This is a genomic window from Rhizobium sp. LjRoot98 (assembly GCF_964252935.1).
Classification (GTDB): Bacteria; Pseudomonadota; Alphaproteobacteria; order Rhizobiales; family Rhizobiaceae; genus Pararhizobium.
In genome coordinates this window covers 55,130-106,394 of record NZ_CAXUPW020000013.1, presented here as the reverse complement: position 1 = coordinate 106,394, position 51,265 = coordinate 55,130, and the positions used below count along the sequence as shown (strand labels likewise).

At 57.4% G+C, this 51,265-nt stretch carries 58 protein-coding genes, 1 tRNA gene and 3 pseudogenes (1 of these 62 only partly in view); 29 read left to right on the top strand and 33 right to left on the bottom strand.

From position 1 onward, the window contains the following. The first annotated feature begins 133 nt into the window (after window positions 1-133). The 4 genes and pseudogenes from ACSQ3J_RS27475 (at window position 134) to ACSQ3J_RS27460 (ending at window position 3,313) form a co-directional block, all read left to right on the top strand. Entirely contained in the window at window positions 134-286 is a 153-nt protein-coding gene (locus tag ACSQ3J_RS27475; protein ID WP_156397678.1) for a hypothetical protein, read from the top strand. Between the two features lie 163 nt (window positions 287-449). Continuing rightward, window positions 450-853, top strand: a pseudogene (locus ACSQ3J_RS27470) (IS110 family transposase); the annotation flags it as partial. Window positions 854-1,500: 647 nt separating this feature from the next. Then, window positions 1,501-2,460, top strand: coding sequence for a DUF808 domain-containing protein (locus ACSQ3J_RS27465; protein ID WP_060504926.1), 960 nt, complete (start codon window positions 1,501-1,503; stop codon window positions 2,458-2,460). 364 nt (window positions 2,461-2,824) lie between these two features. Then, window positions 2,825-3,313, top strand: coding sequence for a YciE/YciF ferroxidase family protein (locus ACSQ3J_RS27460; RefSeq protein WP_060504925.1), 489 nt, complete (start codon window positions 2,825-2,827; stop codon window positions 3,311-3,313). A 445-nt stretch (window positions 3,314-3,758) separates the two neighbouring features. On the opposite strand, the gene ACSQ3J_RS27455 is transcribed toward ACSQ3J_RS27460, so the two are convergent. The 13 genes from ACSQ3J_RS27455 to ACSQ3J_RS27395 form a co-directional block, all read right to left on the bottom strand. Further along, window positions 3,759-3,947: a hypothetical protein gene (locus tag ACSQ3J_RS27455; protein ID WP_244482207.1), complete on the bottom strand. Its 189-nt coding sequence runs from the start codon at window positions 3,945-3,947 to the stop codon at window positions 3,759-3,761. 244 nt (window positions 3,948-4,191) lie between these two features. After that, on the bottom strand, window positions 4,192-4,632 hold the full coding sequence (locus ACSQ3J_RS27450; protein WP_436040744.1) for an HD domain-containing protein: 441 nt from the start codon (window positions 4,630-4,632) through the stop codon (window positions 4,192-4,194). Further along, window positions 4,607-4,957: a DUF982 domain-containing protein gene (locus tag ACSQ3J_RS27445; RefSeq protein ID WP_436040743.1), complete on the bottom strand. Its 351-nt coding sequence runs from the start codon at window positions 4,955-4,957 to the stop codon at window positions 4,607-4,609. The genes ACSQ3J_RS27450 and ACSQ3J_RS27445 overlap by 26 nt, the downstream gene beginning before the upstream one ends. Before the next feature lie 389 nt (window positions 4,958-5,346). After that, a complete protein-coding gene (gene doeB / locus ACSQ3J_RS27440; RefSeq protein WP_436040742.1) occupies window positions 5,347-6,351 on the bottom strand; it encodes a N(2)-acetyl-L-2,4-diaminobutanoate deacetylase DoeB in 1,005 nt (334 codons plus the stop codon). 7 nt (window positions 6,352-6,358) lie between these two features. Further along, window positions 6,359-7,540, bottom strand: a complete 1,182-nt coding sequence (gene doeA / locus ACSQ3J_RS27435; RefSeq protein WP_436040741.1) for an ectoine hydrolase DoeA — start codon at window positions 7,538-7,540, stop codon at window positions 6,359-6,361. Window positions 7,541-7,571: 31 nt separating this feature from the next. Then, window positions 7,572-8,564 (bottom strand): ectoine utilization protein EutC, encoded by a 993-nt coding sequence (eutC, locus tag ACSQ3J_RS27430; RefSeq protein ID WP_436040740.1) that lies wholly within the window; start codon window positions 8,562-8,564, stop codon window positions 7,572-7,574. Further along, on the bottom strand, window positions 8,561-9,565 hold the full coding sequence (gene eutB, locus ACSQ3J_RS27425; protein WP_436040739.1) for a hydroxyectoine utilization dehydratase EutB: 1,005 nt from the start codon (window positions 9,563-9,565) through the stop codon (window positions 8,561-8,563). Before eutB ends, eutC begins: the two co-directional genes overlap by 4 nt. Window positions 9,566-9,568: 3 nt before the next feature. Beyond that, window positions 9,569-10,348, bottom strand: coding sequence for an ectoine utilization protein EutA (gene eutA / locus ACSQ3J_RS27420; RefSeq protein ID WP_060504936.1), 780 nt, complete (start codon window positions 10,346-10,348; stop codon window positions 9,569-9,571). Further along, on the bottom strand, window positions 10,348-11,010 hold the full coding sequence (ehuD, locus tag ACSQ3J_RS27415; protein ID WP_436040738.1) for an ectoine/hydroxyectoine ABC transporter permease subunit EhuD: 663 nt from the start codon (window positions 11,008-11,010) through the stop codon (window positions 10,348-10,350). Before ehuD ends, eutA begins: the two co-directional genes overlap by 1 nt. Window positions 11,011-11,012: 2 nt before the next feature. Next, complete coding sequence (ehuC, locus tag ACSQ3J_RS27410) at window positions 11,013-11,672, bottom strand: ectoine/hydroxyectoine ABC transporter permease subunit EhuC (protein ID WP_060504918.1); 660 nt, start codon at window positions 11,670-11,672, stop codon at window positions 11,013-11,015. A gap of 91 nt (window positions 11,673-11,763) precedes the next feature. Further along, complete coding sequence (ehuB, locus tag ACSQ3J_RS27405; RefSeq protein WP_060504917.1) at window positions 11,764-12,618, bottom strand: ectoine/hydroxyectoine ABC transporter substrate-binding protein EhuB; 855 nt, start codon at window positions 12,616-12,618, stop codon at window positions 11,764-11,766. Window positions 12,619-12,680: 62 nt separating this feature from the next. Further along, window positions 12,681-13,466, bottom strand: a complete 786-nt coding sequence (ehuA, locus tag ACSQ3J_RS27400) for an ectoine/hydroxyectoine ABC transporter ATP-binding protein EhuA (protein WP_060504916.1) — start codon at window positions 13,464-13,466, stop codon at window positions 12,681-12,683. A 121-nt stretch (window positions 13,467-13,587) separates the two neighbouring features. Then, window positions 13,588-14,973, bottom strand: a complete 1,386-nt coding sequence (locus ACSQ3J_RS27395) for a PLP-dependent aminotransferase family protein (RefSeq protein WP_060504915.1) — start codon at window positions 14,971-14,973, stop codon at window positions 13,588-13,590. A 106-nt stretch (window positions 14,974-15,079) separates the two neighbouring features. Between ACSQ3J_RS27395 and ACSQ3J_RS27390 the strand changes: the two genes are divergently transcribed. The 3 genes from ACSQ3J_RS27390 (at window position 15,080) to ACSQ3J_RS27380 (ending at window position 18,612) form a co-directional block, all read left to right on the top strand. After that, a complete protein-coding gene (locus tag ACSQ3J_RS27390) occupies window positions 15,080-15,574 on the top strand; it encodes an Lrp/AsnC family transcriptional regulator (RefSeq protein ID WP_060504914.1) in 495 nt (164 codons plus the stop codon). A gap of 121 nt (window positions 15,575-15,695) precedes the next feature. Further along, a complete protein-coding gene (locus tag ACSQ3J_RS27385; protein WP_436040737.1) occupies window positions 15,696-17,192 on the top strand; it encodes an NAD-dependent succinate-semialdehyde dehydrogenase in 1,497 nt (498 codons plus the stop codon). A gap of 43 nt (window positions 17,193-17,235) precedes the next feature. After that, window positions 17,236-18,612, top strand: a complete 1,377-nt coding sequence (locus ACSQ3J_RS27380) for an aspartate aminotransferase family protein (protein WP_436040736.1) — start codon at window positions 17,236-17,238, stop codon at window positions 18,610-18,612. 686 nt (window positions 18,613-19,298) lie between these two features. Here ACSQ3J_RS27380 and ACSQ3J_RS27375 read toward each other — a convergent pair. Continuing rightward, window positions 19,299-20,021, bottom strand: a complete 723-nt coding sequence (locus ACSQ3J_RS27375) for an invasion associated locus B family protein (RefSeq protein WP_436040735.1) — start codon at window positions 20,019-20,021, stop codon at window positions 19,299-19,301. Window positions 20,022-20,844: 823 nt separating this feature from the next. Here ACSQ3J_RS27375 and ACSQ3J_RS27370 point away from each other — a divergent pair. The 5 genes from ACSQ3J_RS27370 (at window position 20,845) to ACSQ3J_RS27350 (ending at window position 26,895) form a co-directional block, all read left to right on the top strand. After that, window positions 20,845-21,693, top strand: a complete 849-nt coding sequence (locus ACSQ3J_RS27370; protein WP_060504908.1) for a CsgG/HfaB family protein — start codon at window positions 20,845-20,847, stop codon at window positions 21,691-21,693. A 320-nt stretch (window positions 21,694-22,013) separates the two neighbouring features. Next, window positions 22,014-25,379 (top strand): beta strand repeat-containing protein, encoded by a 3,366-nt coding sequence (locus ACSQ3J_RS27365; RefSeq protein WP_436040734.1) that lies wholly within the window; start codon window positions 22,014-22,016, stop codon window positions 25,377-25,379. Window positions 25,380-25,443: 64 nt separating this feature from the next. Further along, a complete protein-coding gene (locus ACSQ3J_RS27360) occupies window positions 25,444-25,863 on the top strand; it encodes a hypothetical protein (protein ID WP_060504906.1) in 420 nt (139 codons plus the stop codon). 35 nt (window positions 25,864-25,898) lie between these two features. Then, on the top strand, window positions 25,899-26,507 hold the full coding sequence (locus tag ACSQ3J_RS27355; protein ID WP_436040733.1) for a hypothetical protein: 609 nt from the start codon (window positions 25,899-25,901) through the stop codon (window positions 26,505-26,507). Window positions 26,508-26,622: 115 nt separating this feature from the next. Continuing rightward, on the top strand, window positions 26,623-26,895 hold the full coding sequence (locus ACSQ3J_RS27350; RefSeq protein WP_060504904.1) for a curli assembly protein CsgF: 273 nt from the start codon (window positions 26,623-26,625) through the stop codon (window positions 26,893-26,895). 75 nt (window positions 26,896-26,970) lie between these two features. Here the strand turns inward: ACSQ3J_RS27350 and ACSQ3J_RS27345 are convergent, their stop codons facing one another. Beyond that, the gene (locus ACSQ3J_RS27345) at window positions 26,971-27,372 is read right to left on the bottom strand and encodes a hypothetical protein (protein WP_082512184.1); all 402 of its coding nucleotides are present in this window, start codon (window positions 27,370-27,372) and stop codon (window positions 26,971-26,973) included. Between the two features lie 344 nt (window positions 27,373-27,716). Here ACSQ3J_RS27345 and ACSQ3J_RS27340 point away from each other — a divergent pair, with 344 nt between their 5' ends. The 3 genes and pseudogenes from ACSQ3J_RS27340 to ACSQ3J_RS27330 all read left to right on the top strand — a co-directional run bounded on the left by ACSQ3J_RS27340 (window position 27,717) and on the right by ACSQ3J_RS27330 (window position 29,854). After that, a complete protein-coding gene (locus tag ACSQ3J_RS27340; RefSeq protein ID WP_436040732.1) occupies window positions 27,717-28,328 on the top strand; it encodes an SH3 domain-containing protein in 612 nt (203 codons plus the stop codon). Window positions 28,329-28,747: 419 nt separating this feature from the next. Continuing rightward, window positions 28,748-28,840: pseudogene (locus tag ACSQ3J_RS27335) on the top strand (4-hydroxyproline epimerase); the annotation flags it as partial. Between the two features lie 24 nt (window positions 28,841-28,864). Further along, window positions 28,865-29,854, top strand: coding sequence for a GlxA family transcriptional regulator (locus ACSQ3J_RS27330; RefSeq protein WP_060504902.1), 990 nt, complete (start codon window positions 28,865-28,867; stop codon window positions 29,852-29,854). A 140-nt stretch (window positions 29,855-29,994) separates the two neighbouring features. Here ACSQ3J_RS27330 and ACSQ3J_RS27325 read toward each other — a convergent pair. The 7 genes and pseudogenes from ACSQ3J_RS27325 to ACSQ3J_RS27295 all read right to left on the bottom strand — a co-directional run. Next, window positions 29,995-30,132 (bottom strand): annotated as a pseudogene (locus ACSQ3J_RS27325) (S-(hydroxymethyl)glutathione dehydrogenase); the annotation flags it as partial. 27 nt (window positions 30,133-30,159) lie between these two features. After that, window positions 30,160-31,089, bottom strand: coding sequence for an electron transfer flavoprotein subunit alpha/FixB family protein (locus ACSQ3J_RS27320; RefSeq protein ID WP_436040731.1), 930 nt, complete (start codon window positions 31,087-31,089; stop codon window positions 30,160-30,162). Window positions 31,090-31,116: 27 nt separating this feature from the next. After that, window positions 31,117-31,866 (bottom strand): electron transfer flavoprotein subunit beta/FixA family protein, encoded by a 750-nt coding sequence (locus ACSQ3J_RS27315; protein ID WP_436040730.1) that lies wholly within the window; start codon window positions 31,864-31,866, stop codon window positions 31,117-31,119. Window positions 31,867-32,153: 287 nt separating this feature from the next. Further along, a complete protein-coding gene (locus ACSQ3J_RS27310; protein WP_436040729.1) occupies window positions 32,154-32,948 on the bottom strand; it encodes a rhomboid family intramembrane serine protease in 795 nt (264 codons plus the stop codon). Window positions 32,949-32,987: 39 nt separating this feature from the next. Further along, a complete protein-coding gene (locus ACSQ3J_RS27305; protein WP_436040728.1) occupies window positions 32,988-33,566 on the bottom strand; it encodes a cob(I)yrinic acid a,c-diamide adenosyltransferase in 579 nt (192 codons plus the stop codon). Window positions 33,567-33,568: 2 nt separating this feature from the next. Next, complete coding sequence (locus ACSQ3J_RS27300) at window positions 33,569-33,766, bottom strand: twin transmembrane helix small protein (protein WP_037099680.1); 198 nt, start codon at window positions 33,764-33,766, stop codon at window positions 33,569-33,571. 23 nt (window positions 33,767-33,789) lie between these two features. After that, complete coding sequence (locus tag ACSQ3J_RS27295) at window positions 33,790-34,623, bottom strand: SDR family oxidoreductase (RefSeq protein ID WP_436040727.1); 834 nt, start codon at window positions 34,621-34,623, stop codon at window positions 33,790-33,792. A 93-nt stretch (window positions 34,624-34,716) separates the two neighbouring features. Between ACSQ3J_RS27295 and ACSQ3J_RS27290 the strand changes: the two genes are divergently transcribed. Next, a complete protein-coding gene (locus ACSQ3J_RS27290; RefSeq protein ID WP_060506390.1) occupies window positions 34,717-35,649 on the top strand; it encodes a YihY/virulence factor BrkB family protein in 933 nt (310 codons plus the stop codon). Here ACSQ3J_RS27290 and gluQRS read toward each other — a convergent pair. Then, window positions 35,644-36,531 carry a tRNA glutamyl-Q(34) synthetase GluQRS gene (gene gluQRS, locus ACSQ3J_RS27285; protein WP_060506389.1) on the bottom strand — a complete coding sequence of 296 codons (888 nt, stop codon included), beginning with the start codon at window positions 36,529-36,531 and terminating at the stop codon, window positions 35,644-35,646. The genes ACSQ3J_RS27290 and gluQRS overlap by 6 nt on opposite strands. Before the next feature lie 88 nt (window positions 36,532-36,619). On the opposite strand from gluQRS, the gene ACSQ3J_RS27280 reads away from it, so the two are divergent. Together ACSQ3J_RS27280 and ACSQ3J_RS27275 are read left to right on the top strand one after the other, a co-directional pair. After that, entirely contained in the window at window positions 36,620-37,267 is a 648-nt protein-coding gene (locus ACSQ3J_RS27280; protein WP_060506388.1) for a DNA-3-methyladenine glycosylase family protein, read from the top strand. 108 nt (window positions 37,268-37,375) lie between these two features. Beyond that, window positions 37,376-37,933: an HNH endonuclease gene (locus tag ACSQ3J_RS27275; RefSeq protein ID WP_037125657.1), complete on the top strand. Its 558-nt coding sequence runs from the start codon at window positions 37,376-37,378 to the stop codon at window positions 37,931-37,933. Between the two features lie 172 nt (window positions 37,934-38,105). On the opposite strand, the gene ACSQ3J_RS27270 is transcribed toward ACSQ3J_RS27275, so the two are convergent. Both ACSQ3J_RS27270 and ACSQ3J_RS27265 read right to left on the bottom strand, forming a co-directional pair. After that, window positions 38,106-38,627 (bottom strand): disulfide bond formation protein B, encoded by a 522-nt coding sequence (locus ACSQ3J_RS27270; RefSeq protein ID WP_060506387.1) that lies wholly within the window; start codon window positions 38,625-38,627, stop codon window positions 38,106-38,108. A gap of 7 nt (window positions 38,628-38,634) precedes the next feature. Then, entirely contained in the window at window positions 38,635-39,222 is a 588-nt protein-coding gene (locus ACSQ3J_RS27265) for a YqaA family protein (protein ID WP_060506386.1), read from the bottom strand. A 177-nt stretch (window positions 39,223-39,399) separates the two neighbouring features. Here ACSQ3J_RS27265 and ACSQ3J_RS27260 point away from each other — a divergent pair. The 4 genes from ACSQ3J_RS27260 (at window position 39,400) to ACSQ3J_RS27245 (ending at window position 41,079) form a co-directional block, all read left to right on the top strand. Next, window positions 39,400-39,484 (top strand) — tRNA-Leu (locus ACSQ3J_RS27260). Window positions 39,485-39,843: 359 nt separating this feature from the next. Beyond that, a complete protein-coding gene (locus tag ACSQ3J_RS27255) occupies window positions 39,844-40,095 on the top strand; it encodes a type II toxin-antitoxin system HicA family toxin (protein WP_436040726.1) in 252 nt (83 codons plus the stop codon). Further along, entirely contained in the window at window positions 40,092-40,634 is a 543-nt protein-coding gene (locus tag ACSQ3J_RS27250; protein ID WP_436040725.1) for a type II toxin-antitoxin system HicB family antitoxin, read from the top strand. Before ACSQ3J_RS27255 ends, ACSQ3J_RS27250 begins: the two co-directional genes overlap by 4 nt. Further along, window positions 40,627-41,079 carry a hypothetical protein gene (locus ACSQ3J_RS27245; RefSeq protein ID WP_436040724.1) on the top strand — a complete coding sequence of 151 codons (453 nt, stop codon included), beginning with the start codon at window positions 40,627-40,629 and terminating at the stop codon, window positions 41,077-41,079. Before ACSQ3J_RS27250 ends, ACSQ3J_RS27245 begins: the two co-directional genes overlap by 8 nt. Before the next feature lie 16 nt (window positions 41,080-41,095). On the opposite strand, the gene ACSQ3J_RS27240 is transcribed toward ACSQ3J_RS27245, so the two are convergent. From ACSQ3J_RS27240 to ACSQ3J_RS27215, 6 genes are all read right to left on the bottom strand, one after another. Continuing rightward, window positions 41,096-42,181 (bottom strand): tyrosine-type recombinase/integrase, encoded by a 1,086-nt coding sequence (locus tag ACSQ3J_RS27240; protein WP_436040723.1) that lies wholly within the window; start codon window positions 42,179-42,181, stop codon window positions 41,096-41,098. Next, window positions 42,181-42,438, bottom strand: coding sequence for a hypothetical protein (locus tag ACSQ3J_RS27235; protein ID WP_436040722.1), 258 nt, complete (start codon window positions 42,436-42,438; stop codon window positions 42,181-42,183). The genes ACSQ3J_RS27240 and ACSQ3J_RS27235 overlap by 1 nt, the downstream gene beginning before the upstream one ends. Then, entirely contained in the window at window positions 42,438-42,809 is a 372-nt protein-coding gene (locus ACSQ3J_RS27230) for an HNH endonuclease signature motif containing protein (protein WP_436040721.1), read from the bottom strand. Before ACSQ3J_RS27230 ends, ACSQ3J_RS27235 begins: the two co-directional genes overlap by 1 nt. Window positions 42,810-43,123: 314 nt before the next feature. Then, window positions 43,124-43,900 (bottom strand): hypothetical protein, encoded by a 777-nt coding sequence (locus ACSQ3J_RS27225; protein WP_436040720.1) that lies wholly within the window; start codon window positions 43,898-43,900, stop codon window positions 43,124-43,126. Further along, window positions 43,900-44,403, bottom strand: a complete 504-nt coding sequence (locus ACSQ3J_RS27220; RefSeq protein WP_436040719.1) for a hypothetical protein — start codon at window positions 44,401-44,403, stop codon at window positions 43,900-43,902. Before ACSQ3J_RS27220 ends, ACSQ3J_RS27225 begins: the two co-directional genes overlap by 1 nt. Next, window positions 44,400-44,897: a hypothetical protein gene (locus ACSQ3J_RS27215; RefSeq protein WP_436040718.1), complete on the bottom strand. Its 498-nt coding sequence runs from the start codon at window positions 44,895-44,897 to the stop codon at window positions 44,400-44,402. The genes ACSQ3J_RS27220 and ACSQ3J_RS27215 overlap by 4 nt, the downstream gene beginning before the upstream one ends. 2 nt (window positions 44,898-44,899) lie before the next feature. Here ACSQ3J_RS27215 and ACSQ3J_RS27210 point away from each other — a divergent pair, with 2 nt between their 5' ends. The 7 genes from ACSQ3J_RS27210 to ACSQ3J_RS27180 all read left to right on the top strand — a co-directional run bounded on the left by ACSQ3J_RS27210 (window position 44,900) and on the right by ACSQ3J_RS27180 (window position 49,817). Beyond that, on the top strand, window positions 44,900-45,481 hold the full coding sequence (locus ACSQ3J_RS27210; RefSeq protein WP_436040717.1) for a hypothetical protein: 582 nt from the start codon (window positions 44,900-44,902) through the stop codon (window positions 45,479-45,481). A gap of 202 nt (window positions 45,482-45,683) precedes the next feature. Next, window positions 45,684-46,121 (top strand): hypothetical protein, encoded by a 438-nt coding sequence (locus ACSQ3J_RS27205; protein ID WP_436040716.1) that lies wholly within the window; start codon window positions 45,684-45,686, stop codon window positions 46,119-46,121. After that, the gene (locus ACSQ3J_RS27200; RefSeq protein ID WP_436040715.1) at window positions 46,091-46,867 is read left to right on the top strand and encodes a pyocin knob domain-containing protein; all 777 of its coding nucleotides are present in this window, start codon (window positions 46,091-46,093) and stop codon (window positions 46,865-46,867) included. Before ACSQ3J_RS27205 ends, ACSQ3J_RS27200 begins: the two co-directional genes overlap by 31 nt. A gap of 2 nt (window positions 46,868-46,869) precedes the next feature. Beyond that, a complete protein-coding gene (locus tag ACSQ3J_RS27195) occupies window positions 46,870-47,544 on the top strand; it encodes a DUF4376 domain-containing protein (protein ID WP_436040714.1) in 675 nt (224 codons plus the stop codon). 597 nt (window positions 47,545-48,141) lie between these two features. Beyond that, entirely contained in the window at window positions 48,142-49,011 is an 870-nt protein-coding gene (locus ACSQ3J_RS27190; RefSeq protein ID WP_436040713.1) for a chitinase, read from the top strand. Beyond that, entirely contained in the window at window positions 49,008-49,274 is a 267-nt protein-coding gene (locus tag ACSQ3J_RS27185) for a hypothetical protein (protein WP_436040712.1), read from the top strand. Before ACSQ3J_RS27190 ends, ACSQ3J_RS27185 begins: the two co-directional genes overlap by 4 nt. A gap of 135 nt (window positions 49,275-49,409) precedes the next feature. Next, window positions 49,410-49,817, top strand: a complete 408-nt coding sequence (locus ACSQ3J_RS27180) for a hypothetical protein (protein WP_060505340.1) — start codon at window positions 49,410-49,412, stop codon at window positions 49,815-49,817. Window positions 49,818-49,834: 17 nt separating this feature from the next. On the opposite strand, the gene ACSQ3J_RS27175 is transcribed toward ACSQ3J_RS27180, so the two are convergent. Together ACSQ3J_RS27175 and ACSQ3J_RS27170 are read right to left on the bottom strand one after the other, a co-directional pair. Further along, complete coding sequence (locus ACSQ3J_RS27175) at window positions 49,835-50,221, bottom strand: hypothetical protein (protein WP_060505341.1); 387 nt, start codon at window positions 50,219-50,221, stop codon at window positions 49,835-49,837. 634 nt (window positions 50,222-50,855) lie between these two features. Further along, window positions 50,856-51,265, bottom strand: partial view of a calcium-binding protein gene (locus ACSQ3J_RS27170; protein ID WP_060508708.1) — the 3' portion only. The gene runs 394 nt beyond the window's last position; the window shows 410 of its 804 coding nt (coding positions 395-804); the start codon falls outside the window, past its right edge; its stop codon occupies window positions 50,856-50,858.

Below are 51,265 nucleotides of genomic sequence, written 5' to 3'. Positions count from 1 at the left end.
GCCAATCAACTCGAGGCTCGAAACAAAAAAAATGCGCGGTTAAGGGCGTTTCTTCTTGAAATCAATGACTTGCATGGTAGGGGCGACCCACCGAAGGGTACGTCTGCGCGGCGACTATCCATCGGAAATACTCATGCGCGAGAAAGAACTTCGTGAGATCGAAGGGATCGCGGCCACGATCAGACGACTCGTAACGCCGGGGGTGAAACCCAAAGCGCTGATTGCCGCGGTGAAAGAACGGCATCCGAAAACCGCGACGAAGGAGATTGCTCGCACGACGTTTTGAGCGTCATCCTGTCCGCGGAATTAGTTCCCGAAGACACGCAGGCACTCCATGACCTGGCAATGGATAAACGTGACAGCACTGATGGGTTGGATGTCCCTCCCACCGGCATCGCAGTGTGCCAAGATGGTGATGCGTTAAGTCACCAACAGAGGAGGAGGCATCCATGGAGGAAGTTAGCATTGTAGGCGTCGATCTTGCAAAGCAGGTTTTCCAGGTTCACGGCGCAGCAGCGGATGGCCGGGTTTTGTTTCGTAAGAAGCTCTCGCGGCTTCAGTTTCCAAAATTCATGGCGGCACTGCCCCCTTGTGTAGTCGCGATGGAGGCTTGCGGGACAGCTCATTACTGGGGGCGCGAGTTGGCAGGGTTCGGCCATGACATTCGGCTGATCCCACCGGTCTATGTAAAGGCTTTCGTTAAGCGCCAGAAGAACGATGCTGCCGATGCCGAGGCTATTGCAGAAGCTGCGATGCGGCCGACCATGCGGACGTCGCTGTGAAGACGTCCAACCAGCAAGCTCGCGCAATGGTATTGCGAACTCGCGATCTTCTTGTCGGCCAGCGATCGCGATGGCAAACAAGATGGCACGGGTGATTTGGGCCAAGCTAGCACGCAATGAAGACTACAGAGATCCGACTGGAGCGGTCTGCTGACGGCGACTGCTTCATTTGGAGCGCCGGCGATGTGAGGAGGACATGATCCGTATGGGCAAATGATCGAGCAGATCGAGGTTGGATAAACCAGTAGCTCTCAGGGAGCCCTCAGCTCGTTGCACTGATATGGAATCTGATCCGGGTATCACCATACCGGCCCGCGGCATGTCATGGCCGCAATATGAGGTCTGAAACATGTACGCACCCGATCACTCGCTCAGCGGTAAAAAAGTCCTTGCATCGAAATGGGCATCCAAACATGAGAGCTAGCACGGGCAACTCGCGCGCATTCATCATCCAGCAGGGACGAATGCGATCGTTGCCGGGACCGCTGCGTTGCACCATATAGTCTGAACGCAATTCAGAGCGCCAAGCGGCGCGGGAGCATCCATGACAGCAACCATCGACGCCGGGCCTGACCAGAAAGCAGCTTTTCGTGCTACTTCTCGGTTCGATCGGGGTGGTTTACGGCGATATCGTCACAAGTCCGCTCTATGACTTTCGGGACTCCATACGCCCATTTTCCCGTGACGGGATAATTCTCAGAACCAATCGGAAAGACACATGGCCACAGGACTGATTGCACTCCTTGACGACATCGCTGCCATCGCCAAGCTGGCCGCGGCGTCCCTGGACGACATTGCCGCGCAGACCGCAAAGGCGGGGGCGAAAGCGGCAGGGGTCGTAATCGACGACGCGGCTGTGACGCCGAGATATGTCGTCGGCCTGTCCCCGGCGCGCGAACTGCCGATCATCGCCAAGATTGCTCTCGGGTCGCTGAAGAACAAACTTCTCTACCTCCTGCCAGTCGGGCTTTTGCTCGGCTATTTCGCGCCATGGGCTATCACTCCGCTTTTGATGATCGGCGGCGTCTACTTGTGCTATGAGGGCACCGAAAAGCTCTACGAAGCCTTCTTCCCTCATGACGCCCACGATCACGAGGCCGCGGTATCGGGAACATCCGATCCGGCCGCACTGGAGAATCAGAAGGTCTCAGGCGCGATAAGGACGGATTTCATTCTGTCCGCCGAAATCATGGCATTGACGTTGGCCAATGTTGCGGCGTCCAACATTTACACGCAAGCAGCGGTGCTAGCTTGCGTGGGAATCCTGATCACGTTGGCCGTCTACGGCGTCGTCGCGCTCATTGTGAAGGCCGACGACGTCGGTCTGACCCTCGCTGGTTCATCCCACGGCCTGCTGCGAACGTTCGGGCGCGGGCTTGTGGTAGGCGTCCCTGTCTTTCTTAACGTTCTCGCCATGGTTGGCACGGCTGCGATGCTCTGGGTCGGCGGAAGCATTCTGGTGCACGGGATGGCCGAACTCGGCCATCACGGGCCCGAGCATTTCATTGAAGGCATAGCGGCAGGAATTGGAACCGTGTCCGCCTACTTCGCCGAAATCCTGCATTGGGCGACGACATCGACGATCCAGGCCGCTCTGGCCATAGTGATCGGCGGCCTGACCATCGTCCTTGTTCATGCTTCGGCTCCACTGATCAAGCGGCTGAGACCGCAGAGCTAATTGATGCAAAAGCGAACCTCCGCGAGCAAGAGATGCTCGCCGGGGGAGCTACGGCGTGGCGAGAACTGGTAAGACCTTCAACCGCCAAAGCATCTGGATTTCCATGACAGTCGTTGCCTCAATACAATCCTGCCGCAACAGCACTGTCCACATGAACAGCGCTTTTGGCAACCATCGAGACTAAACATTATTGTTGAGGTACGTAACCGATTTCCAATGGTAGGGACGCCAGGTCTACATGGCCCGCCAAGGCGTGAAGTTGGCGATGTACGAATGGCTTGGCGAGACGGAACATTAGTTCCGCCAATAAGTTGTTGGCACACAATTGCCGGCTGCCCGTGCAATGTCCCAAGGAGGCAATCCCATGGCCAAATTACTCGAAGACCTTTTCCTCGACACGCTCAAAGATGTCTATTTCGCCGAACAGAAGATCGTAGACACTTTGCCGGAGATGGAAGCAGCGGCGACGAATATTCAGCTAAAGTCCGCTTTTCGAAAGCATCTGGACGAGACCAAAATACACGTGACCCGCCTGGAAGCCATCTTCAATGTGATCGGCGAGGAACCCGAGGCGAAGACGTGCGACGCCATCCTGGGCATCACCGATGAGGGTGCCGAAATCATGGAAGAATACGAAGACTCCCCTGCCCTTGATGCTGGCCTCCTTGCTGCCGCTCAGGCCGTCGAACATTACGAAATGTCACGCTACGGCACGCTGCGCACTTGGGCGCTCGAACTTGGCTACGAGGAAGCAGCCGAAATTCTCCAATCTACGCTGGATGAGGAACAGGCCACCGATTTGGCGCTCACCGCGATTGCCACTTCCGTGGTCAATCAAAAAGCTGAAGGCTGACGAGCTGGCGGCGGCTGTTCACACGGTCGCCGCCCCTTGTCAGGATGATGATGACCAATCGCTTTACCTATCTGCTCACGACGATACGCGGCAACGCACTGTTGATCGGTTCAGAGAAGCAAACAATCAACGACATCTAATCCTTGCTTGTTGAAAATGGCTTGCCTATTGAATCCGGCCCTGCCGAGTTGCACCAAGTGGGGAAGTTGAAGATCGCCGAGCAAACCGCTGAAGGACTGATTAGACCATTTTGTTGGCGAAACCGAATGCGGGGTGGAAAAACATGTCGCCCGGACGATGGATAATGCCCGGTTGAGAATGCGGGGGCTCCACCACGCGGGCAATATTCGATAACACCTGTCCAATGACATACTCATCGACCGCACCGTGTTCTGGAAACCCGGCTTTTTGTGCCGGGTTCCCACTGTCAGCGACGTGGCTACCGCTAATGTTCCGTGTTGTTCATCAACGCGTCGATGAGCATGATCTGCGAGCGGTTTCCGCGCTTGTATTCGTTGATTAGGATTTTTACCTCAGCAGTCGCCTTCTTGCGGGAGATGCGATGCTGAGCATACCAAACATCGAGAACATGAAGCATGTTCAGGTCTTTAGGTGGTATCCCGACATCGGACATATGCATCATCTTCCTCCAAAGGATACATCATCTCTTGTTTGAAAAAAAAGCGCCTCCCCGCGGCCTCTCTAGGAAATAATCCTAGTCTTAAATCGAGGAGGCTGAAGACGAAAAAATGGCACCAGTTTGAGGTGCGTTTCCCATTTTTGATCCCGTTCAGCGTACACGGTAGTGGTCAGATTGAACGAGACCATGCGTTGAAATTCGGTCTTTGGCTGAAGGATTAGGCCTTTCCGATGGTGCCTCATTCCCCACGAGTGCCGCTCCCCCTGTCCTCGTTGACCTCTTCCAATATCTTCAGCCCATCGCTGTATTTAGCCGTATCGAGTTCATTCGCCAGCGCCTGCTGAAGGTTGTCCTTCAAATCCGCCTGCTTTACCGCTCTTGCGAGATCATTCGACGCTGCACGGCGGACAAACAACGCTTCGTTTTCATCATCACGCTTGGTTAGGGCATCAACAGCTGAGACGATGGCATTGGAGAAGCCTTCCGCTTTCAATCGCTCAAGCGTCCATCTTTCCCGCTTTTCGACGACGTCATGGAGATAAGCCACGATTTTCTCGTCAATCCCGCGGACCAAAGCCGCAACCCGATTGCAATGCAGAAAGTATGGTTCACCTGCCTTGTCGGTCTGTCCCGCGTGCGCGTCCAAAGCTATTTCAATTGCCCGGTCCAGTTCGTGCATTACAAGCACCTCCGCGTATGCCATCGGAAACATACTGCAAAATGCGGATTGTCAGTGATGAGTTCCACGGGTAGCGATCCCATGGCTGGGGCCTCCTCAGGCAATTGGAAGAGCAGCGTCGAGGAAAGCGCCGACGAAAGCTTGGCGGGTCTACCGCCTTCTGAAGGGCGCGGCGGCAATTGCGCTTGGCCTCATGGTAGAACTCGCCTTCCGCTCCGTCCCAGTCATGATCGAGAAAATCCAAAGCCTGGTCGGGCCCAGTGATCACACGCGCGCCGCCGTCGCGACGCTTCAGCTTTACTGGCTGCCAAGTGATGGTTTCCATACTGTCTCTCCGTTGAACGTCTAGAAACACACACAGAACCTCAGTTGTTCCGAGGCAAGATTCGTAATCGTTATTATAAGGAACGGAATTGCAATAATCCGGGGGTCCGCCTGATCAACTCTAGGATGGCTCGAGCCTTCATCCGCCGACAATGAACGCGATACGTCGATGCTCTCCTTGAACTTGCCGTCCGCATCGCAGCGGATGTAACGCTTATCGGTCCCGGTATCGATCATCTCGACCAAGTGCCATATCAGGCTATAATCGACAGTGTTGCGACGACCGGTTGGATCTGCCCGCCGGTCATTCAACGGTCAATAACAACGGCCTCCATCGCGCTTACATGGCCGATGTACGGCGCCATACCCATTGCGGCACCCCAGCCGCCATCAGACGGTTATTGCAAGGACCGCGACGCAATCCCCTGCCTTGACAAGACCGGGAAAGTGCCGTGCGCAGAGAACACCATCCATCTTTGCAGAGATTTCGATCGGCGCCTGGCCGGTGCGCCCGACAGGATGGATGAGGGCTACAGCCTGGCCTCTGCTGACAGTATCGCCTAAATCCGCAAGCGGTTCGATGAGCCCGGCGTCTTCTGCAAAACAGAAACAATCGCCATCCGGCATGTCGAGCCACTGTGTCTGCGCTACGTCAAGGGCGCCTTTGACGATCCCGGCCTTGGATAGAATGTTCCTGACGCCGCGCTTGGCAATGCCAGCACTTTTCGCCGTTGCCGTACCTCCGCCGCCGAGTTCGGTGGTGATGAAGATCTTGCCCATCGCTTCTGCCGCGGTATCGTACATTCCGACGGCGTCGATCTCCAGCATCTTCATGGAGTAAGGTGCCGAGAATGCCTCGACGAGTTCGAAGGAGCGCGCCTCCTGCGCCTTGTCGGACAGGATGTGGGCGGCACAGAAGGGCAGGAAGTCAAGTGTCTTGCCTCCGGAATGGAAGTCGAGAACGATGTCGGCAAGGGGCAAGAGTTCACGTTGGAAATAATCGGCGATTTTCTGGGTCACGTTGCCATCGGGCCTGCCCGGAAAGCTGCGATTGAGATTGCCCCTGTCGATCGGCGACGTTCGCGTGCCTGCCAGGAACGCGGGATAATTCATGGCCGGAACGATGATGACACGCCCGGATACGTCGTCCGCCTGCAATGTGCGTGCGAGATCGAACAGGGCAATCGGCCCTTCATATTCGTCGCCATGATTGCCGCCGGTGAGAAGGGCCGTTGGGCCCTCCCCGTTCTTGATGACCGTGATCGGGATCATCACGGAACCCCAGGCCGAATCGTCACGGCTATAGGGCTGCCGCAGGAAGCCATGCTGGATACCCTCGGCCGAAAAATCGACCGTTGGCGTGATCGGGGACGGTCGAAGTCCTGTGTCGTTCATGGCAGGCTCAATCCTTGACGAACAGTTTGCGCGGTACATTCGCAAGGCATTCGACGCCAGTATCGGTAATCAAGATGCTTTCGGTAATTTCCAGCCCCATCGTTTCCAGCCAGAGCCCGGTCATGAAATGGAAGGTCATGCCGGGCTTTAGCTCCGTCCGATCGCCGGGGCGCAGGCTCATGGTGCGCTCGCCCCAATCCGGCGGATAAGAGATACCGATGCCGTATCCGGTTCGGTTATCCTTGACGATGCCGTATTTCTTCAGCACCGCGAAGAAGCCGTTGGCGATATCCTCACAGGTATTTCCGGGTTTGGCCGCAGCCAGTCCCGCATCCATGCCTTCGAGCGTTGCCTTCTCCGCGTCGAGGAATTCCTGTGTCGGCTTGCCGAGGAAGACGGTGCGCGACAACGGCACATGGTAGCGATTGTAGCAACCGGCAATCTCGAAAAACGTTCCCTCGCCCCGCTTCATCGGCCTGTCATCCCAGGTCAGGTGCGGTGCAGAAGCATCGACGCCTGACGGAAGCAGCGGCACGATGGCTGGGTAATCACCACCGATGCCATCGACGCCGCGGGTACCGGCATCGTAGATTTCGGCAACCAGATCGCATTTGCGCATTCCGACTTCGATTTTATCGAAGATGCGCTGGTGCATGCCTTCCACGATACGGGCAGCGTTGCGCATGTACTTGATCTCGGTCTCGCTTTTTTCTGCCCGCTGCCAGTTGACCAGTGCCGTTGCATCAACGAAACGCGCATTCGGCAGATGCTTGACCAGGGCTGCGAAGGCGGCCGCCGAAAACCAGTAATTGTCCATTTCAACGCCGATCGTTAACCTGTCGTAGCCGCGCTCGACGAGCTTGGCAGACAGATAATCCATCGGATGACGCTCGGTCGATTGCACATAGTGATCGGGGTAACCGATAATGTTCTCGGGTTTCAAATAGGCTGTCAGCTTGGCGCCGTTGGCGTCCTGCCCACGGCCGAACCAGATCGGTTCGCCGCTCGGCGGCACGATGACGGCCTGATGCACATAGAACGACCAGCCGTCATAGCCGGTGAGCCACGCCATATTGGAAGGATCGCTACAGATCAGCAGATCGATGCCTTTTGCTTCCATGGCCTTGCGCGTCTTGGCGAGACGCCTCTCGTATTCCCCAAGGGAAAATTTGAGGTTCGGTTGGGTCATCTTTCTCCCTCATTCTCCGGCTTTGCCGGTCTCAGCTTTCAAATGGCGTGCCCGCGCCGGCAAGGCCGGCACGCGCAAGGGCGAGTGTTGCAATGGCCGTGTCCTGGATACCGGTCCCGGTGAGGTCGGCGATGGTGATTTGGTTGGGGGCGGTGCGCCCCAGCTTCTCACCGGCGACGATCTGACCGAGTTCGGGAAAATCCGCATTCGGAGCGACCGCGCCAGTTCTGATTGCGTGATGCAACTCGCCAAGCCGCCGGGTCTGTGCCAGACGATCGGCCACGTAGAGACTGGCCTTGGCAATCGCCGCCGGTTCGATCTCGTTCTTATGCTCGGCATCGGATCCCATTGCAGTAACGTGCTGCCCCGGCTCCAGCCATTCCGCCTTGAGGATCGGCGTTTCCGAGGGTGTCGTCGTAACGACGATATCCGCGCCAGCAATGGCACGCTGCGAATCAACCGCGGCGACAACACTGATGCCGAGCGACCGCGTCAGATCGATGGCCGTCATTTCCGCCTTTGCCACGTCCCGCGCCCAAATCCGTGCCTCGTGGATCGGCCGCACCATGGTTAGCGCCTGCAGTTGCAGCCGTGCCTGCATTCCCGCACCGAAGATCGTGGCAATACGCGCATCCGGCCTCGACAGGTGTTTTGCGGCGACAGCGCCGGCAGCGGCGGTGCGCACATCCGTCAGGTAACCGTTATCGAGCAACAGCGCCTGCACGAGGCCGGTTGTTGCCGACAGAAGAACCATCATGCCATTGGTGCTCGGCAGACCGATCGCCGGATTGTTGAAGAAACCTGGGCTGATTTTGATGGCGAAACCATCAAGGCCGGGCACATAGGCGGTCTTCACATCGACCTCGCCGCGATGTTCGGGAATGTCGAGCCTGAGGATTGGCGGCATGACAACCTCTTTGGTCGCAAGCGCCCGGAAGGCGTCTTCCACGCAAGCAATTGCGTCCATATCCAGTTTCACCACGGCTCGCAGATCTGCCTCTGTCAAAATGATCATCCGGCTCATGCCGCCACCTCTACGGGCAAGGCGGACGCGCCGTTGATGACCCGCCGATGCAGATCCATGTCGATGTTGCGTCCGGACAGGATGGCGACGATGGGGCCGGTCGATGTCACCCGTCCGGACAGAAGGGCGGCGACACCGACGGCACCGGCGCCTTCAACGATCTCGCGCTCGGCCGCGTAGGCATGACGCAGACCGGCGGCAATCTCTTCTTCGGATAGAAGGATCACGTCGTCCAGCAAATCCCGGCACATGGCAAAGGTCAGCGCATTGCCGAGCCCGATACCGCCGCCAAGCGAATCCGCAAGGCTCGGCAGTTCCTCGATTTGAACCGGGTGCCCCGCATCAAGGCTCGCTTTCATCGCGGCCCCGCGCTCCATGGTCAGTCCGATGATTCTTGTGTTTGGTCTCAAAGCCTTGATGGCACAGGCAACGCCTGCCGCCAGCCCACCACCGGATAGCGGCACAAGCACTGTTTCCACCTCGGGCACTTGATCCACGATTTCGAGCCCAAGCGTTCCCTGCCCCGCGATGACGGCCGCGTCATCGAACGGTGGCACACTGACCATGCCCTTATCGGCAACAAGCCGGTCGACCTCTTCCTGCGCTTCGTCCTGCGAATTTCCGGCAATGCGGACCTCGGCGCCGAGCTTGTGGATTTCTGAAACCTTGTTGCCAGGCACCAGGCGCGACATGCAGATCGTCGCGACCGCGCCCTGCGCCCTTGCTGCATGTGCAAGCGCCCGGCCATGATTGCCGGTGGATGCCGCCACAACACCACGAGCGCGCTCGGCAGATGTCAGCGACAAGATTGCATTGGTTGCACCGCGCAATTTGAAACTGCCGGTGATCTGGTGTTGTTCAAGCTTGAGATGGACCGGAACACCCGCCAGCTCTCCAAGTGCCGCAGACTGCATCGTCGGCGTGTTGAGAACATGCCCGGCAATGCGAGCGGCCGCAGGCCTGATATCATCGAGTGAAACCAATTGCCGGTGCTGGCTCATCTGTCACCGCTCCGGATAGGGCTTGGTCATGAGAATGCCGAGATCCGGTCGCGAAACAGCATCACCGCAGATCCTGATGCACGCCCAGGCGGTCGCGAGATTGCTGCTCACCACCGGTTTTCCAAGCACCCTTTCGATACGGGGAACGACCTCTGCGGCGCGAACGGCGGTGCAGGAAATGAACAATGCATCGGATTCCGGCGCCATGGCTTCTTCGGCGAAGGCGGCGATCTCGACATGTGAAATGCGCGCCATTTCCCGATCATCAGTCAGGCCAAGACACGTGAAGCGGTCGATCTCGAAACCGAGATTGGCGAAATAAGCGGCCATCGGGCGGCTGGTTTCGACGGTATAGGGCGTCAGTATCGAAATTCGCTTGGCACCCACAGCCTTCAGGGCACGGACAGCCGCATCCGTGGGTGTGACAACCGGAACGCCGGGTTTTGCTGCCTGAACCGCAGCCTCGATCTGCGCATCCCCGATGACGACGGACGCCGAGGTGCAGGAATACATGACCACGTCGAGCGGCTCGTCCGGCAGGATCAACGCGGCACCTGCGGTTAGTGACGGCTGCATCTTCAGCAGGTTTTCCGGCGTCACCGGATTGGCATAGGGGATGCGGGTGACGTAGACGCCGATGCGCTCACTGGCCACAATGCGCTGGAAGTCGACCTCGGTCGTGTGGTCCGTCGCCAAAATGATCAGGCCGATGCGCTTTGCCAGCGGGCGATCTTCGAGGCGGGGCGTACGGCTTGCCATTTCAAACCGGATATTGTCTGTCATCATCGTTCATCCACCCGGGCATAACGTTCTTCCAGGAAACGCAGCGCAACCACCGAGATCAGGCTGATGACCAGGAAGAACACGCCGACCATGGTGATCGGCTCGATATAACGATAGCTGCTATTGGCGACGCTCTTTGCCTGGTTCATCAGTTCCAGCACGGTGATCGCTGAGAGCAGCGGCGTCTCCTTGAACATGGCAATGAAATAGTTGGCGAGCGCCGGGATCATCGGTGGAATTGCCTGCGGCAGCACGACATGCATCCAGGTCTGCCGGATGCTGAGATTGGTGGCACGCGCTGCCTCCCACTGGCCGCGCGGCACATTGTCTATGCCGGCCCGATAAACCTCGGCGGCATAGGTCCCGTAATGGATTCCAAGGCCGATGACACCGGCGACCAGCGGCGCCAAGCGAATGCCGATATCCGGCAGCACGTAGAAAATGAAATAGAGCTGCACCAGAAGCGGCGTACCGCGAATGAAATCGGCCAGAAGTCCGACCGGACGGGCAATTGCCGGGCTCGGCGAGCGTCTTGCGATTGCCAGGACCAGACCCACGACCGCGGCAACGATCGCCCCAAGCACAGTCGCAAGGACGGTGATCTTCAACCCTTCGAGAAGGGTCGGCATGATCTGCCAGACGAATGCCCAATCCCATTCCATGATCAGACCCTCATTCCATCAAGACCGCGCGAAGCGCGGCGCTCCAGCCACCGCACACCGGCAGAAACAGCCATGGCCATGGCGAAATAGAGAACGAGAATTGTCGCAAACGGGATCAGCGTGCTGCCTGTCTGCGCGCGCACCACTTGCGCCTGGAAGGTCATGTCGGTCAGCGAGATCAGCGAGACCACGGCCGTGCCTTTCAACAATTCGATGGCATTGTTGCCAAAGGTCGGCAGCATCAGCGGCAATGCCTGCGGCAAGATCACGTGCCGCATCCGGTGATAGCGGCCGAGATTGAGGGCGACGCACGCCTCGAGCTGCTCCCGGCCGATAGCCCGGACGGCCCCCCGCACCACCTCTGCTCCATAAGCGCCGACATTCAGGCCCAACGCCAGAACGCCCGCCTGCATCGGCGTCAGTGTGATCCCGGCAAACGGCAGGACGAAATAGGCCCAGAACAACTGGACGAAGATCGAGGTGCCACGAAAGAACTCGATGTAGACCGTGGCAAGTGCGCGCACGGCGGCAAAGCGCGACATGCGGCCAAGGCCGGCAGTAAACGCCATGACCAGCGCCAATGCTGACCCCATGACCGTCAGCTCGACGGTCACCAGCGCACCTTGCAGTATCAGCCCTATATAGCCGGACCAATCTATCATCTTGCTTTCTCTGTCCCTGCCGTTTCAAAGCCAGGTCCTGCCGGGCCCGGGTGGAAAAGGAGAGGCAGCGCACCCCCTCTCCGGTTGGCCGTCAGTTGGCAGCAGCACAAAGCTTTTCACGCGTCGTCGACATCGCCGCTGCGGCCGAGAAACCATAAGGCTCGATAATCTTGGCGAACTCGCCGGATTCCTTGAGTTTTGCCAATTCGACGTCAAAGGCATCGCGCAGAGCCTCGTCGCCCTTCTTGAAAGCTGCGCCATCACAATAAACCGGCGCACCTTGAACCGGAGCGATAACCTCCAGGTTGGGGTCATTGGCCTTCTTGACGAGATCGTTGATTGACAGCACCGGTAGCGAGTAGGCGTCTATGCGGCCATCCTGCAGCATCTTCAGACCGCTCTGACCATCCGGCACGACGATAACGCGGTCGCGCGGCACACCGGCTTCCAGCGCCAGCTTTTCTTCCGTGCCGCCGCCCGGCGCGCCGATGGTGGCGGACTGATCGTTGGCTACATCGGCATAACTCTTGAAGCCCTTCGGGTTGCCTTTCTTGACGAGCATTGCTTCTGCATCACACAGAACCGGCTCGGAATACGCGACGGCTGCACAACGCTCCGGCTTCATGAACAGACCGGCGGTGACGGCATCGTGCCGGCCGGCCTGCAGGCCCGGGATCATCGCGCCATATTCCGAGATCGACGCTACCACATCCGGCACGCCAAGCCGCTTGAAGACTTCGCGGGCGACGTCGGGGGCCGCACCGGAAACCTTGCCGTCGGCGCCAACAGCCGTGAACGGCGGCTCGTTGGCGATGGCGATGCGGGCAAAGCCTTGCGCCTTCAACGCTTCCAGCTTGGCATCGTCGGCGTTCGCCGGGGCTGTAGCAAGAACAGTCATCAACGCCGTGGCGCCGGCTGCCATCGTCATGAAATGCTTCAATCTCATCGTTCCAACTCCTCTGGATTTTTTCTATTTTTATCGGGGGCATTGACCGATCGCCGCAACGATCAGACGCGGTGCCCCGCCGCGATTATCTTGCGCAGGAAGTTCTGCGTGCGCTCCTGCCTGGGATTTCGGAATATGTCGTCCGGCTTGCCCTCCTCGACGATCCTTCCCTTGTCGAAGAACAACACACGATCGGCAAAGTCATGAGCAAAGCCCATTTCGTGGGTAACAAGCAGCATTGTCATGTCGGTCTCGGCAGCAAGTTTGCGCATGACGTTCAGGACTTCCTCGACCAGTTCCGGATCGAGCGCAGAGGTCACCTCATCGAACAGCATGATCTTCGGCGAAAGTGCCAAGGCACGGGCGATGGCGACGCGCTGCTTCTGTCCGCCGGACAGTTGCGCAGGCATGTGTTTTGCCTTCTCCGCCATGCCGACCATATCGAGAAGCTCCATCGCCCGTGCTTCGGCAACGGCTTTTGTCTCGCCCTTGGTCAGCATCGGTGCCAGCGTGATATTGTCGAGCACACATTTATGCGGGAACAGATTGAAGTGCTGGAAGACCATGCCGATCTTCGTGCGCATCTTTTGGAGATGCTTTTCATCGGCAGCTGCCAAGCTGCCCGCCTTCTGCATGTGGTAGAGTTGATCCCCATCGACCTCGATATGGCCGCCATTGATCTTTTCCAACGTCATGAGGATACGCAGGATAGTCGTCTTGCCCGATCCGGAGGGGCCGATCAGCGCCAGCTTCTCCCCCGGCATGACATCCATCGACAGACCGTCGAGCACCGTCAGTGGCCCGTAGGTCTTTAATATATTGTCGATGCGGATAATGGGCGAAGGCATGCAGATCTCTTCCTGCTGAGACGAGCGATGCCTAACGATGACGAGCGTATCAAATCATGTCAATTGCCAAAATAATCTCATGACAATTATTCTTTCCCTGCCCATTTCATGGACGAAACTATCAAATCGCAAGCAGCAACGCTTCCGGATTTCCGTGCGCCAGCGATGCGACAATGCCGAGCCCTGTGCGCAACTCCGCCTCAGATGTCGAACCAAGCGAGATGCGCACCGCAGGCGCGCGGCCATGATCAGCCGTTTGGAACGATATGCCCGGCGCGATCGCCACGCCGCGCAACCGCGCCTGCGCCACGAACCCTTCTTCCGTGTGCTGGCAGGTCAGCGGCAGCCAGATATGCAGGCTTTGTGGATGGGAATGGTAGACGAGAGCGCCCAAGGCTTCCGTCGCAATCTCGTGACGTCGCGCCAGCGCGCGGCGCTGCCAGTTGACCAGTTCCATCGCGGTACCGTTGCTGACCCAGCGCGTTGCGATCTCGGCAATCGCCGGCGTCGCCATCCAGTTGGAAACGAGATGCCGGTTGGCAACCGCCGCGACGTAACGGTCGGGCGCGACGAGATAGCCGATGCGCAAGCCCGGCACGGTGATCTTGGTGAAGCTCGTGACATAGAGCGTGCGCTCAGGCGCAAAGGTCTGCAGCGGCGGCGGCCTATTTTCGACCAATGGACCGAGGATATCGTTTTCGATGATCGCAATATCATGCCTGGCCGCCACGGCCGCCAGCGCTTGACGCCGTTCAGCGCTCATCAACGTTGCGGTGGGATTTACCACCGAGGGCTGAAGGAAAACGGCCCGGATCGGCCCTTTCCGGCAGGCTTCGTCCAAGGCCTCCGGGATCATTCCGTCTTCGTCGATGGCCAGGCCTTCCAGATGAATGCCCAGATAGCTCGAGAGTGGGACCAGCGTGTGGTGGCTGATCGCCTCGGTGGCCACGGTTGACCCTGGAGGTGCGACGCTCATTAACGCCACTGTCATGCCCGAGGTGGCACCATTGGTCAGATTGACGTTGAGCGGAGAAACCTCCAATCCGCATTGCGCCAGCCACTCGGCCGCTACTGCCCGATGGCGCGGAAACACCATGTTCGGCCGAAACGACAAGGCCGAACTAGATGGCAGGTTCTCTGCCAGCCAGCCGAAGGCCTCGCGCATTCGCTCGAGATGGATTTGCTCGCAAACCGGCTTCAGGATCGACAGGTCGATGACTTCGCCCAACCGCTCCGGCAGATAAGGCGGCTCCGGCTCTTTTGGCTGGGTCTGCACGAAACTGCCACGTCCGATCTCGCCGGCAATCATGCCGCGACGGATCAACTCGTCATAGGCGCGACTGACCGTCTGGATCGACAACTTCAGATCTTCCGCGAGCCTTCTATGCGTCGGCAATCGTTCGCCATTGATCAGCTTGCCATCGTGAATCGCATTGGCAATTTGCTCGGCGAGTGAGAGATAAGCCGGACGGCGAAGCTGCTGTGGATCGGGGCGCCAATTTGTCATGATTTTACAGTGCTAAAATTCAGGTCAATTGACAATCCAAAATTTGCATTCACCCTCTCGATTTCATAACATCGCCCAAGATTTTCACACCGGGATACCCGTCCGAATGAAACTTGACGCCATCGACCTGCGCATTCTGGAAGCAGTCCAACGGGATGGCCGCATCACCAAAGTGGCGCTGGCAGAAGAAGTCGGCCTATCGGCGACACCGTGCTGGATGCGGCTGCGCAAGCTCGAAAAGGCAGGGATTGTCTCAGGCTACCACGCCCGCGTCGCGGTGCGCCGCGTGGCGCCGGTTGCCAGCGTGATGATGGAAGTTACGCTCGGCAATCACCGCCAGATGGATTTCGATCGCTTCGAGCGCGCGGTGACCGCCATTCCCGAAATTGTGGCCTGCTGGTCAGTCGGCGGCGGCGTTGATTATATCCTGAAAATCATGGCCCCGGACATCGATGCCTATCAGCGGCTGGTCGATGATCTGCTGGACCGCGAAATCGGGATTGCCCGCTATTTCACCTATATCGTGACCAAGACAGTCAAGGAGGAGACCGTCCTTCCGCTCCCGGTCCTCCTGTCGCAAGGTGAGGCCGCGGACGGCTAGACATTTCCTCTACGGCAAGCCCTTCATTTGGACAGATCCTCTTCAGGCGTCCCGCCCAAGAGACCATCTCTCGCCTCGAAGCTGTCAGACTGAGCGTCAATCGAAGCACGAGGAGCCGCAGATGAATGCTGTTTTCGCACGACCCGCCTGTCACGACGCTCTCGCGCAGATGACCGACAAGCATCTCTTGAAGTCGCTCGCCTATGTCGGCGGACACTGGGTTGCCAATACTGCGAACCGCACGTTTGAAGTCCGCGACCCCGCCACGTCGGTACCACTTGCCTGGGTCTCCGAACTGAACGCCGACGAGACGACGGCGGCCATCGATGCTGCCGCGCGCGCCTTTCCGAAATGGCGCTCGCTGTTGCCGCAGGAGCGCGCCAAAATCCTTCGCCGCTGGTATGAACTGATCCTCGCTGCCAGGGATGATCTGGCGTTGATCATGACCCTGGAACAGGGAAAGCCGCTGGCAGAATCAAGAGGCGAAATCGACTACGCCGCCTCGTTCATCGAATGGTATGCCGAGGAAGGCAAACGGGTGAACGCCGAGAACGTCACCAGCCATCTGCCCGGCGCCGAGATGATCGTTCGCCGTGAGGCGCTGGGTGTCGCTGGCATTGTCACCCCCTGGAATTTCCCTTCCGCCATGATTACTCGCAAGGCAGCTGCAGCGCTGGCTGCAGCCTGCACGGTCGTCGCCCACCCGTCCTCGCAGACCCCTCTGTCGGCGTTGGCACTGGCAGAGCTTGGCGAACGGGCAGGCATTCCCGCCGGCGTCTTCAACGTCGTTACCGGCGATGCTGCCACCATCGTCGGCCGCTTGTGCGAAGACAGCCGTATCCGCGCCCTCAGCTTTACCGGCTCCACAGAAATCGGCAGGCTTATCGCTAGGCAATGCGCACCGACGCTGAAACGGCTGGTGATGGAGCTCGGCGGCCACGCACCGCTGATCGTCTTTGACGATGCGGATATCGCCAAAGCGGTCGATATCGCCGTCAACGCCAAGTTTGCAACGTCGGGGCAGGATTGTCTCGCCGCCAATCGTATCTTCGTGCAACGCCCGATCCTCGATGCGTTCAACGCTGCCTTCAGGGTGCGCATCGAAGCCCTGCAAATCGGCAACGGCCTCGAACACGGTACGGAAATTGGTCCACTGATGCATGACCGCGCGGTGGAAAAGGTTGAAGAGCATGTGGCGGACGCGATCAAGCGTGGCGCACGCTGCCTGACTGGCGGCAAACGCCATGAGGCCGGACCGCTGTTCTACATGCCGACGCTTCTCGTCAATGTTCCCGAAGATGCCCTGATCATGCGCGAGGAAACGTTTGGTCCAGTGGCGGCCGTAACGGCATTCGACACAGAAGCCGAGGTGATCGACCGTGCCAACGACACCGAGTATGGCCTCGTCGCCTATGTCGTCACTGAAAATGGTGCACGTCAGATGCGGCTCGGCCGCGCACTCGAATATGGCATGGTCGCCATCAACCGGGTGAAAGTCACCGGCGGCCCCATTCCCTTCGGCGGCTGGAAACAATCTGGTATCGGCCGCGAAGGTTCGCGCCACGGGATCGAGGCCTTCACCGAGCTCAAATATCTTTGCATCGACACCGCCGCCTGAACGCGCGCCCTCTTTCTAAAACAGATTTAAGGAAAATCCGCATATGTCCGACCACAGCAACGAAATGACCGCCTGGGACCGCGACCACTTCTTCCATCCGTCAACCCATATGGGCATGCACGCGCGCGGTGAGGCTTCGACGAGGATCATTGCCGGCGGCGAAGGTGTCTACATCACTGATACCAACGGCCGCACCAGTCTCGATGCATTTGCCGGCCTTTATTGTGTCAATGTCGGCTATGGCCGCCAGAAGATTTCCGATGCTATCGCGGAACAGGCAAAGAACCTTGCCTATTATCACGCCTATGTCGGCCACGGCACGGAAGCCTCAATCACTCTGTCGAAGATGATCATCGACCGGGCGCCGCCGCATATGAGCCGCGTCTATTTCGGACTTTCCGGATCGGATGCCAACGAGACCAATATCAAGCTGATCTGGTACTACAATAACATCCTCGGTCGTCCGGAAAAGAAGAAGATCATTTCACGCTGGCGGGGATATCACGGTTCCGGCGTCATGACTGGGAGCCTCACCGGTCTCGACCTGTTCCACAATCTGTTCGACCTGCCGCGCGCGCCGATCCTGCATACGAAAGCCCCCTATTATTTCCGCCGTGCCGACCGGTCGATGAACGAAGAGCAGTTTTCGCAACACTGCGCCGACACGCTGGAAGAGATGATCCTGGTCGAGGGCCCGGAGACGGTTGCCGCCTTCATCGGCGAACCGATCCTTGGCACCGGCGGCATTGTGCCACCGCCGACCGGCTACTGGCAGAAGATCCAGGCCGTGCTTGAAAAATACGACATCCTGCTGATCGCCGATGAAGTCGTCACCGGTTTCGGCCGGCTCGGCTCGATGTTCGGCTCCGATCACTATGGCATCAAGCCGGATCTAATCACCATCGCCAAGGGGCTGACGTCCGCCTATGCGCCGCTCTCCGGTTCGATTGTCTCGGACAAAATGTGGCAGGTGCTGGTAGAAGGCTCCGACAGGATGGGCGCGATCGGTCATGGCTGGACCTATTCCGCCCACCCGATCTGCGCTGCGGCCGGCATTGCCAATCTGGAACTGGTGGATGAACTCGGCCTTGTCGAAAATGCCGGCTCCACCGGCGCCTATTTCTGCGCCGAATTGGCGAAGGCCGTATCCTGCCACAGGAATGTCGGCGAGGTGCGCGGCGACGGCCTGATGGCGGCGATCGAGTTCGTCGAAGACAGGGATGACCGGAAATTTTTCGATCCATCGCGCAAGATCGGCCCTCAAATCTCGGCAGCACTGCTGGAGCGCGGTGTCATCGGTCGTGCCATGCCGCAGGGCGACATCCTCGGCTTTGCCCCGCCCCTCTGCCTGACCCGGGAAGAGGCAGACCTTGTCGTGAAGGCTGCCGCCAGCGCCATCGAAGCCGTTTTGGGCCTTTGACGAGAAGCCGACCCAACAGCAATACCAAGTTAATCGGTGCCGTGCTCTCTTTGAGGCAGAGCAGCGATGTTTTTGCCATAAGGGCGGCGCGGGCTCCCTAATTCTTCAGGTCCTCAAGCGGCACACTTAGGAAGCCGCAGTGCCATTTGAACGCATTTGAACGGTTATTGATGGATTTCGATTTGCGTCCGTTAGCAACGACAAACACCTGGGACCAGTTGGAACAAAACACTTGCGTTCTGATTGTTTAAGCGTTGAAGCGTCCCCACCGCTCGACACGGTGCAGAGTCCCAACTCGCATCGGCCTCACGGCCAGCCAATCCTGCCTAGATTGCTGGCCTTTTTTCCAGGCTACAAGGTCACGCGCCTATCTTGCGGATTTTCCAATCATTGAAGCGCACCAACTTTGTCCGTGTGGGCATGCTGCCCACGGTACAGCGTCGCGGGAGTGAGCGACCGCGTCATTGCCAAGCACTTGGGCAGCAAACGCTACGGAGAACTTCGCGATCCAACTGTGTTAAACGACGGCGCACGCATTCGGATTATGCAAGCCCTGCCACAGTACCGGAGACCTTATGGATGGGCCAGGAGAGTCCGGATCTCCATCTCCAATGGAGGAAGTTCCCGCCATCACTCACGCGACCACCCCAAGGGACGCCGCAACGGTTGTCCAACACAAGGGTGATTTACGGGCTGCTCTTCCCACGATCAGTGACAGCCTCATAGGCACCGCCAAAACCTTTCAGAGACAGGGAGATAGGAACGCTTTTGCCATCCGGCGTTGTAACTTCGATCGAAGCTTTAGGCTTAGCTATCATCGCCGCTATCATCTCGGTCGGGACCGCACCTTCGACCAGACAACCTTGGGACGTACATCTGCTAATGGGCATAGATCCGCTATAGGATTTATCGATCTCGATCTTAACCCCTTGTTGAACAGCGACCCCCAACGGCACTGCCATTTGGATCAATATCGTTGCGGCATCTGCGGATGGCGCTAGGCTCATTACTAAGACAGCCTGTTTTTTGTCAGCGGAAAGAACATTACCCACGATTTGGCAACGTCGATCACCCTTGGGATGATCAATACATTGTAATTCCCAGTCGTCGAACGTCTTTGAGCTGTTATTGACAACGTCCTGAGGTTGAGATGCGTTCTCCCGCTTTTGACGATTGGAAGCGACCGGGTCACTAGGCCGCTGGGATTGCGCTCGATCGTTCAGGAAACGCTGCACCGCACCATTACCCTGGTTTTCGGGGTTTATCAGTATGGGAGCTCCCGTCGTAGAACGTCCGGCCGGTGTAGAAAAAAGTGGTGCGGTGTCTTGAGCATAACTAGTCGGAACGACAACAACAAAGAACAGCGTGCCAGACGTCAGAATTCGTCGCAAACGTGATTTTCTCAACATTAAAAAATTCCTCAATACAGCTTTTGAAGTCGTTTTCCACGGAATTTAAAAAGAGTCAAACAGGCATCAAAATAACATATTAATAAAACCGATTGTCCCTGAGCAACTTTTATCATAAGCCGTCTTCCATATTTAACATTTCCGAGCGCCATCAGATGAAATCTAAACACCCGACCCTAGCTCTCTTGGTATTCTCGCTCTTCCTAGCAACGCTCCATCCTCATCAAACAATGGCACAAGCCTACGTTGATCAGGCGAGGACAGCCTCGAAGGGCGGAGCTTACGTTCCACAGGCGTCCCCCGAACTTCGCCGTCCCGTAAAGAAAACCAACACGCGCGCAGGCCGAGCCGCCGCCTCCCAACAGGAATTAGCGCGTACCCGGCTCGAGTCAAAATTGAGCCAACTCCCAACAGTCGGCGCCGGCTCATCCGCCCTCGTGAAGCTCGACGTTGATGATGTTGCCTGGCCAACAGTGGGAAAAGGACTCGCAAAGTAAATCGTATTATTTGAGACGATATAGCAGCAGTGTCCCCGTTTATGCCCGAAATAGCGTGTTCGACGTGATTGACCCAAAAATGGCGCTTACTGCAAAACGACCAGGATGCTACGCGCCAATTTCGATTTATTTGTCAATTCTATCACGTTAACGAAATAAAAAGAAATTCGTGCCGCCAACGTGACAGTTACGTTTTTTGTCCGTAAAGATAACGTCAAGACAGTTTAGCATTGTAAAATTTGGATACTGATATTTGGATCATATCCCTTTTTAGGACGTTAAATTCTGATAATGCCTACTGTATTATTGCGTATTTTGGGGGAATTATGAAGATTCTATTGGCGTCATTGCTGTTGTCCGCAACAGCAATCCTATCCGGCTGTCAGACAGGACAACAGCTTGACACTCCTGCTGCAACTCTTACGTCGCCAACAAAGACCAGCCCCAAGGTTGTTACATTGGCCACGCCTGACGTTCCGGTCGATGTCGCGGTCTACGACTTCCCAGACCTTACGGGTCAAGCAAAGCCCAATGAAAGCTTCGCCGAGTATAGCCGCGCTGTGACGCAGGGCGGCTCCGCGATCCTCGTGGACGTGTTGAAGAAAACAGGCGGAGGAAAATGGTTTCGTGTCGTTGAGCGAACCGGCCTGAAAAACCTTGTACAAGAACGTACATTGATCGAGAATACCCAGCGATCCTACGGTCAGGCGAGCGGATTGCCGCCTGTGCGGTTTGCAGGCCTTCTTTTGGAAGGTGGAATTGTTGGGTATGACTCAAACGAGTTGACCGGGGGCGCTGGCGCAAAGTACTTGGGTATAGGCGGCGATATCCAATATCGCTCAGACATTGTTACAATCAATCTCCGGGCAGTAAGCGTGCAAACCGGAGAAGTTCTCGCCTCTACCACCACAACAAAACAAATTTACTCAGTGCAAGTGCGGGGTGGCGCGTATAAATTTGCAACGGCTGGAGAGTTGCTCGAAATAGAACTGGGCCAGTCACGAAACGACCCGGGCTCGCTTGCAGTACGGGAAGGTATCGAGCTCGCAGTTTATTCGCTTACCGTAGATGGTGTCCGGCAAGGCCTATGGCACCTAAAGGATCGTTCGAAAGAGCCGGCCTTCATCGAAAGCTTTGAGAGCAATTACGGCGACAAGGCTTTGCCTTCTACATAAATCAATTGCGACGAAAATTAATACTTCCAATAGAAATCAATCTGCGGCCGCCTGTGTATATTCGGGTGGCCGTTGCTTATTTTTTTTATATTTTTCATAACAGTCCATGTCGCCAAGAATTAGGATTAAACGATCCTGTTTTAATACATTGCGAAAGCGCACCATTTTTGGGTGGTTCTGATTTTACATTAACTAATTGTTCACGTTTCTCGTCAGGTGTATTGCTCCCGCGCAATATTGGATGATATTAATTGCTTGTTAAGTTTATTAATTATCCGGAAGCGCCTTGCAAGGACGCTCATCGATTAGAGGAACATTCCATGAGTTTTTCAGCGAAACGAACCGTGTTGCTCGCGGGGGTTGCGATGATGACCCTGACCGCCGGCGCCGGCGCACAGGAAATCACAACGGCAAATTATGCGTTCATTAGCCAGATGAACAACAGCAACTTCGCCTATCTTTCTCAATCTGGTGCCCTTGGTGCAGAAGGTGGCGCCAACAGCGGCTTCATCTATCAGCACGGCACGAACAACATCTTTCTTCCCATCGCCAATGGCGCTCCCGCCGACGCGCAGCAGGGTGCAAACGTACTCGGAGTGATGCAGCTCGGCTCGGACAACTACATCGGTGGTGTTTTCGCACAAAACGGCACGAACATTGCCGGTCTTGCCCAGTTCGGCAGCGGTAACGTGATTGACACGTTCTTGCAGACGGGCGCTAATCGTGGGACCATATTCCAAGGAGGATATGCTAACGTTGCTCGTACAATCCAGGATGGCGAAGGCAATGATGCAGGTATCGTCCAGGTCAACACAGATCCGGCATTGGTGGGCAATTTCGCCTTCAATGAGCAGCGCTTTGGCACAAACGATGTAGCCGATGCGCGCGGCGGCGCATTCGCCGGTATCCTGCAGTCAGGATCGCAGAACGTTGCGAGTAACCGTCAAATTTCGCAGCGCATGTCCGATGCGGCCATTCTGCAATCCGGGAGCGGAAACGTTGCCGTCAACACGCAGGTCGTCGACACTTACAACTCAAAGTCGTTGATCGATCACTACGGCATCGGTCAGGAAAATCAGGCCAGCGTCGTCCAGCTCGGTTCGGCAAATGGGGCCGTCAATGCGCAGGATTCCAGCACCAATAGCTTCGTTGGGATTGTTCAAGGCGGAAACCGGAACGCTGGTTCAAACACCTATGTCGGCGGAACGGACCATGTTGGCCTCATTGCTCAGTTCGGAGACGACAACGGCGCAACAAACGTTAGCCGCGATGGAACCGGAAACACAGCAAATATTCTGCAGGGCGGTGATCGCAATGTGGCACTGAATACCGTGCGTGATGGTTTTGGCGATACCGCCGCCATCGCCCAATTTGGTGACGACAACATTGCTGCCAACGCGCAGACAGGTGCAACCAGCAGCCCGGGCGTAGCTGGCACAGTTGCCGCCATTGTCCAGGTCGGTAAGTCAAATCGTGCCGGCAACACGCAGTCAGCGCAGGCTCTCGGTAGCAAGAACCAGGCCGGGATTCTGCAAGTTGGCAACGGCAACTCTGGCTACAACATTCAGACCGGCGGTTCTGACGCTACGGCGTTGATCGTTCAGGGCGGCAGTGGCAATGTCGGCGTCAATACCCAGGTCGATGTCGATCCGACCTCTGCATCTATCATCCAGGGCGGGTCGGGCAATGTTGCTTATAACAGCCAGACAAACGTGATCGGTTCTAACGCCCTCACCGTCCAATATGGCCAAGGCGCGGCCGACAACCTTGGTATCAACGCACAGACTGGCGTCACAGGCAGCTCGGCAACGATTGTGCAGGGTAACACAGGGGGCGCAACCAACGTTGCACTCAATACCCAGATAGGAGTGACCGACGCTACTGGCCTGATTGCGCAGTTCGGCGCAGGCAACGGTGCTGTCAATCTTCAACAGGCCGGTAGCTCAGGCGTCGATGCTGCAGTTCTGCAGGTTGGCACGGGCAACGTTGCGAACAACACCCAAGGGGCAGAGGTTGCTTACGCGGGCTTGAACCTGACCGGCAAAACCGAATACTCGGTATCTTCAAACCTGACCACGATAAAGGTCGAGACACTCGCTCTGAGCACGCTAGGTGGAGTTGCGAAGGTGCCAGCCGTGGATTCTTCGGCCGCAATCGTTCAAGTCGGCGACACCAATTCCGCTTCAAATTCGCAGGTCGGCGTATATACTGCAGGCTCCGGAGCCAAGCAGGCAACTAAGACCTCGCAGCTGACTTGGCGCGGCTGGCAACAAGTCGGAAGCACCGCCGCGGTTTTACCTTCGGCTGGCAGCGTCGCCGCAACCGTCGCATCCAACGCCATCATCGGCCAGTTCGGCGATAACAACGTCGCCAGCAACCAGCAGATCGCAACTTCTGGCACGGATGCGGCTTCGGTACAGATTGGTGATCGCAATGGCGCCATCAATGTCCAAACACTGGCCGTTGACTCAGCGTCCGCCAATCTTCAGATCGGCGATGATAACGTTGCTGTCACTCAGCAGTCGGCGTCCCTCGGCTCGAATGCTGCGAACGTGCAGGTTGGCGCGAAAAACGCTGCGGGCAACTCGCAGACCGCGGATGCCGCCTCCAATGTGCTCAACATCCAGGTCGGAGACAGCAACACGGCGGCAAACACCCAGGATGGCACGGTCGGTTCAGATGCCGCAAACCTCCAGGTCGGCAACGGCAACCTCGCCGGCAACGTCCAGAACGACGTAACGGATGCAGTCGCTGGCATTGCGCAGATCGGCAACGGCAACGTTGCTGCAAATACCCAGCAGAACGGCAGCTCGCAGGTCGCAGCCCTGATCGTTCAGACGGGTGAAGGTAACAAAGCTGGCAACATACAAGGTGCCGAGGCAACGGTGTTTGACACCTTCGGCACTGCGGTCGACGTCAAGGGTGATGCGTCTGCAAGCCTGTCTGCCGCGGCCATCGTTCAGTCTGGCAGCCGCAACACTGCGACAAACGTTCAAGGCGGTTCGCTTGAAGTGTCAAGCAACCCGATCTTCACAATCAATGCTCCGGCTCCGGTGGCAGGCTCTGTGGCAGGTATCGCCCAGTTTGGGAGTGAAAACACGGCAGCCACATTCCAGATGGCATCCGTGGGCGCGGTCGCTGGCACAGTGCAGATCGGCGATTTGAACACCGCCGTGACAACACAGTCTTTGGTTGCCGGCGTTGCGGCGGTAACGCTTCAGGATGGCGACAGCAACATTGCTGTTACGACCCAGTCCCAGGTGAGTGCTTTGTCTGCGGCTGCCACCATCCAAAGTGGTGACCGGAACGTTGCGACCACGACCCAGGTCGCCAGCATCGGCAACGTGTCGCTGACAGTCCAGAACGGGTCCGACAACCTCGCGGCGGTCAACCAGTCCAACACGACGGGGAACCAGTCGCTGATCTTGCAATCAGCCGACCATTCTATTGTGCTCGTAGACCAGTCGGGTGCGGGCGGAAACAGTTCGGCCGTGAGCCAGGCAGGTGCATATTCTAATGCCTGGATTTCGCAGGTCGGAAGTGGCTCAAATTCAGTGGTGTACCAGCTTGGTACGGGGGGTGCCACTGAACGCAACCAGGCTTTCGTCAGTCAGTCCGGCAACGGCCAAAACTCGTTAGTCGTCCAGGCCGGCAAGGCAAACGTTGCCTTTGTCACGCAGCATTAATTGTAAAAGCGCGGAGCGCTGCGATGGCGCTCCGCACCGCACCGCAACGAAGAAAGGGGAAGTCTTGACATCGTATCGCTTCGCGTTGCCCGCAATTTTAGCGATCATACTGGCTGTCCCTGTGACGACCGGTGCAATGGCTATGGCCGACGGAACAATAAACGGGAAAACCAGCGATGGTTGCGTAGCGGCTTGCGGGTTTCGTATTAGCGGCGGCGAAATGTTGGGGTTGACTTCTTTCATGGAACTCGCCGGATCCTTTGACAGCGTGGTGACGTCGAAGGTCACCAGCGTTTCACGCCGTGGCTCAATTACGACTCGTCAGACCAGTGTGTTTAAGGCGGGTGCCAATCCCATATCAAACATATGGCTGAACCAACCCTCTGCCATTTCCATTGCAATGGGAGCAATGAACAATGCTGGAAAACAAATTTGCGAAATGAACCAAGCGATCGACCTAGCCGAACTTCCAACTGGCATCTGAGCAGATGACTTCGAAAAATTGAGTAAGGGAACACCATGAAACGGTCGACACGTAAGATCATACGAAAAATTGTAGCGCTGGTTATAACCTCCACCGTTGCCTTTTCCCCATCGGCTAAGGCTGAAGACCTCCTCGTCAGGGACTATGAGAGCTCGCCTACCGCGGTTCAATCATTGATGGAGCCCATTCAGCCATTCCTAGGGGGCGCAAACGGTTCTACTACGTCGATCATTCAGATCGGCATGAACAACCAGGTCAATTCGGAAATTCAGGGACAGGGCAGCCTCGCCGTCGTCCAGCAAGCTGGTGCAAATAACCGTGCCGTACAATCCATCACCGGAAGCAGCTCTGCCCTTCTCCTGGTGCAAGGCGGAGCGAACAATTCTGTGTTACAGGCCAGCCGTGGCAATAATAACTTTCAGTTGGTCGGTGTTTCTGGCAACAACAATGAAGTTGCCTATGTTCAGAACGGCGACAATCTTGCAGGCGCCCTGGACGTGCGCGATTCAACAAATTCAACAGTCCTTGCCTACCAGACTACACAAAGTGGCCGTTACATGATGCCCACCGGGTTGCGAGGCTTGGACAATAAGGTTGTTGTTGTTGTCCCAGGCAGGATGTACGTGATCAACAAGCCGAGATAAAACCACGACTAAGAAACCGAGTTATCATTTTGCCCAGCGCCGGCATCACAAACACCGCGCCGACAAGTTGCAAAGGTTGCTGTGATTATCTCCTAGCATTCAGAAGGAAACGCTCATGAACCTCCAGAAATATTTAGTTATCACTGTTTTATTATGCACTGTGGCCGCAAGTGGTGCTTCGGCCTCGCAACTAGTCTATCGCGCAACCAACCCGAGCTTTGGTGGCGACCCGCTAAACGGTAATTGGCTGCTGTCGCAGGCAAGTGCGCAAGGTGAGGGCGCAAGCTCAAGTCCGGGCTTCTCCATCGATTTTCCCGATTTTGGCGATGTCGACCAACCGACCCCAGATCCGGACGAACTCCCGGACAATGGTAACGCACCAAACTAATCGGCTCCAAAAGAATTTAGGGCAGCACACGTGATAGGGTGCTGCCCTGGATCGGTTTTGTCCCATGCCAGGCCGTCAGCGCTGGCTGATAACGGCCATATTGCTACGCCCTTGCTGGAAGATAAATGCCTGGTGACTATTGCCCGTCTGAGCAATCGATGCGGAGTTCGCGTAGCCAATTTGCTGAATGAGGCCAACGTTGCGTGATCCGAGTTGGTCAATGTTGGCGGTATTGAAATCACCGCTTTGAGTGATGAACGCAAGATTGTTGGCGAGCCCAGAGGTATCCACGCGTGGGACCGCAGAGATAATGTTCATCAACGGCTTCATGATGGATGTTGTATCCATTCTGGAAAACCCGGAACCTGTTGCCTGTTTAACGAATGCCGGTGAGGAAAATGCGGTGCCAGCCTGCGCGGAGGCCGCAGAAAAAATGAAAGCAGAAATATAGAGTATAGTTTTAATTTTATTATTCATTTTTGTCTCCCTTGTCTGATGGAGGCAATTTAACACCAGCAAATAAAAAATATGCCAAACATGTTGGTGAATATATTATGGATTATTATCGAGATCTCGCACTATAATGTTTATAGGTTGGTAACCGTAACCCTATGCATCAAAAGCCAGTTTGGAATTCCTCAAAGGTATGTCCTAGGACGGCTTCCACGACCATCAATAACGCAAAGGGATTGGCGACTGTGGCAACAGGCTGCCCCACGTCCGAAACCGAGATAATGGCTATAAGGACACTGGGTCGGACCACATCCTGCAGTGGCCCCCTCTCCATCCGCCAAACTTCCTAAGATAGCATCGGAGTTGCCATGCGCGCTGAATGCATTCCAGCTGAAGCGGAAGATTGTTCTAGACGTGACGCGCCTGGGCTAGCGAACCCTATGAAAAATTTCACCGCAGCACTTAAGGACGCCGTCAGGCTCGTCGCCAAAAATATCGCCGTCCGGGCTTTGTGCTGTGCACTCTCCCTCGGGAGTTTTTCCGCGTCAGCCAAAAACGTAGTTCCTACAGGTGAAGTATGTGTCATCAATGTCCGTGCGGATGATAAACTGAACGTGAGAACGCACCCGGACGCCAACTCGGCCGTCGTGACGAGCATTTCACCGGCCGAATGCGGCGTGATTATCACAGGACAATGCCAGCCGTATTGGTGTCCCGTTGAAATAAATAGTGCCTCCGGCTGGGCAAACAGACGCTTCATTTCGACGGTTTCGCCAGCACGATATTGTGTGTCAGGGGTGGCCTCTTATGATAAACTTGCCATGAGAGCAGCCCCCTCAGTTCACGCTCTCCTCTTAGTTGAGCTGCCTTCCTACCAATGCAACATCTCTTTGCTGCCTTTCTCTATCAGCGGATGGCAAAAGATTCGTCTCGACGACTGGGAGGGCTGGGTCACTCGCAGACATCTTAGTTTGAGATGAATAGCACGTATTACTTGTTCCATCGCGACCACATCCGAAACTGACATCAACCCTTCCGCGTTTCCGCAGGAAGGTCTGTAGGACTTGTCTTGGTCAGTTGGATTCCCGAATTAAAGCTCATGCTAATATTGAAGTCGGACGGTGAGTAAATCCCAATCACAGCCAGAGAATGTGACCCAGTCACGTCGGCGATATGAACATCCAACGCTTCTCAGGCGAAACGCAGAACAACCGTTTCGGAGATATCGGTCGCCGCAGCCGCTACGAGCAGCGACCGGCCCGAGAACTGGGCCAGTAATTACTAAGGGCTCAGGCCGTGGATCCGCTTAAAGGAGAAATTCGATGCCACTCGGATGAGCGATGCCAAAAAAACCTGATGTGAGGGATCTAAACCCAAACTGATGCCAGACTCTTTCGCGCCGAGTGTCCCCGGCCGGACCAGGACTGTCGGCCACAATACGATCTTCGTTGACGATCGGGATCCTTTAGCGCAGGTTTTCTATATTAGATGAAGGCGGCCGAACGGTGGAGTTGAGATGAAATCGTCGGAATCAAGCATGCCTGTCGATCGGCTGAAGATCGGTTTTGTGCTCGCCAAGTCCTTCACGCTCTCCGCCTTCGCTCTTTTCGTCGACACGCTGCGGCTGGCAAGCGACGAATTCGACAGGTCCGGCCGGGTGCTGGCCGATTGGCAGGTGCTTGGCAGCACGCGTCATTTGATAACGTCCAGTTGTGGTGTCAAAGTCGCGCCGACATCGGATTTCGTCGATCCGAGTCAATTTCAGTACGTCGTGGTGGTTGGCGGTCTACTTAACAACGCCCCCTCTGTCGACCGAGAAACGATCGACTTCCTGAAGAAGGCCTCGACAAAGAATGTCAGGCTGATAGGCGTTTGCACCGGTTCCTTCATCCTTGCCGAAGCCGGCCTCATGAAAGAACATCGGACCTGCGTCAGCTGGCTGCACTACAATACGTTTCGCGAACGCTTTCCCGACCATCAGGTTCGCTCCGACCGGATCTTCAACCTCGACCGGACCAGAGGATCCTGTGCGGGCGGCAGCAGCGCCGCCGACATGGCGGCATTGATCGTCCGGCGTCACATTAGCAAGGAAGCAGAGCGCAATGCGCTCGAAGTTCTACATATCGAAAAGGCCCGAACTGCGCTTGCCATCCAGACGCGGAAGCCACTCTCTATCGAGTGCAAGGACCCCAGGATCAGGGCCGTGCTGATTATGATGGAGCAGCACATAGAGGGAAGGCTGCAAATCGAGGACCTTGCTGCATCGGTCGGCCTCTCCAGGCGACAACTCGAGCGTCTCTTCATGAGTGAAGTTAACGGTTCCCCGGCCCTCATCTACCGGCGGGTGCGAATGGAACGTGCCAAGCAGCTACTCATCAAGACCAAGACTTCCCTAATCGAAGTCGCCCTCGAAGTGGGTTTTGAAAATGCATCGCATTTCTCGCGAGCATTTTCTCAAATATTTGGACAGCCGCCGACCAAAGTTCGAAATGCCTATTCCACTTAATGAAATGAAGAACGGAACCGCTATCTCATTGATGCGCGATTAGCTGGAACGGTACGATGCATTCCGTTGTCCGCTATACGCATATGGAAATTCTCCAGACCTAAGGCTTTAACTCTACTCCCATCCGGTCCCGGCGGCTACGTGAATTGGTGGGCATGGCAGATGCCGGTCGCCTTGACCTCGACCAACACTTCGCCGGCGCGCGGGCCGTCGAGCTGAACTGTCATGATTTCGAGTGGCTTGCCTGCCTGCACGGCAACGACGGCGCGTACATCCATGACGTAGGCCTTCAGTTTTTCAGTGGCCTAAAGTGCCTTTTCGAGCTCGGGAAGGATCTCGAAGAGATCACCGACGAGGCCATAGTCTGCAACCTGGAAGATCGGAGCTTCCTCGTCCTTGTTGATGGCGACGATGACTTTGGAGTCCTTCATGCCGGCCAGATGCTGGATCGCGCCGGAGATGCCGACAGCGATATAGAGCTGCGGGGCGACGACCTTGCCGGTCTGGCCGACCTGCCAGTCGTTCGGCGCGTAACCGGCGTCCACGGCAGCGCGCGAGGCGCCGACGGCGGCACCGAGCTTGTCGGCGACAGGCAGGATGACCTCCTGGAACTTTTCCGAGGAGCCGAGTGCGCGGCCGCCGGAAATGATGATCTTGGCCGACGTCAGTTCCGGACGGTCCGACGAGGACAGGGCGTCCTTGACGAAGGTCGAAAGGCCCGGATTGGCGGCGGCCGAGATGGTCTCGACCGATGCCGAGCCGCCTTCGGCTGCCGAGGCAAACGAGGCCGTGCGCACGGTGATCACCTTCTTGGCTTCACCGGACTGAACCGTCTGGATGGCGTTGCCGGCATAGATCGGCCGCTTGAACGTATCGGCCGAAACCACTTCGGTGATTTCCGAAATCTGGGCGACATCCAGCAGCGCTGCAACACGCGGCAGAACGTTCTTGCCGGTCGAGGTGGCGGCCGAGATGATGGTGTCGTAGGAACCGGCCAGCGACACGATCAGGGCTGCCAGCGGTTCGGCCAGATTGTTGGCAAGATCGCTGCTGTCTGCGAGCAGCACCTTGGAAACGCCGGTGAGCTTGGCAGCTGCATCGGCTGCAGCCCTGGCACCCGAGCCTGCCACCAGCACATGCACGTCGCCACCAATCTTGGCAGCAGCCGTCAGCGCCTTGGCGGTCTGGTCGGAAAGCGTTGCATTGTCGTGGTCAGCCAGAAGAAGAATGGCCATGATGTTAGTCTCCTTATTCTGGATGTCTTAAAGGACGCCGGCTTCGTTCTTGAGCTTGTCTACCAACTCGGCAACCGTCTTGACCTTGATGCCAGCCTTGCGGCCCGAGGGCTCCTCGGTCTTCAGAACTTTCAGACGCGGTGCGGTGTCAACGCCGAAATCGGCCGGGCTCTTCTTGTCGAGCGGTTTTTTCTTAGCCTTCATGATGTTTGGCAGCGAGGCATAACGCGGCTCGTTCAGGCGCAGGTCGGTGGTCACCACCGCTGGCAGCTTGATCTCGATGGTCTGCAGGCCGCCATCGACTTCGCGGGTGACCGCAGCCTTGCCATCGCCCAGCTCAATCTTCGAGGCAAACGTGCCCTGGGCCCAGCCGAGCAGCGCCGACAGCATCTGGCCAGTCTGGTTGCTATCGTCATCGATCGCCTGTTTGCCGACGATGATCAGGCCGGGCTGTTCGGCTTCCGCCACGCCCTTGATGATCTTGGCGACGGCCAAAGGCTCGACCGCATCGTCGGTCTCGACCAGGATTGCCCGGTCGGCGCCCATGGCAAGAGCGGTGCGCAACGTTTCTTCGGCCTTGGCCGGACCAACGGAGACGACGACCACTTCCTCGACCTTACCGGCTTCCTTCAGCCGCAGCGCTTCCTCGACCGAGATTTCGTCGAACGGATTCATCGACATCTTGACGTTGGCAAGCTCGACCCCCGTGCCATCCGGCTTCACCCGGATCTTCACGTTGTAATCGACGACACGCTTGACGGTGACCAGAACTTTCATGATGTCCTTCCTTACGAAACGTTTGCGAGAAAATGCGCTTTAACGCAGCGGCCTGATTGTCGGTTGGCGACATCGATACGCGTTTTTTCTCCAATTACAATCTTTGCCCATTGCTCCCCCGCAAGATTGCCATGGGAAAAATACTGACGTTTACGTGCGCGTCAATAATTAATTGGAAGAATACAATCATCTTCTGCAGGGCCGTGGTGGCTTGCTGTCGTGCTTGCTCGACTAATGCGCTGTTTTCAATCAATAACCTCTGTCTTCTTGCACCTGCCGGGTTAAAATCAGGTGGGCCTGCCCCAAGGCGTGGGCTTCTTGATCGTCTCGGCAACAGCGGGTGGCGCCCCCGTCGTTGCTGCTTCAACATGCCGCACGGCGCGCGGCGTGACGATCGTGCGGTCGAACAGCGGTACGTCGCGGCGTCGCAAAATGACCACCAGGATCAGCCCGGCAATGATGCCGCCGACATGCGCGCCCCACGATACGTCTCCTTCCGGATCGATGAGCACCATGAAAAACTGTTGGCCGATCCAGAATGCCAGTGGAATGAAGGCGGGCAGCGGCAGGGGAATGCGGAACAGCACCAGCACCCAGACGCGCACTTTCGGATGCAGCAGGAAATAGGCGGCGACGACGCCGGAAATGGCGCCTGATGCGCCGATCAGCGGCGCCTGCGATTGCGTGTTGATCAGACCGTGCGTGAGGGCGCCGGCGGCCGCGCAGAGAAGATAGAAGACGAGAAAACGGAAATGCCCCAGCGCATCCTCGACATTGTCACCGAAGACCCAGAGGAACAGCATGTTGCCGGCCAGATGCCAGAAGTCGCCATGCAGGAAGGAGTAGGTGAGGTAGGTGACGTCATCGGGAACCAGCACGAGGTTGGGCGCTAGATGCGCATAATCGAAGGCGATGGCGGGAATGTAACCAAGGCCCATCGTTGCGGCATTGGTGAATTCTTCCGGCACCAGCAGCGGCCCGGTCAGCAACCAGACGAGCGTATTGATGACGATCAGGCTGATCGTGACATACTGGACCTTGATATGCTTGAGGGAATTCGCGTCGTGCAGCGGTATGAACATAGGCGCGTCAGTCTCTCGAAACGGTGATGAGCGTCAAGCTTATCTGTTTTTTCCGGGAAGCCAAAGCACATCCGATTTACCCTTGCCGTTGGTCCAGCGGGCAGCGACAAAAAGGAAATCCGACAGACGGTTGATATAGGCAAGTGCTTCGCTGCTGACGATTTCGCCGTCTATCCGGGCAAGGTCTACCATCAGCCGCTCTGCCCGCCGCGCCACGGTGCGGGCAATGTGCAAGGTGGCTGCTGCACCGCTGCCGCCGGGCAGCACGAACGAGCGTAGCGGATCGAGATCGGCGTTCAGTTCGTCGATTTCGGTCTCCAGCCGGGTCACCTGCGCTGCGATAATCCGCAGCGGCTCATAGGCCAGCGTCTCGCCGGTGTCAGGCGTCGACAGGTCGGCGCCGAGGTCGAACAGGTCGTTCTGGATGCGCATCAGCATCGCGTCGAGCGTGGCAAGTTCCTGGGTATGCTGGCGTGCCAGCCCGATGAAGGAATTGGTCTCGTCGATCGTGCCATAGGCCTCGACGCGCAGGTCGCTCTTCAGGCGGCGAGGGCCGGTAGCCAGCCCCGTCGTGCCATCGTCGCCGGTCTTTGTGTAGATCTTGTTGAGTTTGACCATGCTCAGCGGCCGCCGCCGGTGAGCCACAGGGTCAGCATGATCAGGACGATCGCCACCGCCTGCAGGAACACGCGGGCCTGCATCAGCTTGTTGGATGTATTGCCGTCGCCACCCTTGGCCATATGGACAAGGCCGCGGACGAGAACGATGGCGACAAGGCCCATGACGAGCAATGTCAAACCGGTGAGAAAACTATGCATGTGACTTACCCTTGCCTTTCAACTCAGCCGAGGCGGCCAATGAAATGATAGAACAGCCCGGCCGGCAGCAGTTTCTTCAAAAGCGCACCGTGTTTGGCCGGTTGCGTCACGATGTAATGCGGCTTCGGCTTCTTTGCGGTCAATGCGCGTTTCAGCGCAGTATACACCGCATCGGGCTCGAGCTTGCCCTTCGCCGGCCTGCTCTCGCCCTTCAACCGCCGCAGCTGCTTTTCATATTCAACAGCGTGAACCGATCCCTTGAGATCGATGAAGCGCTCGATATTGATCAGCGCATTGGCGGTAAAGCGCGAGGTGATCGGTCCCGGCTCGATCAGGCTCACTTCGATACCGCTGCCTTCAAGCTCCATGCGCATGGTGAGTGTCAGGCCTTCCAGGGCGAATTTCGAAGCATTATACGCGCCGCGCCACTTATAGGGAACTATTCCCAGAATGGATGAGCACTGGACGATGCGTCCGTGGCCCTGTGCCCGCATTGCCGGGATGACCCGCCGCGTCAGGTCGTGCCAGCCAATGACATTCGTTTCCATCTGCAGCCGCAGCGCCTCCACCGGCAAGTCCTCGACAGCACCCGCCTGGCCGTAAGCGCCGTTGTTGAACAGGGCATCCAGTCTGCCGCCGGTGCGGGCAAACACGTCATCCACAAGTTTGGATACGGTGTCCGGTTTGGTATAATCCATCAGGAAGGCTTCGATGCCGTCGTTTTCGAGTGCAGCCAGATCCTCCGTCTTCCGGACCGTGGCAAAGACCCGCCAGCCGTCCTTCAGGAGCGCGCGGGCGCACCAGGCACCGATGCCGGACGAGCAGCCGGTGACGATTATCGAGGGACGGTCGGTCATAATGGATCGTTTCCTGTAGAAATTGCTGCCCGGTTTCCCATATTCATGAACGGGTTACAATCGCAGTCGCATGATCAGACAGTTGGAGAGAGAATGCCGGCCTTCATTCGCATAGCCTGGAAGGTCGTCTTCGATGCCGTCTGGCATTTCAGTGAAGACGATGGCTGGGCCATGGCGAGCCATGTGGCGCTCTCCACCCTGTTGGCGATCTTTCCGTTCCTGATCTTCGGAACCGCGCTTGGCAGCTTTCTGGGGGCTGACCAATTCGCGACGACGGCCGTCCATTTCATTTTCGATACCTGGCCTGAATCGATCGCCAAGCCGATTTCCGATGAGGTCGTGCGGGTGCTGACCATCCCGCGCGGTGGCCTTTTGACGGTGTCGGTGCTGGCTGCCGCCTATTTCGCATCCAATGGTGTCGAGGCGTTGCGGGTCTCGCTCAACCGGGCCTATCGGGTGGCGGAAAGCCGTCGCTGGTACAAGACACGCGTTGCAAGCCTTGCCTTCGTTCTGGCTGGCGTCCTTGTTCTTGCGATCGTCAGCCTGCTGCTCGTCGCCGTCCCGCTCGCCATCCGCTATGCCGGAACTTATCTCCCCTGGTTCAATGGCCTCCTGACCATGATCGACAGCTGGAGCCTTGTCGGCGTTTTTGTCATGCTGACCACCGGTCTCATCGTCAGCCATCTCTGGCTGCCGGATGGGCGCCGCAAGATCATGGACGTCCTGCCGGGTATCATCCTGACACTGATCGCCTGGTCGATCGGCGCCTATGTCTTTGCGTCCTACATCACCACCTTCGCCACCTACGTCTCCACCTATGCCGGCCTCGCCTCGATCATGATCGCGCTGGTCTTTCTCTATATCGTCGGGGTCATCTTCATCCTCGGCGCGGAGATCAACGCGGCGATCATGAAATACAAGGTCAAGCGCATGGTGATCCGCCACATCATGGGGCGCAGGCAGGAGGAGGTGAAGGCGGATACAGCACCGGAGGAGGCTGAGTCCCCCCGGCAAAACGTCCTATAGGATCATTGCCCGGATATCATCAGGCGTCTTGCCAGCGTCGCGGAATGCGGCGATGCCGGTGTCCCGGTTGCTCTTCGACAATTTGCGGCCGTCCGGCCCTGGGATCAGCCGGTGATGATGATAGATGGGTTCCGGCAGGTTCAGCAATCTTTGCAGCAACCGGTGTACGGCCGTTGCGTGGAAAAGGTCCCTTCCGCGGACGACATGGGTTACCCCCTGCAAGGCATCATCAACGGTCACCGCCAGATGATAGCTCGACGGTGCATCCGAGCGCGACAGCACGACATCGCCCCAGGCGGCCGGGTCGGCCGGGATCATGCCGGTTTCTCCATTAGGCCCCGCGCCAGTCTCCTGCCAAGTCAAAGGCGCTTTCAGCTCAGCCATTGCCCTTCCCATGTCCAGCCGCCACGCATGTGGCTTGCCACTGGCAAGCAAACGTTGCCGGGCATCGACCGATAGTTTGCGCTCTTCGCCGGGGTAAAGCGGCGCGCCGTCCGGGTCGCGTGGCCAGCTCTTGCCATCCGCCTCGAATTCCGCAACCGCAGCCTTGATCGCGCCGCGTGTCAAAAAGGCCGGATAGACGAGACTCCTATCTATCAACTGGCCGAGCGCCTCCCGGTAAAGATCGAGATGCTCCGATTGCCTCCGCGCCGGTTTTTCCCAATCGAGCCCCAGCCATTCCAGGTCCTCGACGATCCCGGCTTTGAATTCCGGCGTGCACCGGGCAATATCGATATCCTCGATCCGCAGCAGGAAACGTCCGCCTTCTGCCTTTGCCATGTCATGATTGAGGATTGCCGATAGCGCATGGCCAAGATGAAGCTGGCCGTTCGGGCTTGGCGCGAACCGGAACACCGGTTGTTTTGACACAGTTTTGTTCATAGTTTCTTCTTGGCATGGAAGCGGGCTTCCAGCCATTGATTTTGCCCTTATATAGACCGGACGCCGGTGGCGCAGCGGAGGGGTGGAGATGCGGATCATCCGCACGCACGAGGATATCAATGCGGGCCTGAGCGGGCTGGTCATGCTCGACGCGCGGCTGGAGCATGTCGTGTCGAAGGCCGGCCCGGTGCCGCTGCGCCGCGCCGATCCCGGATATCGTGGCATCGCCAATATCATTGTCTCGCAGATGGTCTCCAAAGCCAGCGCCGCCGCCATCTGGAACCGGATGGAAACGGCGCTCGGCAGCATCGATGCAGCCAGTGTCACGGCGATGTCCGATGAGGACTGCCGACTGGTCGGCCTGTCGCGCGCCAAGGCCGACACGCTTCGGCTTGTCGCCCGCGCGGTTCTTGCCGGCGAACTCGATCTGGAGGCGATCTGTTCGATCGAAGGCAGTGCGGCAATCCGCGAAATGACGGCGATCAAGGGCGTCGGCCGCTGGACGGCGGAGGTCTATCTGCTGTTCTGCGCCGGCCACCCCGATGTGTTTCCGGTTGGAGACGTGGCGCTTCAAAATGCCGTCGGTCACGCATTGATGCTGGAGATGCGTCCGTCGGTTCGCGAGCTTGATTCGCTGACCGAACTCTGGGCACCCTGGCGCAGTGTCGCCGCGCGTCTGTTCTGGGCTTATTATGCCACGGAAATGCGCCGGGACGGCACGCCGGTGGCCCTTTAAGTCAAAAAGCGAATCTTTTGTTCCGTTTTTGCTTTTGGCTTCACAATCCTGACGCAACGGGCCTAATATAGAAGGTGCAGGTGCCGAATCGAGCAGGAGTATACTGGCTTGACGATTGCAGTCTCACCACACGGCCTCCCAGCGCTCGTGCTGAACGCTGACTATAGGCCGCTGAGTTACTATCCCTTGTCGCTGTGGTCCTGGCAGGACGCGATCAAGGCCGTTTTCCTAGACCGTGTGCATATCCTGGCCGAATACGATCATCAGGTCTCTTCCCCCAGCTTTTCCATGCGCCTGCCGAGTGTCGTCTGCCTGAAAAGCTACGTGCAGCCATCCCGTCATCCGGCCTTCACCCGGTTCAACGTGTTCCTGCGTGACCGGTTCGAATGCCAGTATTGCGGCTCGCCCGACGACCTGACCTTCGACCACGTGATCCCGCGCTGCTGCGGCGGCCAGACCACATGGGAAAATGTCGTTGCCGCCTGCTCGCCCTGCAATCTGCGCAAGGGCGGCAAACTGCCGCGCCAGGCCGGCATGTTCCCGCATCAGAAGCCGTTCCATCCGACGGTGCAGGACCTGCACAACAACGGCCGGCTGTTCCCGCCAAACCATCTGCATGACAGCTGGATGGACTATCTCTACTGGGATGTCGAACTGCAGCCGTAGCTATTCCATTGCTTGAGAGCAGGCCAGGGCAGGTGCCCCAACATCTTTCGTCATTCCTGCGCCTGTCACAGGAATCCAGCCGTGCGATATCTTTCGCGTGAAAAGGTCGCTTGCTCCAGGGTCTGAGCAACCGAATCCCCGCCATTAAAGCGAGGAGCACCGGTGGCAGGATTTAGGCCTTTGCAGCGCCACGCAGCGCGATTGCTGCCAGGATGAGGCTGGCAATGACGTTCCATCCGGCAAAGGAAAGACCGAGTACGCGCAGGGACGCATCCGTGCAGGATGGGCCGTGCTTGCTGTCGAGATCGCCGAGCAGGTCGCCGACATTGCCGGAAACGCCGGATGCCGACGTCGCGCAGGTCGCCGGGCCCTCCCAGAAATGCCATTCGACGCCGGCGTGATAGATGCCGGTTCCGGCCCCCACCAGCATCAGGATAGCAATGACCACAAGCAGTGCGCGCGTCGTCCAAACGGGTAATTTGAGAACAGAAGTGGCAATCGCGACGATGCCGATTGGAATGCCCCAATAATAGGGCGTGCGCTGAATCAGGCAGAGCGCGCAGGGGATATAGCCACCGATATGCTCGAAGGCGAGCGCGCCGCCGACAGTGCCCGTCATGCCGAGTGTGGCGAGGACGGACGGCAGAAGGCCACGGGGGGGCTGGGTCAGGCTTGCGCTCACGGCGGGCTCCATCGGGATGTCAGGCAAGGAAACGGTAGGCGGCGAAGATGGCGATCAGCAAGCCGGCGGCGGCGGCTGCCAAAAGTCCCAGGCGCTTTTCGATGAAGTCGCGGATCTCTTCGCCATAGCGCTGCAACAGCCAGGCCAGAAGGAAGAAACGCGCGCCACGGGCAACGATCGCCGAGACGATGAAAAGCCCGAGATTGATGTTGGCAGCACCGGACAGAATGGTCACGACCTTGATCGGTGGCAGATGCGCCAGGCCGGAGGTGACAAGCAGAAGCACGAGCGTTTCGTAGCCAACTGATGCCTTCATCGTCTCGAAGGCTTCGAGCTTGCCGTAGAAATGCAGGATCGGCTTGGCCAGCGCCTCGAAGGCGTAGTGGCCGATATACCAGCCGGCAATGCCGCCGAGCACGGAGGCAATGGTCGCCACCAGCGCGTAGCGATAGGCCCGTTCCGGCCGGGCAAGTGCCATCGGCAGGTAGAGCACGTCAGCAGGAACCAGAAAGACGGAGCTTTCAACGAATGCGATGACGGCGAGCCACGCTTCGGCGGATTTCCGGGCGGCGAGCGACATTGTCCAGTCGTAAAGGCGTCGAAGCATCAAGGATTTCCAGTTTCGCTTCCCGCCTTTTAGGCAGGATTGGCCATGCTGTAAATGATTTGCTGCGGATGCGAATTGCACAGTTTTGTGATTCCCGCCCGCTGATCTTGAAAATCCCGGTTGACCGTTCCGAAAAGGTTCGTGTAAACGCTTTTTGCTACCCCGAAAGGTATCCGTGCCCCGTTGGCGGAATTGGTAGACGCGCCTGACTCAAAATCAGGTTCCGAGAGGAGTGCTGGTTCGATTCCGGCACGGGGCACCAGCACCTAAAAACAATGCTGTTTTCATTGATTTTTACTGGCCTGAATGTCCAGACCTTACGCATCAGGTCCAAAAGCTGGACACGTTTGTTCCCTTCCTGTCCTGTGTATGGTGAGCGGGTGACGGGGTTGGCGACTGTGCTTTAGCGAGATGTTAGTGCTCTAAAGTTGAATAACTGAATTTTTCCCCTTGCGCGATTGCCGGATACCCCCTTTACGATGCGGTCACAATCTAAACGTGATTCCGCGTCGAAGGCTTTAACTTGTCCGAAACTGTCTCCATATACGTTAGAGTTGAATGTGCGACTAAAAATCAGTTGCATCGGAACCTTCGTCGTGGAATAGACGTTGGTGTTGTCGAATGACCCGCGCGGATCGGCTGATTGAAGAGTTCAAGGCGTGTCGCGGCCCCTTTCCGTACAAGGATCTTGTACGGCTTTTGGTAAACTTGGGGTATGTTGAGACGTCTACGGGTGGGGGCAGTCGGCGTCGGTTTGCGCATTCAGAAACGAAGCATATTATTCGACTTCATGAGCCTCATCCAGGCACAGAGGTGTTAGAATATATGGTGAAGCAGGTTCGCAACGAGTTGGTGGAACGGAAGTTGATATGAGAACGGTGAATTACAAAGGCTTTCAGGCGTCCGTCGAATTTGATGATGGGAAGCTCTTCGTAAAGGTTCTTCACATCGATGATTTGCTTGTGGCGCAGTGCGATATGGCATCGGAGGCGCAAGCGGCCGCTGAAGAGCTGATTGACGCCTATATTGCGGATTGCGAGGAGTTGGGTCGCCCGCTGACCAAGCCATTTAATGGTAGTTTCAACGTACGGCTCACGCCGGAAACCCACCGCCGCGCCGCAATGGCTGCAGCGGACGAGGGCCTGAGACTAAACGCTTGGATGTCTGAGGCGGTCGAAGAAAAATTGGAATGCGGTAAGCTATCCGATCGCATTGATGGCGTGTTTTCGTCCAGAACTTTCGATTACAACTCGGAGGGTTTTATGGAATGGTTCCATCTTAAGACAACCGAAACGAAGTTCGAGGCGACGAGAGTTCGTGAATTCAAGTCTGGTGGCGAGAACGAAAACGGTGTTGTGAGCCTGGATATTTTCCGGGAGGCAATGAAAGGACGGAAGGCCAGCAATGGCTGAGAAGATAGCTCGATCAAGACCCGGTATGGCGAAACGCGCCCATAATAAATTTCCAGCGGAAGCGCGCATTATTGCAATTTCGCTGGTGAACACGAACGTTACTTATTCGATCGGTGCCGACGAAGAAGGTGAATATTCGTATAGTGCTGTCGTGGGCAAGCCGCTTCCTCTTGAGGGAGGGTCGTATGTTTATCGCTGCACAATAGAAATCTCAAAGAACAAGTCGGACTCCGATGAGACGAGTGCGGGCTTCAGCGCAAGCTACATGTGTGGCTTCCACTATGATGGCGAACCGGATACGGCTCATTTGATAGCGAGAAGGCTTTCTGTGACGGCAATTTGGGCCATGTTCACCTCTCTGTTTGCCGTAGTTGCGCAGCAGATCGGCGTTGACTTCCCCTCGCTGCCGTCACATCCGAAAAATGTGTCTCTCGCTGAAGAATAGCCCCTGATAAATCCAGTCAATCTTGTGAATCATCAGGGGCGGTCATCAACTGCATCGCGCTCTTCGCGAGCTTCTTTTGATTGGCGGCCTTGGTGTACCGCGCAACTTCCTTTGACGTGGTGTGCCCGGTTACGGACATGATCTGATGCTCTGTCGCACCATGGTTTGCGAGTCGAGTAGCGGCAACTTTACGAAGGCCGTGGGCGCTGCAGTGGGGCAGACCAGCTTCGTTGCAGCGCCGGCGAAAGTACCCTCCGAAGCCATTCGGAGTGAACGGCTTGTCGAACTCGGTCACAAGAAATGTCAGGTTACCACCGGTGGTCGCGTCTAAGATCTTCTGCAGATCTGGATGGATAGGTAGCTCCAAAGTGATGGGCTTGCGGCGACGGTTCTTTTGCTGGGTAAATTTGATCTGCCCGTTGCTGACGTGCTGCCTGCCGAACAAGATGATGTCGCTGCGGCGCTGTCCGGTGTAGAGCATCAAAGCCATAGCAAGGCGAGCCTTGGTGCCGATCGGGTGCCTGGCTTCATATTTCTCCAGTTCGCCTTCCGTCCAAGTGTGGAAGCCGTCAGAGGTGCCTTTAAAATAATCAACGTCTCGCGCTGGGTTTGTTAGCGCCAACTCGACATCCTTCGATGTTGCCCAGCTGAATACGGCGCGCAATGCTTTGACGCGCCCGTTACCTGCCTCGGGTAGCCCGGCCTTGCGATCGCGCAGGACGCGGACGGCCTTGGGGGTCAAGGCCGAAACCGGAACGTCTTCGAATATCTTTGATGAACCGGCTTTGATTGGCTCGGCCCATATGTGTTCTATGATCTGTTTGCGCACCAGGCGGGTGCGAGGGTCCAGCCCGATGTAATCGGACGACTGGAAATACTTTTCACAGAGCCACCGGAGCGTGCCCGCAGTAGACATCTTCGGTCCGATGCGCTCTGCAGTCAGGACGCCATTCAGTGCATCGTAGTACGCCTGATTGAATTCATCGCTGCCCGGCACCCCCGGTAGCCTGATCTTTCTTTGGCCACGCTTACGAAAGTAAAACCGGAGGACGCCGTCTGTGTTGTCCTCGACGACGTATTTTTTACTGAACTTCTTCGGCATCAGACCTCAAATTCCCACCCGTCACCCTCTTCGCCATCGCCGCCGGGCAAACGGTCGAAGGCCCTGTCGAGCGCGCGCCGATCCCATATCGTGCGCGCGTTTGCCTTTTTAGGCTTAGGCATTCTGCCATCGCTGGTCATTTCGTCAAATAGACTTGGCGACACACCGACGTAGGCGGCCGCCTGGAGGCGGTTCAAGCCACGGGCGGCCGGTAGTGGGCAGGCGGTAGGGGCGCGCTCTACGGCTGCTGCAGGCATCAGAGAACCTCCTCACATTCGAGTGGGGGGCCGCCATTATGACCAAGACGGGCGCGACGCGCTTCTTCCCTCCGCATCGCATTCCGCTTCCGCGTGACCATCTGGACGTGCTTGTCATTGTCGGGACGAACACAACGGCGGTTGCGGCAGACGTGATCCAGTTCTTTCTTTCCGGGAATGAAGCCGTGCTCGTTGGTCCACATGGCTTTGTGGACGGCAACAGTCTGGCCGTCCAGCGACATGCGCGGGTAATCTGCACCGCGACCCTCAGTGCCGGAAGTTGGGCCGGTCCAATTATAGCAGCCGGTAACGGGGTCGATCTCGACCCGCGCCATGATCTTCGCTCGGATGCGGTCGCGGCGACTACTCATGAGCAACCTCGTCGCGCGAAAGCATTGCCCTCATGTCAGCATCTGTGATCGGTTCATGCCAACGGACACCGATGCCGCCGCATTCCCGGCATCCGTAGCCCGTGATGCAGCCGAATATGTTGCTCCATGGATAGCGACCGGTTTCCTGCCCATCAACGGTCTCGTGGCAGCCAGTGCAGGGCATCCATCCTCCGCCATCCTCCTTTAGGACATCAGCGACTTGCTCGGTGTACCTCATCGCTTCATGCAAAGTGCTGGCGCCGGCAAGGTATCCTTTGCGGTATGTCGCTTCCCTGCGGCGGACCGTCGCTCCCTTACTCATCGCCGGTTGCCCCGCCGGTTGATGGAGACGGGCACGGATCTGCAAGCTTTCCCCAACCTCCGCCCGCTATGTCTGTTGCTCCACAGGTCGTGCATACCTCGTCAAAGGTGCTTGCGTCGCTGGCTCGGGTCGCATGGGATGGGTGGAGGCCGCTTGATTTCGTATGATCTGGGATCTTGGTTCGGTTGATTTCGGCGCGCTTGGCCGCCTGCCACAGTTTGACTGCGGCCGGCCCCTTGTCGAAGATCTCGTCGGGAGTGATGAAGTCCAAATAGGTAGGGCCGTAACTTTCGGCATGCGCAGGCACGTAGGTGATACCGTTAACAAAGATCTTTTCGGGGGGAACGTAGCTCGCGTCCGTATCCCATCCGGTGATGAACGTGGCTGGCTGATAACCCTGTTGAAGTTTGAGCGCGGAAGCAATGGAGATCTGCCACCCGGCCTTCAGCTGGAATTGGCGTTCAAGAGGCACGGGCACAAGGGTGCCTTCGTTGTTGCGGATGGCAAGCAAGGCTCCCTTTTCCATCATCTGACGCACAATGTCGTCAGCGACGGTAAGCGCCTTTTGGTCGATGTCTGCTGGACCCCGCGAAATCGGCGCTTGGGCGGCTAAAGCGGCGTTCCAGTAGTGCCAGCCCGCATTGACAACCTCGTCCTGGTACCCGTCGTCGCAACGCACAAGGCATTCAACGCGGATCTGGATTTCGAGAAATCCGCTCTCCTTCAGCCGAGTGACGACGGCGGCCTCGAATAGTGCGCGCTGGTCCATCAGGCAACGCTCCATTCGGTAACATCGCCTTCGAAGGTGTCATAGGAGGATGGTGTAGGCGTTACGATGGCCTTTCCTTCGAGTGCGCTGAGTACCTCGGCTTCGCTTACACAGATAGCGTTTGCCATCAGAGCCATCAGCTCCGGCTCTTCGCCATCGTGTGTCCAGATAATCAGGCGCTTGCCACGACCGGCGAACCATCCGCCTTCAAGGTGGGCTGAACGGCCGCACGGTAGGAGAAGTACGCAGGTATCTGCCCACTCCATCCCACGAAAGTCATTCATATAGCCGCGCGCCGCGATAGGATGGGTCGTCAGCAGCTTGCGATACTCTGACGCCTTCCAGCCCTGCCAGTCGGGATCAATCTCCGACCATGCGAAGCCAGGGACGCCGTTCGGCGGATTGCGGAAGTCATAGACTTCGTGGCCGGCGGCGCGGAGCATGGTGACGGCGTCGGGCTGATAAGGATTGCGCCAAGAGGACGCGAGATAGATACGGCTCATTCTTCTTCTCCGGAATTGTGGGATTGGATGGCGACTAGGACCTCTTGGTGCTCGCCTGCTTCGGTGTCGGCACCACCATCCGGTATGCCGAGAGCGCGCTCGATAGTGCTGGCAACAGATTCAATGACGGCGCGGGCAAAGTGAATTTGCCCATTCTCGTCTTCAGGGAAGGTTTCCGGTATCCAGCGGCGGATCATCAGGGCCGACCGGCGCAACTCATCGATATGCTCGGGTGTGATACCCCGCGAAATCGGTGGGGGCGGAGACGGCGCGTCGCTTCGGTCAAGCTGCATTTCGCCGCGAACCCAGCTTTCGCGTTGGGCCTGCCGCATGGCCTGCTGGGCTGCCGGCGACATTTCAGCCAAATGAATTTTTGCCTCAGCCAACCGACGCTCTAAGTCAGGGCGTTCTGGTACACCCCTATCCACCACCCGATCTTGGGGTGATGGGGAACCGGTCATTGCGACCGTGCCGTGATGCTCAATCTCGGTCATCCGTGTCTCTCCCACAGTTGGAATTCGGCGCGCATGGCGAACCACCGGCCGGCGGCATTCAGTTCGCTGCGGGATTTGATTTTCAGAGCTTTGCGGACGCAGTCGCGCACGTCGTCATCGCTCGCGTCGGGTGCCAAGCCGTGCTTGTCGACGAGGTAGGTACGGAACGTTGGTTCCGCGCACTTCATTCCGCACTCCGCGGCAAAGTCGCCCGTACCCGTGTCGGCGTTTCGACGCTGTCGAAATATGCTTCCAACAGCGATGAATTCCGCGAAAGCCTAATCCCGGTTGACATCGCAGTCGAAGCGGATCGCCGCGCCGGGTCGCCGATCATCATCAAAGAGGCGGCGCGCCAGCTGGGCTACCAATTGACGCCGCTGCAGGAGGCGCTGCGCTCCGGAACGCGCATCAGTGAGCGCGACGCCCACGTGATCCTTTCGGAGGCGATGGACGTTTCGAGGGGGCTGATCAGCGCGTTTGAGGACGGGAAGATTGATTCACTCGAACGCAAGCAGTTGCGCAAGGAACTGCGCGAACTGATCCGCGCCGCCGAAGACATTCTCCACCGCATGGAGGACGAATGATGGCCCGGTTCAATGTACTTGCTCCTGCACCGGCGGCGGTTTCCCTTCCGATTTTCGATGGCCTTCCCCCTGCAGTCCGCGCCGCAATCGCCAGCGCGGACTTTGCGTATGATCCCCGCATTGTCGCTGACCGCCTTGAGAGCGGCGCGCGAGCCGCTCGCATCATCGCTGAAATTGTCGCGTTCGACCGGAGGCCCCAGCCATGGTGGTAGCGGTTCCGAAACTGGGTCCAGCTCAGGAAAAACTCATGCGTTCCGCTTTGAAGCTGGGCGAGCTGCGAACACACACGACGCAATATCGTGCGGCGGCCAACAAGCTGAACGGAAAGCAGTTCCTTCGAAAGGACAAGCATGATGCGGACCTGTTTACGCCTACCGATGCAGCCTACACCGTTTTTGCCTCGTGGGGCTTCAGGCCTAAAAAAGCCCCCGTGGTAGCCGCGGCAACCAACGATGACCATACGCCGCGCCGGCTCAGCATCAATGATATCGACGTTGGATATCGCTTGCGCAGCGTCGATCAGGAGCGTGTGGCGGCGCTCAAGGCTTCGATTACAGACTTGGGCCTTCGCACGCCCATACCGGCGCGGGCGTCGCGGCGCTGGCGGATTTGTCGGCCTTTGCTCGCACAAACATCCTAAGCAAGGCTGATCGGGCGGCGTTGCTGGCGACGACTACGGGTATCGGTGTTTCTGAAAACCTTCGTAAATCAACTCTGATAGTCGCCGACTTGAATGCCGTGTTTATTGGCGGTTGGGTCACGGGTGTTTCAGGAACAACATTGAACCTCCCCCCGGGTGGCGACTACGTTAACGTGTTCACCATTCCGGGCGCAGACGGCAGCGTGGCCACGCAATTTGCGCATATGTGGGGAAGTCCTTTTCGTATGTGGTCCAGGTCGAGAAACGAAGTTGGCGCTTGGTCAGCCTGGGTTGAGCGAGTTCAGCAAAGCTTTGCATCCGTGGAACAGGGCGGCGGCGTAGGGCAGACAACCAATAAGGTTAGAATGGGTTGGTCTGCATCCAACAAGCTGCTTGCTCAGGTTGATGGCTTGGAGCTTGGGGTCGTTTGGGCTGATCAGTATTCGCCTTCGTCGAAGGCGGTGACCGGATATCAGAGGTTGGCTAACAATATCCTTTTGCAGTGGGGGAATGTGTCGCCGACAACCGGAACGCAGAATTTCCCATTCCCCTTGGTGTTCTCTGCAATTTACGGGATGCAGATAACTCCAACGGGGGGCGCTGGAGCGGACACCATTGTAAGTCAGTGGGTTTCGGGCACTTCCACATCCGGGTTTACCTTGAGTACGAGGCGCGCTCTGAACGGTGGCTTGGTGGATAGCATCGGCTTCCCGGCGTATTGGTTTGCAATCGGATTGGGGGCGTAAAGATGAAATATGCGCTTTTTGACGAAGTGGGGCTGCCTACCGCATTTTACTCTGAGGACGTTCACGGCAACCAAATGCGGCCGGTCTACCAGCCAGGCGAGCCTATCGATGGTGAGCCGGTTTACGTTGGCGACAATGAAGACGGAACGCCGATCTATGGGCCACCTGCGCTCATCGGATATAGCGACCCGGTTCAAATTGGCGAAGAGCCGAATCCGGACTGCAAAATCCCCGCCGATGCCATTGCCATCACGGATGAACAATGGATGGAGTTCCTGACAAATCAGGGCTTTCGCCGCTGGGACGGCTCCGATGTTGTTGCCTATGAAGCGCCAGCGGCGGCGGCCACATCTGACGATGTCAACGCCGAGCGCCAGCGCCGTATTACCGCAGGACGTGTCATCAGTAGCGTGCGGGTGACTGGCCGGGCCGACGATGCCCGAAACCTGATGAGCCTGGCGCTCATTGCGCAGATGCGGATCGCGGCTGCAGATACCACCACACCAACCACGTATCGCGACGGCGACAATGTCGATCATACGTTGACGCCGCCGCAGATCGTATCCATGTGGCAAGGGTCCGCGGCCTATGTCTCCGCGCTCTATCAGGCGTCATGGGACATCAAAGCCATGGAACCGATACCAGCCGATTTCAGCGCCGATCAATACTGGCCGTAGCCAGACACCAGGTGCCCGGAGCGGTCACCCGCTCCGGAGATGGGCTTGAGTTTCCGACCACGCTCATCTGACGGCGATCACGGATCGACCGTCACACCTTCCCCTCTCGGGGCATAAATCATGGCAGATTTTTGCGCAGTCGAAAAGAAGAAGGCGAGGCCTGATCGCCCCAGGCAGGCGAGAGCAGGCCTCTAACTGGCAGTCCGGGAGAGTGGGTCCGGTAGCCAGCTGTTTAGAAACTGCCACGCCACCCTTTTGTTCTCAACATCGAAGGAAATTACCAAGAAAACAGTCGGGGATATCTGGAGCCGGCGGATCGAGCTTGGCTGCACGATTGCGGGTCAACTCACCCTGGTTATGCGACCAAGGAGTAAGTCCCAATTGCGGTCAACAATGTGAGGGCCAGCGTGGTCTTCATTGCAATCGCAATTTCCTGAACGTTCTTCAGCCGACGCGGCTTTTTATCCCAGTCGTAGACCATCTTGATCCTCATGATCATCGCGCGGGAATGAACCCGGCGGGCATGTATCGTCGGTGGGCGATACCTCTCTCGGCTTGCCTGAGGCTTGCCGTTTTTCCCAGAGCAAAGGAATTACCATGAACCTCACAGCGTTCTTCGCATACGCGAGGCGCGCGCCTTTCGGTGGCCGCCTGACACAAGCACAAATTGACGGGATGACGGCCATCCTAACCGAATGGGACAGGCGCAAGCTGCTTGATAACCGGTGGCTGGCCTACATGCTTGCGACTGCGTTCCACGAGACCGGCGGCAAGATGCAGCCGCTTCGCGAAAACATGAATTACACCAGCGCTGCCCAGATCAAAAAGACCTGGCCCACGCGCTTTCCATCCACCGCCAGCGCCCAGCCTTTTGTTCGCAACGGGCGCGCCTTGGCCAACAAGGTCTACGGCGGGCGGATGGGCAACACCGGCGCCGACGACGGCTGGATTTATCGTGGTGATGGCCTTCCACAGCTGACCGGCAAGGAGAACTTCCAGAAGTTTAATGTGCAGCCCGGTATGAGCCTGGCGACGGCGGTGCGGGTCATGTTCGACGGCATGATCAAGGGCATCTTCACCGGCGACAAACTCTCAGACCATTTCGGCCAGATCGCAAACGATCCGATTGGCGCCCGGGGGATCGTCAATGGGTCGGACAAGGCCAAACTGATTGCCGGATATTTCAAAAGCTTCATGGACGCTATCGAAGCGGCGAGGGACGTTCACCCGCCCTCGGACGTGGCCCCTGCGGACGCCAAGGCTGATGACAAGCCGGCTGGCCAGAGTGGCACGGCAATCACGACTGTACTCGTCCCGGCCGCAACCGGCGTGGCTGTCCCGATCGTCACCGGCATCAACAACGTCTATGCGCTGATCTTTGCCGTGGCGCTGTTGGCTGTGTCTTGCATCGCTGGGTTCATGTTCCTGTCGGGTCGTTGGTCGATCAACCGGAGCAAGGCGCCATGATCTCCCGCGCCTCACTCGCGGCAGGTGTCGGTGTCGGGCTGATATTCGGCCTGGTGCTCTACCACCTGATCAACATCGCCGTGTGGCGACCTGCGGCGGTGAGCGAGGGCAGGGAGATGGAACGTGCCGACGCCCTCAAGAAGTCGATAGAACTGATCCAGAAGCGGAGCCAGACCAATGCCGAAATACATGTTCTTGATACTGGTGCTCTGTGCCGTGAGTTGGGTGGTCGCTGGGTGCCAGAGCACCGCGTCTGTGACTGATGGCAGCGGCTTCGAACTGCTGACACCATCGCCTGAAACCCGCGCTTTCATCGTCGCCAATGATCAAACGTTCGGCCGGCAGGTGGCAGGGCACAACAGAACCTGCAACGCGCAGCCCAGGTGTCGGAAATAGATATGGCTTCAAACGATGACATCATGCTCGCGCTGGGGAAGGTTCAGGAAGGCGTTGATCGCCTGCGGGCCGATTTCCAAGATGAAAAGCAAATGGCCCATGAAAGTCGCTCGGTTATCCACCAGCGGCTCGACAACCAGGCGCAACAGATCGCCCACATGGAGACGACGATTGCAGTCAGGGGGCAGATAGACGCTCAAGTGAGGGGTGAAATCCAAGCCCTCAAAGAGACGGTGGAGAAGAATCAGGGCATCGTCGCCCCGGCGCTGGAAGAATGGAAGCGGATGAAAACACTTGGTGTCGGCATCAGCGGGCTAATCGCTCTCGCTGGGCTGACAATCGGTGGGATCGTTGCCTATATGAGCGAGACGGCCGTTTCCGGTATCCGGCATTGGCTGAAAATCCCGTGATCGCGTACCGTCACCTGCTACCAGGAATTCAGGCCGGAACGCTTCTTTCCCACAAAGACTTCAGCCTGCGAGGGCGATTTCACTCGCCAAGTTTCGCAAACCTCTTTCCCGGAATCCAACGCTTCCCAAGCTCGGCAAAACTTGTCGCCTTTTATCTTCCACGTCCCTCGCAGTGTTATTGTTTTTCCATCGTCCGTCTTTGCCGATCCACTGCCGGTTCCGTCCTTCGCCAGGACCAGCGTCCCAACGTAGCCTTCACCTTTGCCGCCGAGGGTGATTGCCTTGCCATTAGCCAGAAGGGCCTCCAATTGCGGGCCTTTCATCACCTTCCCAGCGGCGTCCGCGTCGATAGCGCCTGCAGCAAGCATGAGCATAGCCGCAGATGCAATTGTGATCTGTTTCATAACGCTACTCCCTCTCGAATGGCGTATCTCATCATGAACGCATGTACGGGACAATTTGGCTATTGGGAGTAGGGGGATGTCCTCGGTCGATAACTTTGGTCTCGCCGTCAACCTTCGTCCAGGTCAGCGGCCAGTCCGCGCGGCTTCGCTGTTTACCTTACGGCATAACCTTAACAAGAGGTAAACGAGCAGCGGAGGTGAAGATGTGCCAATTTGGTTGCGTCGGGTGAGGGAGGGCGCTCGGTGCATTTGAGCACGAAAGCATTTAAGCTCCCGCTGGTAGCAGCGGGGGCTGTTTTGCGTGCTTAAAGCCTATCAAAACAGCTTCGTTGAACGAGCTCAGCCCTTCCAGGCGACCAACTTACCTTCATCAACCGCCGAAAAAATGGGTATGGGAGGCGAATGTGGACGGGTCGGATATCCTTGAAACGCCGTTTGGGACGGAACATCCCAACACGCGAACGCTTGCTGTAACCGTCGGTGGGCGAATATCAGTCCTCGGGCCTCTCGCCGATGAGATTGAGGCGACGACAGCCGGCAGGGAATATGCCACTAACTGCGGCACCACCACTCCAGAATGACGGCTTCTGACTTATTCGTACAGGCCGCAATTACAAGCCGCGGGGCCATATTCTCAAAGCAGAAAATCGTCTTTGTAAAGAGTGACAGAGGCGTCGATCTTTATGGCGAAATCGGCTTTCCTGTCACCGTCCACATCGCCATATACGAATGTGTCTCCATTGGCTTTTTCATAACGCAACTGTCCCGGTTTCCCAGTGAAAGCCTTGGAACTAACCCAGGAAAACGCCTCGTCACCCCTCACTTTTACATTTGCATCGATCCCGGAGACATCAATGGTGTCCCCTTTTGAGTACGCCGTGTGTTTGTCCCAAGCGGTAATGACATCGGGATTCTTAACGGTGCTCTCTGCTCGATACTTGAACATGAAGGTATCTTCACCCTTGCCACCAGAGAGCACATCGCGGCCTAAACCTCCATAAAGGACGTCGTTCCCGGCATCGCCATACAATCGATCATCCCCAT

Excerpts from the sequence above, each read along its gene's own strand:
- ACSQ3J_RS27310 (WP_436040729.1), bottom strand. The coding sequence starts at position 32,948 with ATGTTCATACCGCTGCACGACGCGAATTCCCTCAAGCATATCAAGGTC.
- ACSQ3J_RS27245 (WP_436040724.1), top strand. The coding sequence starts at position 40,627 with ATGGCTGAGAAGATAGCTCGATCAAGACCCGGTATGGCGAAACGCGCC.
- ACSQ3J_RS27300 (WP_037099680.1), bottom strand. The coding sequence starts at position 33,766 with ATGCATAGTTTTCTCACCGGTTTGACATTGCTCGTCATGGGCCTTGTC.
- ACSQ3J_RS27450 (WP_436040744.1), bottom strand. The coding sequence starts at position 4,632 with ATGCACGAACTGGACCGGGCAATTGAAATAGCTTTGGACGCGCACGCG.
- ACSQ3J_RS27250 (WP_436040725.1), top strand. The coding sequence starts at position 40,092 with ATGAGAACGGTGAATTACAAAGGCTTTCAGGCGTCCGTCGAATTTGAT.
- gluQRS (WP_060506389.1), bottom strand. The coding sequence starts at position 36,531 with ATGAACAAAACTGTGTCAAAACAACCGGTGTTCCGGTTCGCGCCAAGC.
- ACSQ3J_RS27230 (WP_436040721.1), bottom strand. The coding sequence starts at position 42,809 with ATGAGTAGTCGCCGCGACCGCATCCGAGCGAAGATCATGGCGCGGGTC.
- ACSQ3J_RS27340 (WP_436040732.1), top strand. The coding sequence starts at position 27,717 with ATGCGCGCTGAATGCATTCCAGCTGAAGCGGAAGATTGTTCTAGACGT.
- ACSQ3J_RS27175 (WP_060505341.1), bottom strand. The coding sequence starts at position 50,221 with ATGAAACAGATCACAATTGCATCTGCGGCTATGCTCATGCTTGCTGCA.
- ACSQ3J_RS27205 (WP_436040716.1), top strand. The coding sequence starts at position 45,684 with ATGGTGGTAGCGGTTCCGAAACTGGGTCCAGCTCAGGAAAAACTCATG.
- ACSQ3J_RS27395 (WP_060504915.1), bottom strand. The coding sequence starts at position 14,973 with ATGACAAATTGGCGCCCCGATCCACAGCAGCTTCGCCGTCCGGCTTAT.
- ACSQ3J_RS27330 (WP_060504902.1), top strand. The coding sequence starts at position 28,865 with ATGAAATCGTCGGAATCAAGCATGCCTGTCGATCGGCTGAAGATCGGT.
- ACSQ3J_RS27445 (WP_436040743.1), bottom strand. The coding sequence starts at position 4,957 with ATGGAAACCATCACTTGGCAGCCAGTAAAGCTGAAGCGTCGCGACGGC.
- ACSQ3J_RS27195 (WP_436040714.1), top strand. The coding sequence starts at position 46,870 with ATGAAATATGCGCTTTTTGACGAAGTGGGGCTGCCTACCGCATTTTAC.
- ACSQ3J_RS27465 (WP_060504926.1), top strand. The coding sequence starts at position 1,501 with ATGGCCACAGGACTGATTGCACTCCTTGACGACATCGCTGCCATCGCC.
- ACSQ3J_RS27290 (WP_060506390.1), top strand. The coding sequence starts at position 34,717 with ATGCCGGCCTTCATTCGCATAGCCTGGAAGGTCGTCTTCGATGCCGTC.
- ACSQ3J_RS27475 (WP_156397678.1), top strand. The coding sequence starts at position 134 with ATGCGCGAGAAAGAACTTCGTGAGATCGAAGGGATCGCGGCCACGATC.
- eutA (WP_060504936.1), bottom strand. The coding sequence starts at position 10,348 with ATGACAGACAATATCCGGTTTGAAATGGCAAGCCGTACGCCCCGCCTC.
- ACSQ3J_RS27375 (WP_436040735.1), bottom strand. The coding sequence starts at position 20,021 with ATGTTGAGAAAATCACGTTTGCGACGAATTCTGACGTCTGGCACGCTG.
- eutC (WP_436040740.1), bottom strand. The coding sequence starts at position 8,564 with ATGAGCCGGATGATCATTTTGACAGAGGCAGATCTGCGAGCCGTGGTG.
- ACSQ3J_RS27365 (WP_436040734.1), top strand. The coding sequence starts at position 22,014 with ATGAGTTTTTCAGCGAAACGAACCGTGTTGCTCGCGGGGGTTGCGATG.
- ACSQ3J_RS27215 (WP_436040718.1), bottom strand. The coding sequence starts at position 44,897 with ATGACCGAGATTGAGCATCACGGCACGGTCGCAATGACCGGTTCCCCA.
- ACSQ3J_RS27280 (WP_060506388.1), top strand. The coding sequence starts at position 36,620 with ATGCGGATCATCCGCACGCACGAGGATATCAATGCGGGCCTGAGCGGG.
- ACSQ3J_RS27185 (WP_436040712.1), top strand. The coding sequence starts at position 49,008 with ATGATCTCCCGCGCCTCACTCGCGGCAGGTGTCGGTGTCGGGCTGATA.
- ACSQ3J_RS27370 (WP_060504908.1), top strand. The coding sequence starts at position 20,845 with ATGAAGATTCTATTGGCGTCATTGCTGTTGTCCGCAACAGCAATCCTA.
- ACSQ3J_RS27220 (WP_436040719.1), bottom strand. The coding sequence starts at position 44,403 with ATGAGCCGTATCTATCTCGCGTCCTCTTGGCGCAATCCTTATCAGCCC.
- ACSQ3J_RS27240 (WP_436040723.1), bottom strand. The coding sequence starts at position 42,181 with ATGCCGAAGAAGTTCAGTAAAAAATACGTCGTCGAGGACAACACAGAC.
- ACSQ3J_RS27255 (WP_436040726.1), top strand. The coding sequence starts at position 39,844 with ATGACCCGCGCGGATCGGCTGATTGAAGAGTTCAAGGCGTGTCGCGGC.
- ACSQ3J_RS27270 (WP_060506387.1), bottom strand. The coding sequence starts at position 38,627 with ATGGAGCCCGCCGTGAGCGCAAGCCTGACCCAGCCCCCCCGTGGCCTT.
- doeA (WP_436040741.1), bottom strand. The coding sequence starts at position 7,540 with ATGACCCAACCGAACCTCAAATTTTCCCTTGGGGAATACGAGAGGCGT.
- ACSQ3J_RS27265 (WP_060506386.1), bottom strand. The coding sequence starts at position 39,222 with ATGCTTCGACGCCTTTACGACTGGACAATGTCGCTCGCCGCCCGGAAA.
- ACSQ3J_RS27385 (WP_436040737.1), top strand. The coding sequence starts at position 15,696 with ATGAATGCTGTTTTCGCACGACCCGCCTGTCACGACGCTCTCGCGCAG.
- ACSQ3J_RS27460 (WP_060504925.1), top strand. The coding sequence starts at position 2,825 with ATGGCCAAATTACTCGAAGACCTTTTCCTCGACACGCTCAAAGATGTC.
- eutB (WP_436040739.1), bottom strand. The coding sequence starts at position 9,565 with ATGAGCCAGCACCGGCAATTGGTTTCACTCGATGATATCAGGCCTGCG.
- ACSQ3J_RS27355 (WP_436040733.1), top strand. The coding sequence starts at position 25,899 with ATGAAACGGTCGACACGTAAGATCATACGAAAAATTGTAGCGCTGGTT.
- ACSQ3J_RS27350 (WP_060504904.1), top strand. The coding sequence starts at position 26,623 with ATGAACCTCCAGAAATATTTAGTTATCACTGTTTTATTATGCACTGTG.
- ACSQ3J_RS27190 (WP_436040713.1), top strand. The coding sequence starts at position 48,142 with ATGAACCTCACAGCGTTCTTCGCATACGCGAGGCGCGCGCCTTTCGGT.
- ehuB (WP_060504917.1), bottom strand. The coding sequence starts at position 12,618 with ATGAGATTGAAGCATTTCATGACGATGGCAGCCGGCGCCACGGCGTTG.
- ACSQ3J_RS27315 (WP_436040730.1), bottom strand. The coding sequence starts at position 31,866 with ATGAAAGTTCTGGTCACCGTCAAGCGTGTCGTCGATTACAACGTGAAG.
- ehuC (WP_060504918.1), bottom strand. The coding sequence starts at position 11,672 with ATGATAGATTGGTCCGGCTATATAGGGCTGATACTGCAAGGTGCGCTG.
- ACSQ3J_RS27455 (WP_244482207.1), bottom strand. The coding sequence starts at position 3,947 with ATGTCCGATGTCGGGATACCACCTAAAGACCTGAACATGCTTCATGTT.
- ACSQ3J_RS27390 (WP_060504914.1), top strand. The coding sequence starts at position 15,080 with ATGAAACTTGACGCCATCGACCTGCGCATTCTGGAAGCAGTCCAACGG.
- ACSQ3J_RS27180 (WP_060505340.1), top strand. The coding sequence starts at position 49,410 with ATGGCTTCAAACGATGACATCATGCTCGCGCTGGGGAAGGTTCAGGAA.
- ACSQ3J_RS27225 (WP_436040720.1), bottom strand. The coding sequence starts at position 43,900 with ATGGACCAGCGCGCACTATTCGAGGCCGCCGTCGTCACTCGGCTGAAG.
- ehuA (WP_060504916.1), bottom strand. The coding sequence starts at position 13,466 with ATGCCTTCGCCCATTATCCGCATCGACAATATATTAAAGACCTACGGG.
- ACSQ3J_RS27320 (WP_436040731.1), bottom strand. The coding sequence starts at position 31,089 with ATGGCCATTCTTCTTCTGGCTGACCACGACAATGCAACGCTTTCCGAC.
- ehuD (WP_436040738.1), bottom strand. The coding sequence starts at position 11,010 with ATGGAATGGGATTGGGCATTCGTCTGGCAGATCATGCCGACCCTTCTC.
- ACSQ3J_RS27345 (WP_082512184.1), bottom strand. The coding sequence starts at position 27,372 with ATGAATAATAAAATTAAAACTATACTCTATATTTCTGCTTTCATTTTT.
- doeB (WP_436040742.1), bottom strand. The coding sequence starts at position 6,351 with ATGAACGACACAGGACTTCGACCGTCCCCGATCACGCCAACGGTCGAT.
- ACSQ3J_RS27305 (WP_436040728.1), bottom strand. The coding sequence starts at position 33,566 with ATGGTCAAACTCAACAAGATCTACACAAAGACCGGCGACGATGGCACG.
- ACSQ3J_RS27295 (WP_436040727.1), bottom strand. The coding sequence starts at position 34,623 with ATGACCGACCGTCCCTCGATAATCGTCACCGGCTGCTCGTCCGGCATC.
- ACSQ3J_RS27235 (WP_436040722.1), bottom strand. The coding sequence starts at position 42,438 with ATGCCTGCAGCAGCCGTAGAGCGCGCCCCTACCGCCTGCCCACTACCG.
- ACSQ3J_RS27380 (WP_436040736.1), top strand. The coding sequence starts at position 17,236 with ATGTCCGACCACAGCAACGAAATGACCGCCTGGGACCGCGACCACTTC.